This window comes from Gilliamella sp. wkB308 (assembly GCF_001690185.1).
GTDB lineage: Bacteria > Pseudomonadota > Gammaproteobacteria > Enterobacterales > Orbaceae > Gilliamella > Gilliamella apicola_I.
On the sequence record NZ_LZGN01000034.1, the window covers coordinates 168,518 to 226,188 of the forward strand.

Genomic DNA, 57,671 nt, shown 5'->3' on the forward strand with positions numbered 1-57,671 from the left:
TACGTATTTTGAAATGTGGTTTCCGTGACGGAGATAATGCTCCAATGGCTTATATTGAATTAGTTGATCGCCCTGCAGTAGAAGCAGAAGCAACAGCTGAATAAGATTTTAAATCATTGTATATAAAAGCCGGCTATATGCCGGTTTTTTATTGATAATATCTATCAATTTACCGATCACTTAACTTTGGCTTCTTTATCCATTAGTTTATCGTATCTAAATCTATAATATCTCTATTATTGTAGTTGAGTTGATTAAATGTTTTTAATCAATTTTCAGCATATTTCTTTAAGGCTAGCCTTAAAAATGATTAGTTTAGAAGAATTTTAAAACGAGTTTATTGTTAGATAGATTTAGATATCGATATTTTTGTTTTTAGATTAGAGATCAGTAATCATCACTATAGGTGAGTCAACCGAATTACTAGTATTAATCTATTAGATAGACTTAACCTTTGTATTTTAATTTATTGATAACCTCACTAAAGGTATACATAATTAATAGTGTGGTGGTGGGGTCTCCTCAGATAAGTTTGCAATATTCGAAGTTTGAGTGGCTTGTAGTTTTTGTGATAATAACATTAATTGTTCTTTTAGTTTGCTGACATCTGCTTGAAGGTTAGTTACAGCTTGGTTTAATTCTTCAATGGTGATTTCTTGAAACGCAACTTTGGTTTCTAATAATTCGATTTGTTGGGTCATATTATTTTCACAGTTAGACTTTTTAAATATTAGCCTCTATTGTAAGTAAAAATATCCATTAAATCCATCCACGTTCAGCAAATGAGACATATTCACCTTTACCAATTACAATATGATCAATAATACGGATATCGATTAATTCACAAACTTGATCCAACTTACGCGTTAAATTCCGATCTGCTTGGCTTGGTTCTGCTAAACCTGATGGGTGATTATGCGCTAAAATTAAAGAGGCAGCATTATATTGTAATGCTTTTCTTGCAACTTCTCTGGGATGAACTTCTACACAGTTATAAGTACCAATGAACATTTCTTCAGATGTAATGACGTGATTTTGATTATCCAAAAAAATGACCATGAAGATTTCACGATCCTTGTTAGCTAAGCGACTGGCTAAATAATGGTGAGTTAACGAAGGAGAAGTGAGATAATTTTCATTTGTCATTTTTACTTTCAAATATCGATGCGATAATTCAACGACAGCCTTGAGCTGAGTATATTTAACGGTACCTAATCCATGTTTTTTACAAAACTGCTCATGAGTGGCGTTCATCAAATGATAAAATGAGCCAAATTCATTTAATAAATTTTGAGCTAGTTCTAAAACAGGTAATTTTCGGGTACCTGTACGTAAAAATAGTGCAAGCAATTCTGCATCACTTAGCATTTCAACACCAAATTGTAAAAGTTTTTCTCTCGGCATCAGTTTTGGACATTGAGGATGCATATTATTTATATTCCACTCATAAAAAAACTAATTATTCTTAGAAAATTGGCTTGAAAGAATTGAAAATTGAGAAAAGTGTGAATTGTTTCGCAAAAAAATAAATAATATTTCACATGATGACAAAAAAAGCGCTATAAAGCGCTTTTTATCAATTAGTAAGATGACTTAATGGCAACCGCAGCTTCCATGACCGCCACCACAACAACCACTATCTTCTTCATCTTCATGATCGTGTCCGCCACAGCCACAACCACCATGCCCATGTTCGTGACCATGCTCACCATGGATATGTCCATGCGCAATTTCTTCTTCGGTTGCTTCACGAATAGCTAACACTTCAACATTAAATTTTAAATCTTGTCCTGCTAACATGTGATTTCCGTCAATTGTCACAGTATCCCCATCAATTGCAGTAATTTCAACCGGTAGAGCACCATGGTCGGTATCAGCAAAAAAGCGCATGCCAACTTCAAGCTCATCAACCCCGACAAATACATCACGTGGCACATTTTGCACCAGTGCATCATTAAAATCACCGTAAGCATTGATAAGCTCAACATCAAATTTATCACCAACTTGATGACCTTCCAATGCATTTTCAAGCTCTTTTAATAAATTACCAGCGCCTTGTAAATATTCAAGAGGTGCTATCTCTGTTGCTTCGTCAACTAAAACCCCGTCTTTAGTGCGAACTTGATATGCTAAACTGACTACTGTATTTTTTGCTATTTTCATTTTTTCTCCAACAAACTTGTATTTTGCAAACATCTATAGATTTTAACGGAAAATAAAGGATAAGTATTCATAATTTTTATTTTCCCTGCACTATTTATCGATATGATTATTTGTATACTCGCTTTTTAAGTTATGATGTTAGTTGGTCAATATGATGTATGCATATTGTAAGTGTGAAAAATAAAAACAGTCGATAATGAATTCTTACAAGAAAGGTGTGGAACTTACGATATATCTGAATAGATTCAAAAAATCAAAGGATGAAATCAAATTAATTTAATAATTGCCCTTTTTAATCCTAAAAATTTAGAAAATAGACGAATAAAAAAGGCATCAATATCAATATTGATGCCCTTTTTTTATTTTTAAATAATACGTGTGTTATTTAAGTTCTAACTCGTTCATTGCAGCAATGCTAAATCCACCGTCAACATGCACAACTTCACCCGTAATGCCTGATGCTAAGTTTGAACATAAAAATGCCGCTGAATTACCCACGTCTTCAATTGTAACTGTACGACGAATTGGCGTAACCGATTCACAGTGTGATAGCATTTTTTTGAAATCTTTAATGCCTGATGCAGCAAGAGTACGAATTGGACCTGCAGAAATAGCATTTACACGAATTCCTTCTGGCCCCATAGCATTTGCCATATAACGTACGTTTGCTTCTAAAGACGCTTTAGCAAGACCCATTACATTATAGTTAGGGATCGCTCGTTCAGCACCAAGATAAGAAAGGGTCACTAACGCTGAATTTGGATTCAACATCGAACGACATGCTTTAGCCATCGCAACAAAGCTATAAGAACTAATGTCATGAGCGATAGCAAAGCCTTCACGAGTGACAGCATTAACATAGTCACCGTCTAATTGATCGCCAGGCGCAAAAGCAATCGCATGGACAAAACCGTCAAATTTATCCCATGTTTTTGCTAGTTCTGTAAATAGGTTAGTAATACTATCATCGTGAGCAACATCACAAGGTAACACGATTTTAGAACCAAAGTCAGCCGCAAATTCTTCAACGCGTGCTTTTAATTTATCACTTTGATAAGTGAATGCTAATTCTGCACCCTCACGATGCATTGCTTGTGCAATACCATAAGCAATAGAACGATTACTTGCAACACCGGTAACGAGTATGCGTTTACCTGTTAAAAATCCCATAAAGTTTTCCTCTATTATTTTACTATACAGTCTAGGATGGTGAAGATTATATGTTGATAAAGTCAACTTCGCTACTATAAATTTACTTTTAATGATTTTGTTTTGGTTGATGAGTTACCAACAAAACGTTGTTTATATCATCAATAATTGACTATAATAGTCAACTATTAATTTATTTAACTCGTGATAAAATTTTGAAAAACCTAATTTGTTATAAAACATTACCTGTTTGGAATGCTAAATCATTACCTCAATCATTTTGTGAAAAACATAATACGCAAGTTGGCACTTGGGCTAAGCTCAATATCCTAGTGGGCAGTATCGATTTTGAGATATTGACTGAACAAGGGGAAATACAATCGCAACATCATTTTGATGCTTCTCATCAGCCTCCTTTTATTTTGCCTCAGCAATGGCATCGTATTGCTCAGGTATCTGAAGATTTACAATGCCAACTATCATTTTACTGTTTACCAGAAGACTATACTTTTAAAAAGTATCAAATGACCAAAACACATTCTGAAGTGTTAGCGGCAAGCAAAATTATCCCATCAGGAAAAGTATTGGATTTAGGCTGTGGTTCGGGACGTAATTCGCTCTATTTACAGCTACTTGGTTTTGATGTGAATGCAGTTGATAAATCTGAATTAAGTATCGGTAATTTAAATCAAATCATCAATGATGAAAATCTAAAGCACATCAATGCAAAGGTATATGATATCAATCAAGCAAATTTAGAAGGTAAGTATGACTTTGTTCTTTCAACGGTTGTCATGATGTTTTTACAACCTGAAAGAATCCCTGAAATTATTGATAATATGCAAAAATTGACTAAATCGGGTGGTTATAATCTTATTGTAAGCGCTATGTCTACTTCTGATTATCCTTGTTCTGTTGGTTTTTCATTTACGTTTAAAGAAAATGAATTGCGGGAATATTATCAGGATTGGGAAATACTGAAATATAACGAAAATGTTGGAGAATTACATAAAACCGATAGTCAGGGTAATCGAATTAAATTGAGATTTGCCACTTTGCTAGCTAAAAAAAGGTAATCATTACAGGATGATGCATCCTGTAATTTTTTAAATTAATTAGTTGGTATTTAGTTTTTCACCAACAACAAACCAAGCTTTGCGAGAGTTTAATAAATCTTGAGCTGACATCGGTTTTTTACCGGCAGGTTGTAACAGTGTCATATTTAATGCACCATCGCTTGTTGCAATGCATATCCCTTTTTTGTCTGCTTGTAAAATAGTACCGACTGGTTGATTGTGGGGAGTGGATACCACTTCGGCTTGCCATACTTTCACTGGTTCGCCATTAACTTCAAAATAACTAACAGGCCAAGGATTAAAGGCGCGAACACAACGTTCAAGTTGCTGTGCCGATAAATTCCAATCAAGTTTAGCTTCTTGTTTAGATAATTTTTCAGCATAAGTGACCTGTGATGGATCCTGTTTTTCAGGTTGGATTTTCCCTTCAGCAATGAGTGTTAAAGTATCAAGTAGTCCTTGTGGACCTAATTGTGCTAATTTGTTATATAACGTTGCACTTGTATCAGAAGGTTCAATTGGACAGCTGAGTTTATATAACATATCACCCGTATCAAGCCCGGCATCCATTTGCATAATTGTGATACCGGTTAAAGTATCACCAGCCCAACAAGCGCGTTGAATAGGAGCTGCGCCACGCCATCTTGGTAATAATGAACCATGCACATTTAAACAACCTAGTTTAGGCATATCAAGCACAGCTTGAGGTAAAATAAGACCATATGCCACCACAATCATAATGTCTGCATTTAGCTCCGCAATGATTTTTTGGTTTTCTTCTGTTTTGAGCGTTGCCGGTTGATAAACAGGGAGATGATTTTCAATCGCTAATTGTTTAACAGGACTTGCGGTTAACTTATTACCACGTCCGGCAGGGCGGTCGGGCTGAGTAAAAACTGCAATGACATTATGTTTAGCATCAATTAATGCTTTTAAATGGGTTGCTGCAAAGTCGGGAGTACCAGCAAAAATAATATTTAATGGCTTGGCTGTTTGTGGCATATGTCTATAATCCATCATCAAAAAACTCGGATAATTATAACTTAATTTTCATTAAGAATCTTTAATCAAAAAGAATCGATATGTTGGTTTTATCAAACTGATGAGGAATTAATAATTAAAAAGGAAAAAATATAGGTACTAATGCAATATTCACCGCCATAACGAGAAAGGTTAAAGGTACACCGACTTTTACAAAGTCACTAAAGCTGTAACCACCTGGCGCAACGACCATGGTTTTTACCGGCGAAGAGACCGGCGTGATAAAAGAAGCGGAGGTCGCAATAGCGACAGTCATTGCAAACGGATAAGGTGAATAACCAAATTTTATTGCCAGATCAATTGCAATAGGGGCAATGAGTATTGCTGTAGCCGTATTAGAAATAAAGAGACCAACAGTTGAACATAATAAGAAAATGAAGGTTAGCACCATATACGGACTGAAAGAACGTAAATGCACTTCTAACCATGCCGATATGAGCGAAATGCCGCCGGTTTTATTCAGTGCTAAAGCAAACGGCATCATACCGATGATCAAAATGAGTGTTGGCCAGTGTATCGATTTATAAGCACTATTCATGTCGATGCAGCGTGTTGCTCCCATTAAAAGACAAGCTATAAGGGCAGCCACGACATTAGGAACAAGTCCCGTTACCATCAATATAATCATAATAGCCAAATTAATTAATGCTGCAAACGCTTGAGAACTTGCAGGAGCAACATCATCAATATCCGACGGATAATCTAAAACAACAAAATCATTGGTACGAGTTTGTAATTTTTGTATCGATCCCCAATCCCCACATACCAGTAAAGTATCACTCATTTCTAAACGTTCTTGGAATAAGTTATTGGTATCAACAGGGGCATGATTACGCCAAATTCCAATCACGGTTAAAAAGTATTTTTCTCTAAAATCGATTTCATTGAGCGTTTTGCCACAAAGTGACGATTCAGGTAATAGCGCCACTTCTGCCATGCCAACTTCTTTCACTTGTTCCGAAAAATATTCACCCCGTAAAACTTTAGGTTCAAGATTATTGGTCGATAAGAATGTTCGATAATCGGCTTCGGAGTGGGACATATCTAATAATAAAATATCGTTTTCCCGAAATTCTGTTGCCCCATTAACGGGGATTAACACTTTTTGAAATTTGCGCCAACGTTCAATACCAATAACATTGACACCGTGTTCACTTCGTAAATGTAGGCCGTCAATAGTACGACCAACAAAAGGCGATCCCGGTAATATTTGTGCACGATGTGCCCGACCAATTAATTTATAATCTCTGATTAAATCCGTGATTTTTCTTCTTTGTGGCTGGGTATTTGTCGGAGAAACTTGTTGAGCTGTTAATAACCAATTGCGCGTTAATATACAATAAATGACACCAACAACAAGCACGCCTAAGCCAATTGGGGTAATAGAGAAAAAGCCGAATTCGGTTAAATTTGCTCGATTTAATTCACTATTAACCACCAAATTTGGTGCGGTTGCAACTAATGTCATCATGCCACTAATTAAAGCGGCAATACACAGTGGCATCATTAATTTTTTTACATGAATACCCGTATGATTGGCAATACTGATGGCAACAGGAATAAAGATAGCGACAACGCCTGTGGAACTCATTATTGAACCCAGTAACGCCACACCGAGCATAATACAGGTAATAATTCGAACATCATTTTTTCCGGATACTTTAAGAATATATTCGCTCATTTTAAACGAAATGCCAGTACGGACTAAACTTTCACCAATGATAAACAATAACGCAATTAAAATGATATTAGGATCACTAAACCCCGAAAACGCTTCAGCAGGCGTTAAAATACCCGTGACTGATATAGCTGTAATGGTTAGCAATGCAATAATATCCATTCTTAATTTGCTGAATGAAAACATTAAAATTGCAATCAATAGCAATAAACAAACAGTAATAAGCGGATAATATTCGATAAAGTAATGAGGCAAAAATGCAGTTAAAGAGATTAATAAATTTTGCCCGGATGACAAATTTTCCACAAAAAGTCACTCTATGAGAACGATTGGATTTTAACCATAATACCTTGATTTATTGTAATAGGGAATATTTTCCAAAAAAGTTTATTCTCAAAAAAATTAACGAATATTACATTTTTAACATTTTTTGCTTTTTTTTTCATAACCTATTCGCTTTATTAAAACTTAGGTGTAATTTAGTTAACTTAGATTATTTAATCTGTTAATTGTGTCTAGGAGACAGTATGTCATTAAAAAAATCAGTTGCACAAATTATTATCGAAGTGTTAGAGGAAGCCGGTGTTAAACACTGTTATGGAATTGTGGGTGATACACTCAATTACATTACTAGTGCCATTAAAAAAAGTGACATTGAGTGGGTGCATGTTCGACACGAAGAAGTTGGGGCTTTTGCAGCAGGAGCCGAGGCTTATCTGACTAATCAGCTAACTGCATGTGCAGGTTCTTGTGGGCCAGGAAGCTTACATTTTATCAATGGTATTTATGAAGCTCAGCGCAATAAAGCACCTGTTATTCTCTTAGCCAGTCAACTGGTTACCTCACAACAAGGAACAGATTTCCCGCAAGAAGTTGATTTTGAGTCTGTTTATAAAAATTGTTCTGTCTTTTGCCGTCAAATTAACGATCCTACTCAAGCAAGACAGATTACGACGGCTGCCGTTCAAGCTGCAATAAATCAACGTGGCGTTGCTGTTCTGGTTATCCCTTATAATATTAGTTTAGAAAAAGTGGAAGATAAAAGTGGGCATAAAATTTATCATCCTAATCCGATCATTCGCCCATCTGATACAGAGCTTGCCCAAATTGCAGAAATCTTAAATAAAAATCAAAAAGTGGCTATTTTTGCCGGACAAGGTGCAAATGGCGCTCATGATGAATTAATCGCACTTGCCGAAAAATTGAAATCCCCAATTGTGCATACATCAAGAGGTAAGGATTTTGTCGAATACAATAACCCTTACAATGTTGGTATGACGGGCATGTTTGGCGTTGAGTCAGGATTAACCGCCATTAAAGAGTGTGATGTGCTGCTAATGTTAGGCGCTGATTTTGCATGGTCTCAATTCTATCCAAATGATGCCACCATTATTCAAGTTGATATCGATGCAACTCACCTTGGTCGACGTCATCCAGTGAGTGTGGGTGTTGTCGGGAGTAGTCAACCTACTTTGGTGGCATTAATCCCTTTAGTTGAAGAAAAACATGATGCTGCATTTTTAGAAAAATGTCGCCAATTATATGTGAAAGCAATGGATAAATTAAACAAAAAAGCCATGCCTTCAAAATCAATGATTCATCCGCAATATTTAACGGAATTAGTTGATAAATATGCTAATGATGATGCCGTTCTTTGTGCTGATGTGGGTTCAGCAATGGTTTGGGCTTGTCGACACTTTAATACTAATGGAAAAAGACGCACAGTCATTAGTTTAAAACATGGAACTATGGCTAATGCTATGCCACAAGCTTTAGGCGTACAAAAAGCTTTTCCTAACCGACAAGTGATAACGTTATCGGGTGATGGTGGTATTAGTATGCTATTAGGGGATTTACTGACGACTATTCAAGAACAGTTACCGATAAAAATTATTGTATTAAATAACAGCTCTCTCAACTTTGTCGAATTAGAGCAAAAAGTAGAAGGAATTGTGGATCATTATACCGATTTACATAATCCAGACTTTGCTAAAGTAGCTAGTGCAATGGGGCTGTTTTCGATCAGAGTCGAAGATTCAGATTTACTTGAAGCAGCGATGCAATCATTTTTAGCTCATTCTGGACCTGCCTTATTAGATGTCAAAACAAGTGCTAATGAGCTGGTTATGCCACCGGAAATTCAAGCATCGCAAGTGATGGGAATGGCGCTATATAGTGTCAAAGCATCATTGAGCGGCAAAATGGGCGATGTTGTAAATTTATTAGTGGATAATTTTGTTAAAAAATAATTTTAAATTATCTCGATTATTCTGCCGATATAATCGGCAGAATAGTTGCTGGTACATTGTCAAATGATTGACAATCATTGCTTTGAGTGTTGTTTAGCTGTTACAGATTTTCTGTATGATACATTCGGTATCACTGACTACCTTGGCCAAAGGTTGTTCGATATTAACGGTATAAACATCTTTTTCATCTTGTGATGGTTCTTCTAAGGTATCAAATTGGGATTGTAACATTCCCGATTTTTGATAATGACCTTGACGTTCAGCTAAACGGTTTGCAATGACCTCAAACCCGCCTTTTAAATAAATAAAATGAATATTCTTATTTTCGCCTCGAATAACATCTCGGTATTGTTTTTTTAACGCTGAGCAGATAATAATTGAAATAGGATTAACATTACTCATGGCAAATACTGCATCACTAATTAAACGAAGCCACGGCATTCTGTCTTCATCATTTAGGGGCATACCACTGCGCATTTTTAAAATATTGGCTTTAGGATGTAAAAAATCACCATCTAAAAAAGCAGCATCAAAATCATAAGCCACATGTTTGGCAACAGCTGATTTGCCACTTCCTGATACTCCCATTAATACAAACACCTGTTGAGTTTTTTGTGACACAATGACCTCTAACCTATCCGTTTTTTATCAATAACATTCTGAGTATTTTAATGATATTTTCAATATCGAGAACGCGCTTTTGTGATGAAGATCATGAACTATATTATGCCAAATCATAAAAATTATCATAATCAATTTCAAATTTTACTTAAAACATAGATTTCGATCACAAAATAATAATTGCTATTTGCTTTTGATTTCGAAAGTATTATTAAAAAAATGAAGAAAGGCAATAAGGGTGATGATCCAAGACATAATATGCAACCAGCAAATTAGCGATGGCAAAATTGTGGAAGTGCAGGAAAATTATAATAGACAAGTATGGTGAATTAACTTGAAATGAGCGTTAATTTATGACACTGGCATTCACTTACTGTCAGTTAATAACGGAGGGATTTATTGTTACTAAAAGTGATTTTCATAGTTATAATCGTAAACTCATTTTATTTTTACGCATTGAGTGACTCACGGTTAACATCAAAATATATCGTTAGGATTTGATATCGTGTGCTTAAGTGACTTTTTAAGCACACCATCGATAAAATTAATGCTATTGGGTGAGATGATTCAGTACTTGTTTGAACGTTGAAAATGAACAAAATCCATTAGCATTAATAGGACAATTTTCCATTTCTAATACGACTTTATGCGGTGGGTTTTGACGGTTTAATTGTACTAAGTCACGGATCTGATCGGTGGATTGATAAAAATATTCAATTTTCATCAATGCTTTGCCATTGTGATTATTACGCCATTTTTGAAAGACAATTTTTCCACCAATAGGTGTGGTTTCAAACTGCTCTGGTAACGTGTAATGCTTAATTTTAATTGTTGAAAGGAGGGAGGCAACATTTGAATCATGTCCCACTAACAGCGTAAATTTAGGATGTGCTTCATTCTCTGAAAAAGTGTGATTGATATAATCAACTAATTTTGCTGACACCTGTTTTGCCACAACGGGCGATCCAAATAAAACGCTATTGTAATGCTCTTTGATCGCAACTAACTGTTCGAATTGTTGTTTATCCTTTATCTGCCCCCAAGCAATATCATGTAAAGGCGATCCTTCATAATATTGTAAGATAAATGCATCAGCAATAGAAGTTCCGGTACGAAGAGCGCCTGTTATGCCAGGTTCTTTGCCTTTTTCAATAATAAGCTCGGTGGGTAAATGCGCAAAATCACACTGTTTATGTGTAATACAATTGGTTGAATTAGGGTAATTTAGGATAGTTGACAAGTTTTGATACGCTTTACCCAGTTTTTCATTCAGCCCTTCAATACCTTTGGTATCGGCAGTTTGGTTAATTGAATTGATTGCCGCCTGTTTAAAGGCTGAACTATTATCATCAATGACAGGAAAAAATAGCGGATCCATGGTGCCAAGTTTTTCTTTATGGATAATCGGCACAAGACAACCTGGAAAAGCACCTACCGCAAAAAACTGTCCGGTGGCAATTGTACGTTGCAAACTATTGGTATAAATATAAACGTCATCGTCGTTTGGACAACGATCCTCGTTTAATAATTTGTTATCGACTAACCATTGACTGAAATAGTGACCAAAATAGCTTTCTAATGCCCCACCATGAGTCGTTAAATAACTTGCTGGCGTATCCCATTGCGGCCATTGATTGGGCGTGACTTTACCCAACGTACTATTAGGGCTAGCTAACGGTGCTCGCAAACCATGGCGACTAAAAACAACAACTTGTTCTAATGTATAATCGTTCTCTGTTTCTGTAGCCGGTACATTGAAAGATAAAATAGCTGTTAACGCTACGAATCCCTTTAATATTATCTTTTTCATTTGATCTCCTAATTTGCTTAAATAAAAACTCAACCGCTATTAATGATGAGTTATTATTCAGGCATTTTCCATATTTATTAAACTTGTTTTGAGTGAGTGATATATTGTTCGTTGAATTGATTAGATTGATAAACGATATTGCCCTTGACTAAAGTTGCAATCAATTGATTTTGTTCGTTAAGAACAACCAAATTAGCGATTTTATCTGGCGCAATGCTACCCAAAGTGTTGTCTATACCTAATGCTTTGGCTGGGTAATAACTACCATGTAGCCAAGCCTTATCAAAAGAAATACTGGTAAAGCTTGCCAAATTATTAACTGCACAATCAAGGGTTAATGTGCTACCTGCCAAACTTCCATCATCGGTTCGAACGACATTATCTTTCATATGCACTTGCAATTGACCTAGATAATAGTCACCATTAGGCATACCCGTTGCGCGCATGGCATCGGTGATCAACAGTAAATTTTCTCCACAACACTGATGAGCAATCGCAACCGCAGCAGGATGTACATGGTGACCATCAACAATGATTTCGGTTTGGCAATGATCTACGCTAAGTGCTGCGCCAACTACACCAGGATTACGATGATGTAATCCAGACATGCCATTATAGCAATGCACTACGCCACTTGCGCCTGCTAAAAGCGCGGCTTTTGTTGTTTGATAATCTGCATTGGTATGCCCAATCATGACCCGAATATTTTGATGACGTAACCATTTGATAATGGCTAAAGCATTCGGATACTCGGGTGCTAAAGCGATACACTTTAACGTTCCTTCGGCTAAGGCTAGCCATTTTTCAATTAGAGTGCGATCGGGAGCTTGCAGTAATTCTTCTGGGTGGGCACCTTTATGAATAGCATTAAAAAAAGGGCCTTCCAGATAAGAACCTAACAAGGTTGCGCCTGTTACGCCTTGCTGGATGCTGTTCTTTACTTGTCGTAGTGCGGCTTCGATTTTGTCATGGCTTTCTGTCACCGTCGTTGCCAAAAAAGCACCTACTCCATGTTGGGCTAAAAAATTGCTCATGGTATTGAGTGATTCATGGGTTGCATCCATAGTATCGGCGCCCATGACACCATGAATGTGCGTATCAATCAGTGCCGGTAATAGTTTGATTTGATTAGGACACGGTTTATCACTTGGTATGATATCCGTGATGATTCCGTTTTGAATGGTGACAATGACATTATCAAGCCAGCCAACCGGTGTTAACACTTGTTTGGCGTGGATTTGCTTAAATTCCATCAGAACACTCCTCATTTTTAGGTGATTTTTTTTGGTGCTCGTGCCATAAGCTCGTTATCGCTCTTTGCCCATTTTCAATGGTTTCTTGACGAATTGTTGCTAAGTCCAGATCCTCTCGCTGTAATAATATTTCAAGTAATAATGGCAGATTAGTCCCACTTATCACTTCCATATTATTATATTGATAACTCAACATGGCGGCTAGTCGAAAAGGCGAACCACCAACAATATCTGTCAAACATATCACACCTTGACCACGATCACACTGTTTTAATGCCGTATTTAACTGTTCTGCTAATTGTTCGCTACTCATGCCATCAGTAAAATTAACGGCATTAAATTGTGTTTGTTCACCAATGATTTGTGTTGCCGCTTCAAAAAGTCCGGTAGCAAAGCTACCATGACCTGTTAATATTACGCCTAACATAAATTTCCTCTATAAAAGTCCCACTAATTTGCCCACCACACCAATAATCACCGTTAACCCAATTAATTTAACGGGTGAAAAGTTACGTTTCATCAAGTAATAAATAGTTAATGTAAATCCAAGTGGTAACAAATTCGGCATTAGTTTATCGAGCACATCCGCTTGTAACGCAATATGCGCTTGACCCGCATTAATTTCTAACGGCGTTGAAAAATGCACATAAGAAGCAACCAGTGCACCAATAACAGTCATACCAACAATGGAGGCCGCATGTGAAATACGCTTAGTATGGGATTTTAATAAAGGTAACGCACTGGTACCTGCATGATAACCATAATGAGCAAGTCCAAAACGTAGACCGAAATGGACTAAATTGAACATTAACAAGAAAATGATCGGACCAAACAGACTTCCTTCTAAAGCTAATGAGGCGCCAATCCCTGCGCAGATTGGTAATAAGGTGAGCCAAAATAGCGCATCACCGATTCCGCCTAATGGTCCCATTAAGGCAACTTTTACCGCCCGGATAGTCGATATGTTTTCTTTTCCTTTTTCCATGGCTAAGACTAAACCAGATAAAAAGGTCGCATCGAAAGGATGAACATTGATAAATTCCATATGCATGTGCATAGAATTTTTTAGATCATCCTTATTTTTATGAATTTTACGTAGTGCAGGTAATACGGTAAAAAGCCAACCGCCAGCTTGCATACGTTCGTAATTAAATGATGCTTGCAACGCCAGTGAGCGAAACGCCATTCGGTTTATATCACCTTTAGTTAGTGTGACATCTTGACTTTGGTCGGTAAACGTATCTGTCGAGACTTTGCTTGTGGCAAGTGCTTGTGCCATACGTTTTTCTTCTTTATCTGCCATTTTTTTGTCATGATCATCATTAAATTCCATCTTCTACCTCCACTGAAGTTGCGCTTACAGATTTGTTACTGTCATTGTTATCACGGCTATAATTATAGAAATCAATCATTGCAATGGCTAAAGCACCTAATGCAATTGCTAAAATAGGTAAATTAAGATAGGTCACCCCCAGAAAACCTAAGATAAAGTAGGCAACATACGTTTTCTTCATCATAATCTTCATTAGCATTGCAAAACCAATTGCTGGCATCATTCCGCCCGCGACACTAAGCCCATCTAATAACCATTTAGGTGATTTTTCAACTAATGCGGTTGCTGCATCAGCACCAAAATAGATAGGTAAAAATGCGACAATGAAATAGAAACAAAATAGAATTATCATCCCCAGATAGTTTACCCACTCAATACCTTTAAAATTGAGCTGATCAACATAGCGATCACATTTATGCATCATTGGCGAATAGAATGTAAATAAAAGAGTAATACAACCTTGTACCGCTATGGCAAAGGGAACCGCTATCCCAATGGCAACTTTAGGCTCGGTGTGCGTTAAAATTGCAAAACTGGTACCAATCACGCCGCCTATAACCACATTCGGTGGTTGTGCGCCGGCGAGTGGAACCATGCCCATCCAGACCAGTTCCAACGAGCCACCCACATATAAACCTGTTTTTACATCACCCAAAATCAAACCAACTAACGGTCCAATAACGATTGGTCTGTGTAAATGCGTAAGTCCGTCAAATAAGTCTACGCCAGCAATACCGGCTAGCAGTCCTATTAATAAAGCATCCATTAACATAATTTGCTCCTCTTGCTATGATGATAGATTGAGTAAATCCGCTATTTTTTCGCCAGATTCATCTGGTACACGGCGAACTTCGCAAGTAACGCCTAACTTTTCCAGCTCGTTAAAAGCAGCGATATCATTGTCATCAACGGATACCGTTTTATGGATCTGTTTTTTCCCTTCAGAAAAGTGCATATTGCCAACATTGACAAATTTAATTGGTACACCACCTTTAACAAGAGTTAGAACGTCTTGGGGTGTTTTACAAACAATAAAGATTTTTTGACGTTCAGCGGCTTTGCCAATAATGTCGATAGTTTTTTGTAAGGTGAAATAACGGGTTTGAATTCCTTCTGCAATAACCATATCCATCAGATTTTGTTGTACCGGATCTTGCGCAGCGCTGTCATTGGCAACTAATAAAAGATTAGCGCCAAGTGCATTCACCCAAGTCACACCAACTTGACCATGAACTAAGCGGTTATCAATACGTGTCATAAGAATATTAGGAGTACTCATATTTTTATATCCTTTTATTTAAAGGTTTAATCGGATTGATGACTTAAATTTGATGAAATGGATAAATCGTCACACCTTTTACTACTCGATTCACTTCACCGGTAGGACAAGGATTGTCAGGCGTTAATCCAAAACTAAGCGATTTTTCAAACGCTAACATTTGCGCAAAAACTAAGTAAGGAAAAATCAACCAACAATCGGAAAGATGACAATCAACCGACAATATTTGCTTATGTGTGCTTTGCTGACCGCTCAAAGCAAGTACATCTGTTGCGATATTGTCGTGTTCTAACTCATTAAATAAATCGATATCGTATTGGTGGATATAAGCATCGTTAGAAAAGAAACATACCACTAAACTTTTACCATTAATCATAAATTTAGGGCCGTGGCGTAAACCTAATATTGAATCAAATCGGGTTGCAATTTTACCTGCTGTTAGCTCTAAAATTTTTAATGCGGCTTCTTGAGCGATGCCAGTGAAACAACTACTACCAACATAGATTACTCGTTCATGATTTTTTTGGGCTAATTGTTTGGTGATGGTTTGCCAATTTAAAAGTTGGTGCTCACAAATAGTGGCAATTTTCATGACTGCATCATATGCTTGATGAGTATCGATACCGCCTAAAAGCAGCAGTGTGGCTAATATCATGCTACTAATACTCGATGTCATTGCAAACCCAAGATCATGCGTTCCTTCTGGCAGCACTAATTGCAATATACGCTGAGCATTATTTTTTTGGTGAGCATAATCGGTTAATGCACAATTGGGATTACAGGTTAAAAATAGGTGATAGCAATCTGAAACGATTTGATCGGCTAATTTTACGGTTGCTACGCTTTCAGGGCTGTTGCCGGAACGGGCAAACGAGACAATTAATGTTTTTTTATGGGTAGATAGATATTGTAATGGATCAGCAACAATTTCAGTGGTGCCATAAGCATAAACATTGCGTTTAGTCTGTTCTCTTAGCCATGGTGCAAGGGCGACACCGCCAAAAGCGGAAGATCCCGCGCCGGTAAGAATAATAACTAAATTCGGATCAGCCAGTAAGGGGGTTAGAAAGGTTTCTATTTGAGGTTGTCTTTGGGAAAGTAATTGAAGCAAATCACGCCAAATTTGAGGTTGTTGACAAATTTCTTTAGCCGTATGAATTGCACCGTGTCGTTCTAACCACTCTTTCGAATAATTTAAGTATTGTTGCATAATTGTGATCCTGTTCGTTAAGTCATATAAATAAAAAAAGAGGAAAGTTTATAGATTGGCAATAACCACATTAATGCCTAATGTATGTAATTGCGTTAAATATTCTTTTGGAATGTTTGAATCTGTAATCAGCGTTTCAATAGGATTGATTTTTTCAATCATACAAAAGCTTTTACGTCCAAATTTACTTGAATCCGTTATCGCAATGATTTGACCTGAAACTTGACACATGACCCGATTCACCGAGGCTTCGCCAAAATTGGGTGTTGTGATACCTGCGCTAAGGTCAAAGCCATCAACACCTAAAAAAAGTTTATTAAAGTGATACATTCTGAGTTGTTGTTCTACGGTAGGCCCCGAAATAGAAAAGGCTTTTTTTCGAATATTACCGCCAGCAATGATGACTTCAATATCAGTATTGATTGATAAATCGTAGGCAATATTAATTGCATTGGTAAAAACAATGAGATTTTGTTTTTCACGCAGATAAGGCACCATGGCTGCCGTTGTTGAGCCTGAATCGAGAATAATGCGATCACCATCTTTAACCATTTCTGCCGCTTTTTGGGCTATCTTATTTTTAATGGTAGAGTTAATACGACTTTTATCTTGTAATGGTCTATCAAAAGCGAAAGCCTTATTTAGCATCGCACCACCATATGAACGCAATACACAACCTTTTTGTTCTAAATGGCGAAGATCATTACGAATGGTGACAGTTGAAACTTTAAAAAGCTTACTTAATTTATTGACTGAAACGGTATTTTCTTTACCGAGTAAATAAATAATTTTTTCTCGACGCTGCAACGTATTCATTATTAAATCATTCATAACATAATTACTTGTTTTGCTTTCATTCTGTTATTCAATTTAAACACAGGCAAAGGATCGAAAAATGATAGGTGAGTCACAAAACCGATTTTGGTTATAAAAACGTGAAAATCTTTTCATTTGAAAGGAAGTGAAAGAAAGGGTAAGGATAGTAATAATAACTTAAAAATAATATTGTATTGTTATTCAATTAATTAGCAAACTTGAATGGATAATGAAAAATACTTAAATTATCGAAAAAATAACGAGTATTTCGTTTAATGAAGTGATGAAGATCACAAATTGGATAATTCGACCAAAATATTTAGAATATTTTATCAATAAAAAAGAAATGACGTTGAGCCCAAAGTTAAATAAAGTGAAAGTTGTTATTGAAACCCAATGAGAGTTTCAATAACTTTATTAATGAGTTAGCTTACGTCGGTTTGGGGATGTGCAATGGATTTTTGCGTTCGTTCAAAAACGATCATCACCACAAACGCAATGACAGTTAAATAAATAATGAAAATGCCATAGGTAGATAGCATATCAATCAGTGAACGTCCTCGCATGGCGATATCTCGGAAGAATCGAAATAGCCAGACTAAAGGAAATGCATGACTAACATAGTAAGTCCAAAGTGGCATTATCCCGACTGCCATGGTTGATCCACCCATAATAAATCCCGGTGGTACTAAGAAAATCATTTTGCTTGCGCCTTCACCGGGATTATTAGTTTTCCAGGAAAGTAAAAAACCTAACCAACCAAACGCAAGTCCGGTCATGAAAATGCTTGGTATAAAAATAAAATAATTACCATCAAAACGTAATTGTCCAAAGATCACTAATACGGCGGTTATTAATGTTAATCCGGTCGTATAAAATAATGCATAAGGGACTGTTCTTGCTAATAGTGCAACAAAGCCTCTTTCTAAAACTGTATTCCACATGCCAGTGACTTTTAAACGACCGACAATCATTAAAGAGGTTAATCCATACGTCAGTGAGGAGAAGAAGTAAACAAAATAGATGATTGTCGATATAGTGGAAGAGCTAGCTGGATTAAACATATATCGCGTTTTAAGTTGCATTGGCGATAAGGTGGCTTCTGTCCCTTCATGTCCTAAACCTAATGCAGACACTTTACCGACGCTAAGTTCCGCCCCTAACTCAGGAATATATTCATTTAAGCTTTGTAACACTTTGGCATTTTGTGCATCATTGGTATCATCAGCAAAATACCCTAAACGAACAGTTTGGTCACCTTTTTTAAGACTTTTTTCTAATCCTTTTGGGATATAAAGTACCCCTAAATTGCGATCGTGCGAAACTAAAGTGATAGGATTTACTGGTGACCGGATGACTTCGGATACTTCGATATAAGGTGAAGTATTGACTTTACTGATTAATTCCGTTGAATAGTGTGAACCATCAAGATCGATAACCGCAATCTTACCTTCAAAAACGGCACCATGACTTAACACAATGGAAAAGATTAGGGCAACAATTGCCGCTAATCCTATCGCAACTTTATAATATGGAATGAAGTGACCTGACAACATTGCGTCAAGTTCTTCTTGCATAGATTTAATGATGTTTTGCATCATTGATCAACCTCGATTGTCATACCCGTTAAAAGTTTTGGAATAGGTTCCATATATATTCTGACTTGATAAGAGGTTAAATCAGCTTGACCACGTTCACGTGTCATACGTAAATCCGCAAAAGAAGGCGCTGCGGTTGCAAAACGAACTTTACCTTTTATCTCTTTATCAAGGGCGATGACATTGGCTTTAACCGTTGTGCCCGGTTGGTAATCATTAACCATTTTTTCATTTACATAAATGTCAATGTATTTACGATCGGTCTCTAATAATACCGCAGGTGCGCCGGTTGGGGCTAATTCACCATCTTCGAACATGATTTTTAATACTTTGCCATCTTCAGGAGCCGTTAACGTTAATCGTTGGTAATTGATATGTAGCTGTTTTAAGTCTGCTTCAGCTTGTGCAAGTTGTGCTTGGAGCTGAGCTAACTGATTTTGTCGGTTTTGAAGTTTTTGTCGTGCGATAGCAACAGATTGTATTGTCATACCTGTTGCATTTCGAGTTTGCTCAAATTGATTAACTTGTTCGGGTGTTGCACCAATCATTAAGGTGGATAATTGGCTTTGGATCTGAACAACTTGCATTTTCGCAACCGTAAAGGCATTACGGGCGGTATCAAGTTGTGATTGCGAGTTTCCCCCTGTTTTACGTAATTGGGTTTGACGATCAAACTCCATTTGAGCTAAATTTTGAGCTGATTTAGCAGCTTCTAAATTTGCTTTTACTTCTTCAATTTTACGCCAAGTGGATAATTCGGTTAAATTTGTTTCGTTTTCAGTGATCGCAATGGCAGCTTGTTCTTGAGCAACAGCCGCTTTTTGACTATCAACCTGCGCTTGTAGACGATCGATAGCTAATTTAGTATCGACATCTTCTAATTGCATTAATGGATCCCCTTTTTTTACAAATTGTGATTCTTCAACAAATCGTTTGATGACTTTTCCGCTCACATTTTGAAAGGCAATATTAATCTCATCTGCGGTTAATACGCCAGATTTAATACTTTTAGCCACGGTGACGGCATCATTTCGAGAACCTAAAAAGATTAAAAAAGAGGCAACTGTTAGGATAATTAAAAATATAACAGGGATTTTGATATTTTTTTTCATATATAGCTTATTTTCCATTTAATTAGTCAGCTAAGTATTTAGATAAATTTAATAGACTTTAAATGAGCTTAAAGTCAGTTAATTTCGTAAAAGTTTACGTAACATCAATATTAAAGACTCTTGTTCTTGCGAGCTTAAAACCTCGGCAAAAGCACGAATCGATTTTAGGTGATTGGGTAATGCTTTTTGAATTAATTTTTCGCCAACTTCAGTCAATGAGATTAGTCGAGAGCGACCATCTTCCCCACTTTTGGACATGGTGATTAATGGTGAAGTTGCAGCTAGCATTCGTTTAACCATAACTGACACGGTAGCAGGAGTAACACCTATGCGTAATGCCAAATCACTGGCACAGGTTTCACCTTCCGAAAAGAGTGACATTAATAATGCAAACTTACCTTCCGAAACATCATAATCTTTAGTCAGTTGTGCGTAAATGTTTGAACGGATTAAGTCAGCCGTGGTGATCAAGCTTAAGACCAGATCAACGCCTGAAACATCAACAATATCATCATTAAATCTTTGTGCTCGTGCTAACGTTTCACGAGACGGAAGCTTTCTTGACTTGTAATTCAATTATCATTACTCAATTTATTTAGTCGGCTAATTATACTATTTAAATTTTGATTAGCAACATTATTTAACCAAGGGTGATTGGATATTAAAGGTTAAAGGCCATCAGGGTAGGGATCCTAAATTTAATTGACGTTAAATATTTTATAATGCTTTGTTTTAAAAATAGTTATCGTTATTACTACTAAAGTGGTAATCCTTGAGGATAATTATAATCTGAGCAAAGTAACATAAAATGGAGCACAGCTATAAATTAAATAATTGAATTAAAATAAAATTGGAGCTTTATTATGAGTAAAACCAATCTCGTTATCATCGGTAATGGGATGGTTGGACATCGTTTTATTGAAGAAGTTATCGATAAAATGCAGTCTGATCTGTTCAATATTACCATCTTTTGTGAAGAACCTCGCCTTGCATATGACCGTGTTCACCTTTCTTCCTATTTTTCTGACCACACTGCTGAAGCGCTTTCTTTAGTTCGTGAAGGGCTATATGAAGAAAATAACATTCAAGTATTACTGAATGAGCGGGCAATATTAATTAATCGTCAACGTAAAGAAGTTCACTCACACACAGGGCGAATTGTTCACTATGATAAATTGATTATTGCTACCGGATCTTATGCGTGGGTACCACCTATTAAAGGTTCAGATGGTGCAGATTGTTTTGTTTACCGAACCATTGAAGATCTTGATGCCATTCGTGAATGCGCAAAACAGTGTAAATCAGGTGCTGTTGTCGGTGGGGGGTTGTTAGGGCTTGAAGCTGCTGGTGCGCTGAAAAATTTAGGAATACAAACGCATGTCGTCGAATTTGCGCCAGTATTGATGGCTGAACAACTTGATGCCATGGGGGGTGATCAGTTACGCCGAAAAATTGAAGAGATGGGCGTTGGAGTTCATACCAGTAAAAATACCCAAGAAATTATTCATACGCCGTTAGGTAAGAAGATGCAATTTGCTGATGGTTCGTCGCTGGAAGTTGATTTTATCGTATTTTCAACAGGTATTCGCCCGAATGATCAACTTGCTAAAGCATGTCAACTTGAGATTGGTCAACGTGGTGGCATTGTGGTAAATAACCATTGTCAGACATCTGATCCTGATATTTACGCTATTGGTGAGTGTGCTTGTTGGCAAGGTAAAGTATTTGGTTTGGTTGCACCAGGCTATAAGATGGCACAAGTTGCCTTAGCTCACTTAATGGGTGAGTCAATGCAATTTGAAGGTGCTGATATGAGCGCTAAATTAAAGTTAATGGGCGTTGATGTCGGTAGTATAGGGGATGCTAAAGGAAAAACAACCGCTAGTCGTAGTTATGTCTATTTAGATGAAAATATACCGGTTTATAAAAAATTAGTTGTTTCGTCAGATAATAAAAAATTATTAGGTGCTGTGTTGGTGGGTGATACAGCTGATTATAGTAATTTATTGCAATTGATGTTAAATGAGATGGATCTTCCTGAGCATCCGGACACTTTAATTTTACCGGCTCATGCTGGGGCTAAACCGACAATGGGCGTCGAAGCTTTACCAGATACCGCACAAATTTGCTCATGTTTTGATGTGACAAAAGCAAAAATTATTAATGCAATTCACGCAGGTTGTCATACTGTAGCGGCAATCAAAGCAGAAACCAAAGCTGGCACCGGTTGTGGAGGGTGTATTCCATTAGTAACTCAGCTATTAAATTCTGAATTAGCTAAACAAGGTATCGAAGTCAGTCATGCTTTATGTGAACATTTTAAATACTCACGCCAAGAATTATATCATTTGATTCGTGTTGAAGGATTAACTTCATTTAATGAAGTGATTAAAAAACATGGTACGGGTTATGGATGTGAGGTGTGTAAACCGACGATCGCATCTTTATTAGCTTCATGTTGGAACGATTATATTCTCAAACAAGATTTAGTTCCGTTGCAAGACAGTAACGATATCTTTCTTGGTAATATCCAAAAAAATGGAACATATTCGGTTATTCCGCGTAGTGCCGGAGGTGAAATTACACCAGAAGGCTTGATTGCGGTGGGGCAAATTGCTAAAAAATATCAACTTTATTCAAAAATTACCGGCTCTCAACGTATCGGTCTTTTCGGTGCGCAAAAAGATGATCTACCCGCTATTTGGAAAGAGTTAATTGATGCCGGCTTTGAGAGTGGTTATGCGTATGCAAAAGCCTTACGAATGGCTAAAACCTGTGTTGGTAGTACGTGGTGCCGTTTTGGTGTTGGGGATAGTGTCGGTCTGGGGGTAGAACTTGAAAATCGTTACAAAGGAATTCGGGCTCCACATAAATTTAAATTAGGTGTGTCGGGTTGTACGCGTGAATGTGCGGAAGCACAAGGTAAAGATATTGGCGTTATTGCAACTGAAAAAGGTTGGAATCTTTACGTATGTGGCAATGGTGGCATGAAACCTCGTCATGCTGATTTGCTTGCTGCTGATCTCGATAAACAAACATTAATTCAATATCTTGATCGCTTTATTATGTTTTATATCCGTACTGCTGATAAATTACAACGCACTTCGGTATGGCTCGAAAATCTGGAAGGTGGAATTGATTATTTGCGTAGTGTAATCATCGACAATAAGTTAGGTATTAATGATGAGTTGGAAAGTGAAATGACTCGTCTGCGTAAATTGGTGGTGTGTGAGTGGAAAGAAACGGTTGAACATCCTGAAAACCAACAACGATTTACTCACTTTATTAACAGTAATTTGCGTGATGAAAATGTCAAATTTATTCCAGAACGTGATCAGCATCGACCTGCGACAGCTGAAGAACGTCAAGCAATGTTAGGAGAGCAGTAATATGAGCCAATGGATAACAGTTTGTCAACTCGATGACATTTTACCGGAAACAGGCGTATGTGCACTTGTTGGTCATGAACATGTTGCGGTATTCCGTCCTTATGATTCTGATGAAATTTATGCAATCAGTAATATCGATCCTTTTGCGCAAGCCAGTGTCTTATCTCGAGGTATTATTGGGCAGCATGACAATGACTTGTATGTTGCAAGCCCATTAAAAAAACAGCGTTTTCGTTTAAAAGATGGTTATTGCATAGATGATGCCGACTATTCAATTGCGCATTATGAAGTAAGAGTCAATACAGATGGTTTTGTTGAAGTTAAATCATCGAGTTAAAACAATTTTTAAGGTTTAGATAGTTATGTATACCGATACCATTAATAAATGTGCTGCCAATGCAGCACGTATTGTACGTTTAGCCAAAATTAACCCAATAGGGTTTTGGTTAAGTTCTGCTATGGCTGGCGCTTATGTTGGACTTGGCATTATTTTGATTTTCACTTTAGGTAATTTACTTGATCCGTCGTTAAGACCTTTAGTCATGGGGGCGACATTTGGTATTGCCTTAACGTTAGTTGTGATTGCTGGGTCTGAGCTTTTTACCGGTCACACAATGTTTTTAACGTTTGGCGTAAAATGTAAGAAAATTACGCATACACAGATGTGGCTAGTATTACCTCAAACGTGGTTAGCTAATTTATTGGGTTCTATTTTTGTCGCTGCTTTATATTTTTATGCTGCTACCCCATTATTATCAACCGATACCAGTTTAGTGCATAGTGCAGCACTAGCCAAAACGACTGCATCGGCTAGTGCGCTGTTTTTCCGTGGCATTTTGTGTAACTGGCTTGTTTGTTTAGCTATTTGGATGGCAAATCGTGTTGAAGGTTCAGCTAAATTTATTGCGATTTGGTGGTGTTTGCTTGCATTTATTGCCTGTGGTTATGAGCATTCGGTGGCGAATATGACGCTATTTTCACTCTCATGGTTTGGTCATCATAGTGAGGCTTATACCCTATGTGGAATTGGTCATAATTTACTTTGGGTATCGTTAGGTAACCTTGTTTCTGGCGTTGTTTTTATGGGCTTAGGATACTGGTATTCGACGCCGAAAACTGAACGACCATAATCTTAGCAGAATTAAAAAGGATATATATTGAGGTTTTATGGATTATTTTCCACTATTTTGTAAGTTAGAAAATCGTGATTGTCTGTTGGTCGGGGGTGGCGAAATCGCTGAGCGAAAAGCTCGGCTATTACTCGAAGCGGGTGCAAAGTTAACGGTTAACGCACTTGAATTTAATGAGCAATTTTTATGTTGGCAAGCGCAAAAACAGTTGATGTTACAGCAAGGTGAATTTAATGCACAACTGCTTGATAATAAATGGTTAGTCATTGCCGCGACCGATTGTCCTAAAACCAATCAAACCGTTAGTATAGAGGCTGAAAATCGCCGTATTTTTTGTAATGTTGTCGATTCGCCGAAAGATGCTAGTTTTATTATGCCTTCGATAATTGATCGTTCACCGATTATGGTTGCCGTGTCATCAGGAGGGCATGCGCCGGTTTTAGCTCGTCTATTACGAGAAAAACTAGAGTCAATATTGCCTCAGCACTTAGGTAAATTAGCGCAATATGCGGGTTATTTACGAAATAAAGCTAAGCAAACCTATAAAACGCTGACAGAACGCCGTCGATTTTGGGAAAAGCTTTTTACCCATGATAGATTGGCACAAGCCATTGCCAATAATGATTCTGAACAAGTGGAAACACTAACTAATGAGTTATTTAATCTATCACTGGATCATCGTGGTGAAGTGGTTTTAGTGGGCGCTGGTCCCGGTGATGCAGGCTTACTGACTTTAAAAGGATTACAGCAAATCCAACAAGCGGATATCATTGTGTATGATCGATTGGTTTCGGATGAAATTATGAATCTTGTCAGGCGGGATGCTCAGCGTATTTTTGTTGGCAAACGGGCAGGGTATCACTGCGTGCCACAAGAACAGATTAATCAAATTTTGCTGGAACAAGCGCAAAAAGGGTTACGTGTTGTCCGTCTAAAAGGGGGCGATCCGTTTATTTTTGGGCGAGGAGGCGAAGAGCTGGAAACGTTATATAATGCTGATATTCCATTTTCAGTTGTACCGGGGATCACTGCTGCATCAGGGTGTTCTGCATACAGTGGTATTCCTTTAACACATCGAGATTATGCGCATAGTGTTCGTTTAATTACTGGGCATTTGAAAGATGGTAGTCATCTTGATTGGCAAAGTTTAGCGGCTGAAAAGCAGACCTTAGTGTTTTATATGGGACTGTCTCAAGCTGAAAACATTAGTCAACAATTAATCAAACACGGTATGAATGCTAATACGCCAGTCGCCATTGTTGAGGAAGGTACCAGTACCAAACAAAAAGTGGTAACGGGTTTGCTTGGTGAGTTAGCTAAAATCGCTTTGCGAGCATGTAGTCCAAGTTTGATTATCATCGGGCCGGTTGTTGCATTACGAGAAAAACTCAATTGGTTTTCAAATCATTAAATTAAACAAGCAAGTCTATTAATTTACAGCGTAATGGTCTTGCCTGTTATCTAAACGTTAACCGCCTTACATCATCATAACTTAAGGGATGACAGCTTTTAAAGCTTTTGATCGAGTTAAGTATAATCAATTATCTTCAATTAAAGCATTACTCTTTGCTCTGTAAATACCATACGGTCATTTCCATGCGTGATTTGAAATTTAATTTTTTAAAGATACTTTTTACATGCACTTTTACGGTACTTTCAACAATATCCAGATCTTTGGCAATGCGTTTATTCGAAAGTCCTTGCACTAACAGATTAAATATTTCATGTTCTCGAGGGGTTAATAAGTTTATATCATGAATTTGTTTGGTTGTTGGTTCACCGCTGTTTCGCATATAGTGAAGAATAATATGCGAAATTGCTTCATCCATAATAATTTTACCTTCTGCGATATCTTTTAGCGCTTTAATAAAATCTTCTGGCTCCATATCCTTTAACAGGTAACCATCTGCTCCACTTTTGAGTGCGGTAATGATATCTTCTTTGGCATCCGATACCGTGAACATGATGATGCGACTTGAAATATTTTTTTCCCGTAAATAACGCAGTATTTCTAACCCATTAACATTTTGAATATTGATATCCAGTAAGATCATATCGGGATCGAGCTTTTCAGCGAGTTTTATCCCTTCTGTTCCTGACCCCGTTTCACCAATCACTTCAAAATGGCTAACGGTATTGATTAATTGTTTTACACCATTTCTAAGCATAGGGTGATCGTCAATAAGTAGTATCGAACTTTTTATCTGTTCCATGAGTTACTCTTCTATTATCGTAAATGGAATGGTCTTATTGGCTTTAAATATTACCATAACTTGCGTGCCTTTTTGTGGCTCAGTATTAATTGTTAGATTACCATTTAGGATTTCTGCCCTATCTCGCATAATCACCATACCATAATGATTATCCTGCTTAACATCAGTTTGAAAACCAATACCATTATCGCTAACACTAACCGTGATAATCTGGTTATCATCAATGGTTAACGCAATGATAACGTGTGATGCTTGTGCGTGTTTGTACACATTGTTCAGTGCTTCTCGAATAAATTGTAATAAGTGAAAAGCATGTTTGCTTTTAATGATATTGAGCGGTAATTGATATTCAAGTTGAATAGTAAATTTTAGTTTTTGATTAAACTCTTCAATCATCTCCATTAAGCTGGCATAAAAACCTGTTTGATTAAGCCGCAAACGAAAAGAGGTAATTAATTCACGTAACTGAGAATAGGTGATATTGACCTCTTTTCGCATTGTTGCTAATAGATCAATACTACTTGGTGATGTCAAATCAGATTGCATTTGTAGACAGCTAAGATGTATTTTTAAACAGGATAATGATTGCGCAATTGAATCATGCAATTCTCTTGCCATTGCTGATCGCTCTTTCATTAATAAATACTGCTTTTGTTGCTCTATTTGTCGATCGAGCATCATTGCAGTGGACATCTGCTCAATAAGTCCTGTTATTAAGTTTTCCTGCTCGTCGCTAAGGGTAACATTTGTCGGTTGAATGGCAAATAATATGCCATATTTTTCGCCATTGTCTTGAAGATACCAATAACGTTGGAATCCATGTTGCTGAGTATGCTTTGATTCGGTTAAACAAGCACAGCAATGCGGATTTTGGCAGAAAGGCAATTTTTGCTCATTGTCATAACTAATCTGTTGGTAATGTTCAGGGTTTTCCGATTCATAAAATCGGATTTGAAATTGAGTGAGTGGTACAAGTTCTTCTAATTGACGTAAAATAATTAAAAAACGTTCACATAATGGCTTTGATGTATGGAGTTGTTTGGTAGCGTGATATTGAAATGAGATGATATTATTGGTTTGTTGCAATTCCGCTGTTTTTTCAGCTACCCGTTCTTCAAGAATTAAATATTGTGATTCGATTTGCTCGGACATGTTATTTAACGCCAATCCTAACAAGTCGAATTCATTTTTTCTGGAACGTAGCGGAAAACGTTCACTAAAATTGTGTTTTGAAATAGCCTGAGCCATATTAATCAGTTTACGCCAAGGGGCGAGAAGATAACGACGTAAATAGTAAATTTGAGCAATAAGAAAGACCACAATAAGAATAATAAATAATTGTTGCAGACGAGAAATATAATGAATCTGATTTTCGGTCTTCTGATCGATCTTATGTACTAAATAATTGGTTTTGATAACAAATTGATCGATATCCGTTTTTATCTCATCGATGTTTTTGGCTTGTGCAATTTTTATCGCAATTTCGGTACGCCATTTATTATGTAACTCATTGAATTCATCTATTAAATCATAACGTTCAAAAAGGGCTAATTGTTGTTTTGACGACGTTATTTCACTAAAAATATTTAAACGGTCATTATCGTGTTTATTGAGGGGAACCATTGATAAAAGTTGATAACTTTTCATACGGATTAGCCCTAATTGATTAATCATATACGCGCTACCTTTGGTATCATTAGCGACTTGAATCGATAGCGATAACGCAATTAACGCAATGGTGCCTAAAAAACACATTAATAGCGACAAACGATTAATAATTGAAGCGTGATAGCGAGTTTTATTATTGGTTGTTTTAGTACTCAGCATAGAATTACAATAAATTAACTAAGAAATAATGATTTATCCGTATTGTAACGCTAAAACGATATCTTGCTGATCTTTTTTGTAACTTTTTGCGATCTTTTAGTAAAGACTGCTTGCAACAAGGATAAATTTTGCGTAAAATTCACGCCCTATAAGATTAATCAATGCAGACATATATGCTAAATCAGGAATAGTCTGCTTTTTATTGCGGAGTTAAGTATGTACGCAGTTTTCCAAAGTGGTGGTAAACAACACCGAGTCAGCGAAGGACAAGTCGTTCGCTTGGAAAAAATTGAAGTCGAAACAGGTGCAGAAGTTGTTTTCGATAAAGTTTTAATGGTAGCAAATGGTGAAGACATCAAAGTTGGTGCTCCGTTTGTTGAAGGTGCAACAATTAAAGCAGAAATTGTTGAGCACGGTCGTGGCGATAAAGTGAAAATTGTTAAATTCCGTCGTCGTAAACACTATCGTAAACAACAAGGTCACCGTCAGTGGTTCACTGATGTGAAGATCACTGCAATCGCTTAATAGGAGTATCGAACAATGGCACATAAGAAGGCTGGTGGTTCATCACGTAATGGTCGTGATTCCCAGAGTAAACGTTTAGGTGTTAAACGTTATGGTTCTCAAGAAGTTCTTGCTGGTAATATTTTAGTTCGTCAACGTGGAACTCAATTCCACCCAGGCACTAATGTAGGTTGTGGTCGTGACCATACCTTATTTGCTTTAATTGACGGACAAGTAAAATTTGAAGTTAAAGGACCTAAAAACCGTCGTTATGTTAGTGTAATTGCTAACAGCTAATAAAAAGCGGTTTAACGTTTATGGAAGCCTCACAGCTATTGTGGGGCTTTTTTCATTTCTTGAATTCATATAATATTATTTAATATGATAAAACAACAAAATGTTAAATTAGGTTTTGCCCTAGCCATGTTAACTGCGGTGATGTGGGGGTTAGTGCCGATTGCAATGAAATATGCATTGGTGGTTATTGACCCATTAACGTTAGCTTGGTCTCGATTGGCAATTTCTGCCGTCGGTATTACGATATGGTTAGCTTATAAAAAACAATTTCCTAATTTAGCGATGTTTAAAAAGCGTCGACGTTTTATCTTATTAATGATTGCCGGATTTGGATTACTCGGTAATTTTGCGTTATTTGCAAGTTCTGTTCAGTATCTTTCTGCGACAACGGCTCAAGTTGTAGGACAAATGGGTATTGTTATTTTTATGATTTCAAGTGCGTTTGTTTTTAAAGAGCGATTAAGACCAACGCAAATAATGGGTATTTCGGTATTGCTAATAGGATTAGGACTATTTTTTAATAAAAATATCACCGTTCTATTTGCTAATATATCGACTTATGGCATTGGTGTCTGGCTTGCTTTACTTGCTTCAATTTCATGGGCAGCTTATGCATTGGCACAAAAAGTGTTATTACAGAAATTACGTGCAGAACAGTTACTTTGGTTAATTTATCTTATTTGTACGGTATTTTTATGGCCATTGGCATCGCCATCAAAAATCGCTCATGCCGATGCAACGCAGTTATTTGCCATTATCTTTTGTGGTTTAAATACCATTATTGCTTATGGCGCATTAGTTATGGCAATGGAACGTTGGCAAGCTGCACAAGTTAGTGCAATTACCACATTATCACCGTTGTTTGCATTAATTTTTTCAGATCTATTTGCCGTAATTTGGCCAGAAAAATTTGCTATGCAGTATTTAAATATTTTAGGTTATATTGGCGCAGTATCAGTCGTTGCTGGTGCGATGTTTGCCACAATAGGGCACTATTTATGGCATCCAAGAAAAGGCTGGCTAATTAACCAGAAAAAAGAGGAAGAATAATGAAATTTGTAGATGAAGCTTCAATCCGAGTCGAAGCCGGTGATGGTGGCAATGGTTGTGTAGGTTTTCGTCGAGAAAAATACATTCCCAAAGGTGGCCCTGACGGTGGTGACGGTGGCGACGGTGGTGATGTCTATTTTATTGCCGATGAAAATCTCAATACATTGGTTGATTTCCAATTTGAAAAGAATTATCGGGCAGAGCGAGGGCAAAATGGGCAAGGTTCAGATTGTACCGGTAAAAGAGGCAAAGATATTACCGTAAAAGTGCCCGTTGGAACTCGAATTACAGACAAATATACGGGTGAAATTATCGGCGATTTAACGCATCATCAACAAAAAGTATTAGTTGCAAAAGGTGGTTTTCATGGCTTGGGTAATGCACGATTTAAATCTTCAGTGAATCGAGCTCCAAGACAAAAAACCGATGGTACGCCCGGTGAAAAACGTGATGTACTGTTAGAATTATTGCTACTTGCTGATGTCGGTATGCTTGGTTTACCTAATGCCGGTAAATCCACATTTATTCGTTCAGTTTCAGCGGCTAAACCGAAAGTCGCTGATTATCCATTTACGACACTAGTGCCAAGTTTAGGTGTGGTAAGAATGGATAATGAGCAAAGTTTTGTTGTTGCGGATATTCCGGGATTAATTGAAGGTGCTGCTGACGGTGCTGGTCTGGGTATTCGTTTTTTAAAACATCTTGAACGTTGTCGAGTTTTAGTGCATTTAATTGATATTGCACCGATTGATGAATCTGATCCTATTGAAAATGCGAAAGTCATTATTCAAGAACTTCATCAATATAGTGAAAAACTTGCCAATAAACCTCGTTGGTTGGTATTCAACAAAATGGATGTTTTAGGTGAAGAGGAAAGTGCTAAACGTGCTGCCGAAATCGCTAAAGCATTGGATTGGGATGACAAATATTATGTTATTTCAGCGGTCAATCATGAAGGGGTAAAAGCTTTATGTTGGGATCTGATGGATTATATGAATGCTCATCCACGTGAAGAAGAGCAAGAAGAAATATCACCAGAAAAAGTTGAATTTATGTGGGATGATTATCACCAACAAGCTATGGATGAGGCTTTTGATGACGACGACGATGATTTTGATGATTGGGATGAGAGTGACGAAGAAGGGGTTGAATTTATCTATCAAAAATAGTAATAACCTAAATAAGTTAAACTTATCACTTCAAATTATCAACTAAAATATCAGCATTAAGAAAATACAGGGTGACATAGCCCTGTATTCCTCTCTATTATTCTCAGGCTAACACAATGATTTTATATTAAAAAAATTGGTTATTTACATTTTTATTTTGTTTTTTGAAAAAAGTCAAAAAAAAACGCTTGCTTTTAATAATGAGAATTATTATCATTAAGATGTACTTGATTAGAGCGTCGCAAGACTTCTGAAAAAGTATGACATTGCTCACATTGCTTCCAATGTTTGCCAGCCTAGCGCAACTATGCTGGCTTTTTTATTTTAAAGTGATTTTAAATCCGATGTTTTGATAACTAATTGATCATCAATGACCATTTTCCATTGACCGTCCTCAAAATAAGGAGGCGTATTTACTTTGAATAAAGAATTTAAACCTAAAACCCCTACTTTAAAATCATCACCAATAAATTCTTGTATCGGCCCTTTAATGGTTGTAGTCACCCCATCTTTTTTATGATTGTAAGTAACTCTGGCGTCTTTAGCTATACTTATCACCATATATTCACCTTGCCATTTGCCAATATAGTTACTTTTTTCGGGTGGAATTGCATCAAGTCCGTCACATGCAGTAATAAAGATGGCAAGTATTAGAAGTAGATAAACATGTTTTATATTTTTTAATAATTTCAAGTTGTTATTCCTTATGTGTTTAAAATTTATTTTTAGTTATTGATTGTATCAAATAAAATAAGTAATGCTGCATTGCCGCCAAATTCTTTCGGTGCTTGATGAAAACAAATGATATTAGGGTGCTGGGCTAACCACATTGGTGTCTGTTTTTTTAAGATGTTTTTACCATGTCCATACATGATACAAGCACAATGTGCGTTTTCGCTTAAGCAGGCAGTAATAAGCGATGCTATTTCTTTTTTCGCTTCTTGCTGCGTTAATCCATGTAGATCTAAAAAAAATTCAGGTTCATAAAATCCACGACGTAATTTTTTAATCTCATAAGGATCAGCGTTGTCTCGACTATAACGAATGGGATCGTCTTGTAAAAGTGGTTGATAATCATCCGAAAAATAAAACTCAGCATGATTTTTTTCATGTTGTCGTTTTTCAATCGCAATGGCTTTTTGAGATCGTTTTAAGGGTTTATGAACAACGGTATCTTGTGCAAGTTTTTGGGTATTGCCAATGCTACTTTTGAATAAGTTTATCTCTTCTTGAGTTAATTTAAATTTTTCTGTCATTGATAATTACTCTGGGTAAACTTTTTGTTTGAATTCACATAAATCTTCAATCACACAAGCCCCACATCGAGGTTTTCTGGCGATACAAGTATAACGTCCATGCAAAATTAACCAGTGGTGGCAATTTATTTTGTACTCTTTGGGTACCACTTTCAATAATTTTTCTTCTACTGCCTCAACGGTTTTTCCCGGAGCAAAGCCCGTGCGATTGCTGACACGAAAAATATGGGTATCAACCGCAATTGTTGGCCAACCAAAAGCCGTATTTAGCACTACATTCGCTGTTTTTCTGCCGACACCAGGTAATGCGATTAATGCATCAAAATTTTCAGGCACTTGACCTTGATATTTCTCAACTAAAATCTGACAGGTTTTTATAATATTAACTGCTTTACTATTGTATAAGCCAATGGTACGGATATAACTTTTGAGCTTATCAACCCCTAGTGCTAAGATTTGTTCCGCTGTATTAGCAATTGCAAATAAAGGTTTGGTCGCTTTGTTTACACTCACATCGGTTGCTTGTGCAGAAAGAACAACAGCAATAAGTAATTCAAAAGGCGTTTGATAAACAAGTTCAGTTGTTGGATCTTTAATGTGATCTTTTAATCTTTCTAAAATTTGAATACGAGTTGATTGTTTCACTGAATATGATAAATATAAATAACATGTCTAATATTATATACTTTATTTGTACAAATATTGTAGGTTAAATTTAATTTTTAGCTAAAATCACCTTATCCGACTATAGTTAAAATTACGGCAAAATAATAATCTCAATGCCCTATCTGAACAATTTAAGCGTGATAGATTCTCAGCTTGGTTATATTCATTCATCGCCTGCTTTTTAGCATGTGGTTTTTATGATAAGCTACTCCACTATTTTTTAATTTCATCAACAAGGTTTTTTAAAAATATGTCCTTACCAATGATTGTCACCTTTGCTATATACATTTTAGGAATGATTGCGATCGGTTTTTTTGCCTTTCGATCAACGCAAAACTTTGGTGATTACATTTTGGGAGGGCGCCGTATCGGTAGTGTTGTCACTGCGCTTTCGGCTGGCGCTTCGGACATGAGTGGTTGGTTATTAATGGGGCTGCCAGGGGCTGTTTTTTTATTCGGTATTTCGCAAAGTTGGATTGCAATCGGCTTAATAATTGGTGCTTATTTAAATTGGTTACTGATTGCTGGGCGGTTACGTGTTTTTACTGAAATTAATCACAATTCCCTGACTTTACCCGACTATTTTGCTCGCCGATTTGATGATAAAAGCGCTTTGTTGCGTATTATTTCAGCGGTAATCATTCTTATCTTTTTTACGATTTATTGTGCGTCAGGCGTTGTTGCCGGTGCAAAACTTTTTGAAAGTACCTTTGGGATGAGTTACGGTTGGGCAATGTTAGCCGGTGCTGGCGCAACAATCGCTTATACTTTTATAGGTGGTTTTTTAGCGGTCAGTTGGACGGATACTATTCAAGCGAGTTTGATGATGTTTGCACTTATCTTAACGCCCGTTATGGTTATGGTGAACGCGGGTGGTTTTACCGATGCCTTAGCAAATATTGAATCGCTCAATCCTGATTATACCAACATCTTTGCACACATGGATTTTATCGCTATTATTTCATTGCTTGGGTGGGGGCTTGGTTATTTTGGACAACCGCATATTTTAGCGCGCTTTATGGCGGCTGATTCACATGATGTGATGAAAAATGCCCGTCGAATTAGTATGACTTGGATGATTTTATGTTTAGGTGGTGCAATAACGGTAGGATTCTTTGGTATTGCTTTCTTTGCTAATCATCCAGAGTTTTCAGATCTCATTAATAACGGTAAACATGAACGTATTTTTATCGAGTTATCTAAATTACTGTTTAATCCATGGGTTGCTGGTGTTTTATTAGCGGCGATTTTAGCTGCGGTAATGAGCACGTTAAGTTGTCAGTTACTTGTCTGTTCAAGCGCGTTAACAGAAGATTTTTATCGTGCCTTTTTTAGACCGAAAGCAAAACAACGTGAACTTGTTTGGGTTGGGCGAATTATGGTTTTACTGGTCTCAGTCATCGCCATTTTATTAGCAATTAACCCTAATAATAGTGTCTTAGATTTAGTTAGTCATGCATGGGCAGGATTTGGTGCTGCCTTTGGCCCCATTATTGTGTTTTCAGTATTTTGGTCACGTATGACACGCAATGGCGCTCTAGCTGGTATGATTACAGGAGCGGCAACAGTATTGCTTTGGATTAATTTTAACTGGTTTAATCTTTATTCACTTATTCCTGGTTTCTTATTTGCGTCTTTAGCGATAGTGATTTTTAGTTTATGTGATAAAAAACCGAATGAAATAGTGGAAGATCATTTTAAACAGGCGTATAAACGTTATCATAATAAAGTAGAATAGATTTCAATAAAAACAGAGTTATCCAAAGTCAAATTTCAACGTAATAAAATTTTTATAGGTAAAATAACATGACAAAAAATGTGATCAAACAACTGCAAGAGCGAGGATTGATTGCTCAACTGACAGATGAAAAAGCTCTCATGGAACTAATTGAACAAAATCCTATAGCGCTTTATTGTGGTTTTGATCCCACTGCTGATAGTTTGCATCTAGGTCATTTGGTACCATTACTTTGTTTAAAACGCTTCCAGTTAGCTGGTCATAAACCGATTGCGCTTGTTGGCGGTGCAACAGGTTTGATTGGTGACCCAAGTTTTAAAGCCGTTGAACGTAAATTAAATACTCAAGAGACTGTTGTTGAATGGAGCGAAAAAATTAAACAACAAGTTTCCCCATTCTTAGACTTTAATTGTGGTGCAAATGCAGCGATTGTTGCTAATAACTATGATTGGTTTGGTGGCATGAATGTATTAACTTTTTTACGTGACATTGGTAAATATTTTTCAGTTAATGCCATGATTAACAAAGAATCAGTCAAACAACGTATTGATCGTGATGAAGCGGGGATCTCATTTACTGAGTTTTCTTACAGTTTATTACAATCTTATGATTTTGCTTGTTTAAATAAAGATCATAATGTGGTGTTACAAATTGGGGGATCAGATCAATGGGGTAATATTACTGCCGGTATTGATTTAACTCGTCGATTACATCAAAAACAAGTTTATGGTTTAACGGTTCCTTTAATTACCAAATCTGACGGTACAAAATTCGGTAAAACGGAAAGCGGTGCGGTTTGGCTTGATCCTAAAAAGACCAGTCCATATAAATTCTATCAATTTTGGATTAATACCGCTGATGCTGATGTTTATCGTTTCTTAAAATTCTTTACTTTCATGTCATTAAATGAAATCGATGCACTTGAAGAAGAAGATAAAAATAGCGGTGTGGCACCGAGAGCACAATATGTTCTTGCTGAAGAAGTCACACGCTTAGTCCATGGTGAAGAAGGCTTAATGGCAGCTAAACGTATCACTGAAAGTTTATTCTCAGGAAAATTAGCCGATTTATCTCATGCCGATTTTGAACAATTAGCGCAAGACGGTATGCCAACAATTACGGTTGAGGGCGATATTGATTTGCAACAAGCGATCGTTAATGCGCAGTTTGCACCATCAAGAGGCCAAGCCAGAACAATGATTGAATCTAATGCGATTTCGGTTAATGGTGAACGTAACGCAACAACTGATTATCACTTTTCACAAGAAGATAAGCTTTTTGGACGTTATACATTGCTTCGTCGAGGTAAGAAATATTACTGCTTACTAATTTGGAGTTAATTTATGAAAAATATACTATCTATTCAGTCACATGTTGTATTTGGTCATGCAGGTAATAGTGCTGCTGTATTCCCTATGCGTCGTGTGGGAGTAAATGTATGGCCTTTAAATACTGTGCAATTTTCAAATCATACGCAATATCGTCAATGGACAGGTACGGTAATGCCAGCATCGCATTTAACCGATATCGCCGATGGCATTAATGCCATTGGTGAACTTAAACGATGTGATGCAGTATTAAGTGGTTATATGGGATCCCCTGAACAAGGTAGTGCCATAACCGAAATAGTAAAAAAAGTAAAAGCTGTAAATCCCAATGCAATTTATCTTTGTGATCCTGTTATGGGGCATCCTGAAAAAGGTTGTTTTGTTGCGCCAGGCGTATCTGAATTTTTGTGTAATACTGCATTACCTATAGCAGATATGATGGCACCAAATATTTTGGAGCTAGAAGAGTTAAATGGAAAACAGCCAATTAATAACGTTGAAGAAGCGGTATTTGCATGTAAAGCACTTTGTAAAAAAGGGCCTAAAGCGATTTTAGTTAAACATTTAAGTCGTGCTGGGTATCGTAAAGATCGTTTCGAAATGTTACTCGTTACAGAACATGAAGCATGGCACATTGAGCGCCCTTTAGTTGATTTTGGCGTGAGACAGCCTGTTGGTGTAGGCGATATGACGAGTGGATTGTTTTTAGCGAATATTTTGCTTGGGAAATCGCTGGTTGAGGCGTTAGAACATACCACTTCTGCGGTTTATGCTGTTATGCTTGAAACCTTGAAACTCAATGAATATGAGCTTCAATTAGTTGCCGCTCAAGATGAAATAGCAAAACCTTCACAATGGTTTAATGCGAAAAGAATTGATTAATTTTAAAAATATGTAAAAATGGATCAAATTTAATTTATTTTTAATTCTTAACAAAAATGAGGGGATGATGGAAGACAATATTTCTTTGGGTAAGATGCTTTCCAATTTACGTAATAATATGGGATTAACTCAAGAAGATATTGCCAATAAGATCCATGTTCGAAAGGCAGTGGTCGAAGAAATTGAAAACGATCAGCGAGTTCATGCCCCTCTTGTCTTTGTTAAAGGTTATATTCGTTCTTATGCTGAAATTGTTGGTTTATCCGAGGACGAATATCAACCTTATCTAGAAAAAATGTCAAAGCAAAATGCATCCGAAACAAAAATAAAGCAACTCATCCCTGCCCTTGAACCTAGAAAAAGAGGAAAGCGGATTTTATTTTTTAGCTTATTTGTAGTGGTTTGTATAGTTGGTGTAACTATTTATTATTTTAATAAAGAAAGTAAAAATAATTATGTAGAAGTGAGTCATTACATTTCGCCATCATCATCGAATCACGTTAACAGTTAGCAAATTTTCTTACTCGTATACAGACATTTGATGCAAATCTTGTTAAGATCACAAGCTAGTTATTTTGTTATATCATTAGGCGTGTTATGAGTCATCAGGATTCACCGATAATCAGACGAGAATCTACCCGAATTTATGTCGGCAGTGTACCTATTGGTGGTGGTGCGCCGATTGCTGTTCAATCCATGACGAATACCCGTACGACAGATGTTGAAAAAACTGTTGCTCAGATTCAAGCACTTGAGCGAGTAGGTGTCGACATTGTTCGTGTGTCGATTCCAACAATGGATGCGGCAGAAGCATTTAAATTGATTAAACAACAAGCGAAAGTGCCACTTATTGCAGATATTCACTTCGATTATCGTATTGCTTTGAAAGTGGCAGAATATGGTGTGGATTGTTTAAGAATTAATCCGGGAAATATCGGTAATGAATCACGAATTCGAGCAGTTGTTGATTGTGCTAAAGATAAAAATATTCCAATAAGAATTGGGGTCAACTCCGGATCACTTGAAAAAGATATTCAAGAAAAATATGGCGAACCAACGCCACAAGCAATTGTAGAATCAGCGATGCGTCATGTTGATATTCTTGATAGGCTTAATTTCGACCAATTTAAAGTGAGTGTGAAAGCGTCTGATGTATTTACAGCGGTGGATGCCTATCGACTTTTAGCTAAACAGATAAATCAGCCACTGCATTTGGGGATCACTGAAGCGGGTGGTGTTCGCAGTGGTGCAATTAAGTCGGCAATAGGTTTAGGTTTGTTATTATCTGAAGGTATTGGCGATACATTGCGTGTCTCTTTAGCCGCAGATCCCACTGAAGAAGTTAAAGTCGGTTTTGATATATTAAAATCACTGAGAATTCGATCTCGTGGTATCAACTTTATTGCTTGTCCGACCTGTTCAAGACAAGAGTTTGATGTCATTAATACAGTCAATACGTTAGAACAACGTTTAGAAGATATCATTACACCAATGGATGTATCGATTATTGGTTGTGTTGTTAATGGGCCAGGTGAAGCTTTGGCTTCAACGATGGGTGTTGCTGGCGGTCATAATAAAAGTGGATTTTATGAAGATGGTGTGCGTATTGGTCGTATTGATAACGAACAGATGATCGATGAACTGGAAGCAAAAATTCGAGCAAAAGCATCAATACTAAAAAACAGAATTGCAGCAACTGAACTATAATTTTATTAGATAGCGAATACATAAATGACAGAGAAAAAAATCCAATCTATACGGGGAATGAATGACTTACTCCCAACAGATAGTGCGAGTTGGCAACAAATTGAAAAAATTGTTAAAGGTGTTCTAAATAGCTATGGCTATAATGAGATAAGAACCCCCATTGTTGAAGATACTGCGCTATTTAAAAGAGCCGTCGGTGAAGTGACGGATATTGTCGAAAAAGAGATGTATACGTTTAATGACCGTAATGATGAAAGTATCACTTTACGTCCCGAAATTACTGCGGGTTGTGTGCGTGCGGGCATTGAGCATGGGCTTTTTTATAATCAAGAACAACGTCTTTGGTATTTAGGTCCAGCATTTCGTTACGAAAAACCGCAAAAAGGGCGCTATCGTCAATTTCATCAATTTGGGGTTGAAGTTTTTGGACTTGAAGGACCAAATATTGATGCTGAATTGATTTTATTAACCGCAAGATTCTGGAAAGCACTGGGAATACAGGATCACACTTCGTTAGAATTAAATTCTATTGGTTCACTTGAAGCCAGAGCAAACTATCGTCAAGCACTCGTTGATTTTCTTGAACAACATAAAGATAAATTGGATGAAGACTGCTTACGTAGAATGTATACTAATCCATTACGTGTACTCGACTCGAAAAATCCAGTGGTACAAGAATTACTTAATCAAGCACCAAAACTATTTGATTATTTAGATACAGAATCTAAAGAACATTTTGAAGGCTTGTGTCGTTTACTGGATAAAGCAGGAATAAAATACAATATTAATCAAAGATTAGTAAGAGGATTAGACTATTACAATCGTACAGTATTTGAATGGGTAACAAGTAGCTTGGGTGCTCAAGGTACTGTTTGCGGTGGGGGTCGCTATGATGGATTAGTAAGCCAATTAGGTGGTCAATCAACGCCAGCTGTTGGGTTTGCAATGGGACTTGAACGATTAGTTTTACTTGTTCAAGCTGTTAATCCTTCATTAAATCGAGATAATTCGATTGATATTTATATGATCTCTTCAGGAGATGAAAATACGATTTCAGTAGCACAATGTGTTGCTGAATTATTACGTGACGGTTTACCTGATAAACGAATTGTGACTAATTATGGAACGTCTAATTTTAAGAAACAATTTGCCAAAGCAGATAAATTAGGTGCTAAAATAGCGGTTATTGTTGGTGAAAACGAGTTAGCGAACCAAACGGTAACTATCAAAAACTTACAAACAGGTGAACAAACTGAAGTTGCGCAAAGCGATATCGTTCAAACTTGTTTGGCAATGATATAAATCTAAAGGAAATAGGAGATAAGCGTGAGTTATCAATCGTCAAGTGAAGAACAAATGTGGGCTTTAAAAGAGTTTCTTGCGAAAACGTGGAAAATTATTGTTGCCGTTATTGTCATTGGATTATTAGCTTATTATGGTTGGAGTTACTATCAATCAAATCAAGTTAAAAAATTGGAACAAATGTCAGATCGTTATGAACAACTTGTAAAACAGTTAGATCAGACAAAACCAGAATCCGTAAATGATTTAGTTGCTTTTGCAAAAGAGGATGATACCGTTTATAACGTTTTTGCTGATCTTTTTGCGGCTAAATTTTATATCGAAGTAAAAAAAGATTACGCAGGTGCTCAAGCATTACTGAATGATGCTTTATCTAAAACAAAAGCGGAACCGGTAAAATCCATGATTACTATTCGCATTGCACGTGTGCAGTATCAACAAAACCAATATCAAGAAAGTTTAGCGACGTTAGATAAAGTAAACAATGAAGCTTGGGAACTGGTGATTAACGAAATACGGGGCGATATATTAACCAAAATGTCTCGTTATGCTGAGGCGGTAGATGCTTATAAAATTGCGCTAAAGTCAGCGGCAATGATAAGTTCAGAGCCAAATATTAAAATCAAACTGAATCAAGCTGAATATCTACAAGCTAAACAAACAATTGAACAAGATAAGCAAACTGCTGAAGAAAAGGCAGAGCAAGAGGATCAGTCAAAGACTGAAACGGAAGAAAATAAAAATTAATTTATCCTGCTATAAGGGTCTATACAATGAAGTTATCTAAATGTTTTTTAACCAGTGTTTTTATGTTTTCACTTGCTGGATGCTCTATATTTGGAGGAGAAGAAGAAGTCATTCAAGTTTCACCTTCTCCTATAGTCAGTAACCAATTTACTATTCACCAATTATGGCGTAACAGTACTGCAGGAAATACGCGAATTTATTCATTATTAGGTCCTGCTAGTTATGATAATGTTATTTATGCAGCAAGTCGAAGTGGAGAAGTAAAAGCAGTTGATTTAACAACGGGTAATACATTGTGGAATGTCGATTTATCCAAAAGTACACTTTTCAGTAGTAAAACAGCGCTCTTTTCAGGTGGTGTAAGTGCTGATGAAAATTATGTTTATGTTGGCAGTGAACGTGCTGTTGTTTATGCTTTAGATCGTCATAACGGAAAAGTCGTCTGGGAAAAATCGGTTAAAGGGGAAGTCCTTGCTCGCCCGGTATCGTCTGATGATAAATTAGTTGTTCATACCGCTAATGGTATATTACAAGGGCTTAATCGTGAAACGGGTGACGAACTTTGGGAAGTGACTTTTGAAGTTCCGGCATTATCATTAAGAGGTAACTCAACACCAGTCATTGCCCATGGCGCCGCTATCTTTGGTGATGATAATGGACGAGTGAATGCTTACTACATTAATGATGGTCAATTAATTTGGCAACAACGGATTTCTCAACCGACTGGTTCAACAGAAATTGCAAAATTAAATGATGTTGATTCAACCCCTGTAGTTGAAGGAAATACTGTCTATTCTGTTGGCTTTAATGGTTATGTTGCTGCACTGGATTTAAGTAATGGTGAAGTAATATGGCGTAAAAAAATAGGTTCAACACACAGTTTTGCTGTTGATAAAAATCGATTATACGTAGTAGATCAAGACGATAATATTCAATCATTATCGAAAACGGAAGGTGGCGTACTTTGGACGCAATCAAGTTTTACACATCGCCAATTGACTGATCCAGTCATTTATCAAGATTATGTCGTATTTGGTGATTTTGAAGGTTACCTGTATTGGTTAAATGCTGAAACAGGTGAACTTGTAAATAAAATAGAAGTAAGTAGTAGCGGAATAATCGCTAAACCATTGGTCGTTGACAATAAACTGATTGTTCAAGTCAAAAATGGTGATATTTACGCTTTCACAAAAAATTTAAGTAATTAGAGAATAAACATGGTACCTGTTGTAGCACTAGTTGGTCGTCCAAATGTTGGAAAATCAACTTTATTTAATCGGTTAACAAGAACACGAGATGCGTTAGTCGCAGATTTTCCTGGATTAACCCGTGATCGTAAGTATGGACGAGCAGAAATCAAGGGCCATGAATATATTGTAATTGATACGGGTGGAATTGATGGCACTGAAGAAGGGGTTGAAAGCTTTATGGCTGACCAATCCTTACAAGCTATCGAAGAAGCCGATATCGTTCTGTTTTTAGTCGATGCAAGAGCGGGTGCTATGCCGGCAGATCATGCGATCGCTAAACACTTGCGTTCTCGTCAAAAGGCCACTTTTTTAGTTGCCAATAAAATTGATGGTATTGATGCTGATACGGCTATCTCAGATTTTTACTCATTAGGTTTAGGCGATATTCACCCCATAGCCGCAAGTCATGGGCGTGGTGTCAGTTCATTAATTGAAACGGCGTTGGAACCTATTTTTCAATTTAAAGATCACGATGAAGATGACTTTAATGAAGACCAATTGCTACCAGATTTATCGGAATCTTATGATGATGTTGACGAAGATGATGTTGAATCACTGATTAATCAACCGATTAAAGTAGCTATTGTCGGGCGTCCAAATGTAGGTAAGTCAACACTAACTAACCGAATTCTAGGTGAAGAACGGGTTGTGGTTTATGATATGCCAGGTACAACTCGAGATAGTATCTATATACCAATGACTCGTGACGAACGAGAATATGTTTTAATTGATACGGCAGGGGTGCGTAAACGTGGTAAGGTAACGCAAACTGTCGAAAAGTTTTCAGTGATTAAAACATTACAAGCGATTGAAGATGCAAATGTTGTCATACTGGTGATTGATGCCAGAGAAGGTATTTCAGATCAGGATTTATCATTACTCGGCTTTATCATCAATAGTGGGCGTTCACTTGTTATTGCCGTCAATAAGTGGGATGGGTTATCACAAGACATCAAAGAGCAAGTTAAAGCAACACTAGATGACCGACTTGATTTTATTGATTTTGCCCGTTTGCATTTTATTTCGGCTTTACATGGTAGTGGTGTGGGTAATTTATTTGATTCAATCCAAGAAGCTTATGAATGTGCAACCCGTCGGGTAAATACTGCATTATTAACCAAAATTATGCAAATGGCACAAGACGATCACCAACCACCTCTAGTTCGTGGACGTCGGGTAAAACTCAAATATGCCCATGCTGGAGGCTACAATCCACCTATTGTGGTTGTTCACGGAAATCAAGTTGAAGATCTTCCCGATTCTTATAAACGATATTTAATGAACTATTTTAGACGCTCATTAAAAATTATGGGAACGCCGATTCGAATTCAGTTTAAAGAAGGGGCGAATCCTTTTGAAGGTCGAAAAAATAGTTTAACGGCATCACAACAACGTAAACGACGTCGATTGATGAAACACGTTAGAGGTCGTAAATAGTTTATGTCAAAAAAAAATATAGCAGGGCAAAGTCAAGAAGGCTTGTGCCCTAAATGTCATCATAAAATGGATGTTATGTCTGCCCAGCATTACGTTTGTGCTCACTGCAAACAACATTTTGTCGAACACTATATTTGCCCCACTTGTCATCAACCTGCTCAAATGATCAAAGGCTGTGGTGCCATAAATTATATTTGTCAAACTGATGGATTAATCTCCAGCAGTAAAGTGATATTTCAATATTTACCAGAATAGAAAATCTATCTAAATAAAAACCATAAGAGGTTATTTCATGCGTATTATTTTATTAGGTGCACCAGGTGCGGGAAAAGGAACTCAAGCACAATTCATTATGAAAAAATATGGTATTCCTCAAATTTCAACCGGCGATATGTTACGTGCAGCAGTGAAAGCTGGTACGCCACTTGGTCAACAGGCTAAAGAATTAATGGATGCCGGTAAACTTGTTACCGATGAACTTGTGATTGCATTAGTGAAAGAACGTATTGCACAAGATGATTGTGCAAATGGTTTTTTATTAGACGGATTCCCTCGAACAGTACCTCAAGCTGATGCCATGAAATCAGCAGGTATTAATGTTGACTATATACTTGAATTTGATGTGCCTGATTCTGTTATCATTGATCGAATGAGTGGACGCCGAATTCATGCGCCATCAGGACGAGTTTATCATGTCCGTCATAATCCACCTAAAGTAGAAAATGTTGATGATATTACGGGTGAACCTTTAACCACTCGCAAAGATGATCATGAAGAGATTGTCCGTAAACGCCTTGTTGAATATCATCAATTAACTAAACCTTTAATTGATTACTATCAACATGAAGCGAAAGAAGGTCGTGCAAAATACTACCGCATTGATGGTACCCAATCTGTATCTGATGTGACAAACGAACTTATTAAAATTTTAGATTAATTGATTGCTAAAAAAGCCAGTTATACATTTGTTATCTGGCTTTTTGATTTTGATTATAGTGTCGCTTTCAATGCCTGTTCTAAATCAGAAATAATATCATCAATATGTTCTATCCCAATAGACAAACGAATCATTTCTTGACTTACTCCTGCCCTTTTAAGTTCTTCATTATTAAGTTGTCTATGCGTAGTTGATGCTGGGTGACAAGCTAATGAGCGTGTATCGCCTATATTGACCAGACGAATAATTAATTTCAGTGCATCAATAAATTTAGTGCCGGCAAGTTTTCCACCTTTAATACCAAACGATAAAATACTAGCAGGTAAATGATTATCCATCTGTTTTACCGCTAAATCATGTTCAGGATGATTGCTAAGACCAGCATAGTTTACCCATTCAACTTGTGGGTGTGAGGCTAGATATTGTGCAACGTTGAGTGCATTTTGACAGTGGCGTTCCATGCGCAAAGAAAGGGTTTCAAGCCCTTGTAAGATCAAAAAAGTATTAAATGGCGATAGTGCAGCGCCCATATTGCGTAAAGGGATTACTCGACAACGTGCAATGTAAGCCGCATTACCAAAAGTATCCGTATAAGAGACACCATGATAAGACGGATCTGGTTGATTAAGCATTGGATATCTATCCGCATATTTATTCCATGGAAACCGCCCTGAATCAACGATGATTCCTCCAAGACTATTGCCATGCCCACCAATATATTTAGTTAATGAATGCACGACAATATCAGCACCAAATTCAAATGGTCGGCAAAGTGCAGGACTGGCGACGGTATTATCGACGATTAACGGAATACCATGTCGATGTGCGATGTCGGCAAGTTGGCTTAAATCAACAATATTACCAGCAGGATTACCAATACTTTCGCAATAAATAGCCTTTGTTTTATCATCAATTTGCTGTTCAATAGCCACTAAATCGTTATGAGGTGCAAATTTGGTTGTAATACCAAAATTAGGTAAGGTATGGGCAAATAAATTATAAGTGCCGCCATATAATTGAGAAACAGAAACAATATTTTCGCCAGCAAACGTAATTGCTTGAATAGCATAAGTGATAGCCGCCATACCCGATGCAACAGCTAAAGCACCAATACCGCCTTCAAGCGCAGCGATACGCGCTTCAAGTACGGCATTAGTTGGGTTGGTAATACGGGTATAAATATTACCAGCGACTTTTAAATCAAATAAATCTGCACCATGCTGTGTATCATCAAAAGCATAAGAGGTTGTTTGATAAATGGGAACAGCAACAGCGTGAGTAGTGGGATCAGGTGTATAGCCTGTGTGAAGTGCAATGGTTTCTGGTTTCATGATCGAGCCTCGTCGGAATAACAAGGCTCTATTTTGTACAAAAATTGATGAAAAAGTAAAGTGTTATAAAACCATTCTTACAATATCTATTTCACCTAATTCTTTATATAAATTTTCAATCTGATCAATGTGTGTTGCATTAATAGTGATCGACACAGAATGATAATTCCCTTTACTGCTAGGTTTGATTGACGGACTGTAATCACCCGGTGCATGACGTTGGATAACGGACACGACTTTATCAACCAGTTCTGGTTTAGCTTCTCCCATAACTTTATAAGTAAAAGAACAAGGAAAATCTAATAATTCTTTTAAATTTGTTTTCTGTTGCATAATTTTATGTTTCTCACGTAATCGGTATGTTTGGGGTATTACTACCAGGAATAACAGTCATATATAGGCGCTTTGATGTTCTTCAAGTGATCAAGCATAAACTTCGCTTCTTAAAGTATTCAAATTGATCTATGATAGATTAATTTTATCACAGCTTAGTTAGCATTATCCTATAAATTATAAAAAAGGTTGAAAAATATGTTAGCACACTCCGATGATAGGGAACCTTTTGGTACATTGTTAGGTTATGCCCCGGGTGGCGTTGCCATTTACTCTTCTGATTATGAAACATTAGATCCAACTCAATACCCTGATGATGCTTCTTTTCGAAGTTATTCCGGGCATGAATATATGGGATATAAATGGCAATGCGTTGAATTTGCAAGGCGTTTTTTATTTCTTAATTACGGTATTGTTTTTACTGATGTCGGCATGGCTCATGAAATTTTTTCTCTCCGTGTTTTAAGACAAGTCATCAATGAAGCGATATTGCCTTTACAAGCTTTTGCTAATGGTGGCAAGAAAAAACCCGAAGCGGGTGCATTACTTATTTGGGATGACGGTGGTGTTTTCGATAGAACGGGTCATGTTGCTATTATTACCGAAGTCTTTGAAGATAAAATTCGGATAGCTGAACAAAATGTGATTCATACGCGATTACCAATTGGTCAACATTGGACTCGTGAATTAAGGATGACGGTCACCGACGATGGTTATTTGTTACATGATACGTTTGACGATACCACTATATTAGGCTGGATGATTCAAACCGAAAATACACAATATAGTCTACCACAACCAACCGTACCGGCGCCTTTACTGGCTATTCATAGTCAACATATTGAAAATCAAGGTCAATTTGATATTAACTGGCTTAATGAGCAAGATAGTTTAGAAAATGCTTATATCCAAGCGGCAGGGCATGCAATTAGTCATGATGATCACTACCGATATTTCACTATTTCTGAAAGTGCCGAGCAAGAACTTATTCGAGCGACCAATGAGTTACATCTTATGTATTTGCATGCAACCGATAGAGTATTAAAAGATGATAACTTGCTGATGAATTTTAATATCCCAGAAATTTTATGGCCTAGATTGCGTCTGTCTTGGCAACAGCGACGTTATCAAATGATAACCGGTCGGCTAGACTTTTGCATGGATGAACGAGGCTTTAAAGTTTATGAATATAATGCTGATTCGGCATCGTGTCATACTGAAGCTGGACAGATACTACAAAATTGGGCAATACAAGCGGGGCTGAATGTTGGTGTAAACCCTAGTGCTGGGTTGCTTAACGCATTAGCGAGTTGTTGGAAGCATAGCGATGCACAAGCGTTTATCCATATTATGCAAGATAATGATAATGAAGAAAATTATCATGCTTTATTTATGCAAAAAGCCCTAACACAAGCAGGATTTAAGAGCAAAATTTTACGAGGTTTGAGCGGTTTAAAATGGGATAAGCGTGGTCGGTTAGTTGATGATGAAGATCGTCAAGTAACGTGCGTATGGAAAACATGGGCATGGGAAACCGTATTAGAACAACTCCGTCAAGAAAGTGAAGCTCAAATAGCTGGATTACCAATACGGACTTGGCATCCAGAAAATGCGGTAAGGTTAATAGACGTTCTTTTGCGTCCAGAAGTTACAGTATTTGAACCTTTATGGACAGTTATTCCAAGCAATAAAGCGATTTTACCGGTGCTGTGGTCTCTATTTCCTAATCATCGTTATTTATTAGAGTCTACATTCGAACTTAATAAAAGTTTAGAGAAAAAGGGGTATGCCGTTAAGCCGATTGCAGGGCGTCGGGGGAGTGATATTCAATTAATCAGTAGCAAAGAAACCATTTTGGGGAAAACTGTCGGTAAATTTGCTAAACAAGAAAACATCTATCAAGAATTGTGGTGTTTACCGAAAGTCGACGATCGTTATTTGCAAATCTGTACTTTCACTGTCGGCGGACATTATGGGGGAACGTGTTTACGTTCTGATCCATCTTTAGTCATTCGGGGAGAAAGTGATATGCAGCCATTACGAGTATTGACTGATGAAATGTTTTTAAAATGACGATTATGGTAGGGTAATCTTGTAGCATGTTAAAAATTAAGTAAAAAAATCTTAACTTATCCTTTAGATATCAATTACAACAGCTGGATTTTTCTGTTAGAATTATAGGATTACATAAATATCATATGATAATGGAATGGTAAGGTCAGTATGGCAAATACACTACTTAGAACTGGCGATATTAAAGATTTTAAAATGCTTGGGCATGACGGTAAAGCAGCTTACTTAGTGGCAACCCAAATTCGTGAAATGTTCAGAGTAAAAATAGGTAAACAATACGCCGACTATTTAGCCATTCCACAACGTAATGATCAAGGAAATAGGGTTGATTGGTATATTCCTTTTGATTCTGCTCAATATGATATTGTGCCTTGGTCATCTGCCAGCGAATCAGAACAACAATCAGCGCTTCAATTGCTGGAATCATTTGAACAAAAGGTGGTGGAGCTAGGTAAACAATTAGCTAATAACCCAAACCTTGAAGGCGATCAATTGCTATTTAGTCGCCTAATTTATGATCCTAATCACCGTGAGGACAGCCAAGAACCAAATCTTATGGCGATTCGGTTTCCAAGCAATGAATATATTTATATCGTTAATGGCAAGCCTGTTATTACTTTTTGGGGATTTATTAATCCACAAACTCAACTAACCCAATCACCTTTCAAATGTTTAGAACAATCAGAAAGCACAGCTCCTTATGTTACTGAACACATTGAACCCCCGATAACATCTAAACGTCCTTGGTGGAAACGTTGGTGGATGTGGCTATTAATACTTTTGCCACTATTATTGTTATTATTACTACTATTTTTATTACGAGGGTGCTTTTATCACCCAGAATCATCAATTACACCGCCATTGTCAGTCGATAATGCTGTGAATGTACCGGTTGAGATTGATCGGGACAAAAAACCAGAAGATAAAAAAGGTGAGGATACTATCCGTGATGTGAATGTTATTCATAGACCGGTGGGCACCAACATAAATCATGATTCGGTATTAAATACTGACAATCGTAATGACGTAATTGGTACAAATGTAACAGAAGGTAACATTGATGTGACTGATACACTCAACACGCCTACAGCATTACCGGTTGATAGTCATGGTGCAGGTGATGATAATCCGCCAATTCAAGACATAACGCCAGATAATGCTGGTACGACTTCTGATGTTGATAAAACTAATCAGAATGAAAACCAGAATCAAAACACAGCGGCTATTGATACCAATAACGCTACACAATCTCAAAATTTAAGTGTACCACCAGATGCAATTAAGCAAGGTTCTATGGATTTTCTTAATGGACAATGGACTGTTGGCGGTGGCATCCAAGATAAATCAACGGGTAAATCATTACGTTTAAACTACAGTTTTGATCAAGGAAATGGTGAAGTTACGGTCATACGTAGTGATGGTGTGAAATGTGTCGGTAAAGTTGGTAGTGGTTTTCAAAACTCAAATTTAAGTATAAAGAGCAATACTGAAGCGCTTTGTAGCGATAATACAAAATATCAATTACCGAAAATTGAGTGCTCAACGAATAGTAACAATCAAACTGATTGTAAGGGACATTATAATAATGGTACATCGTTCCCGTTAACGATGAAAAAACAATAGGGTAGTATATGCTTCCAGAATTACGCAATTATGGTCAAGAAGTGACACTTATCATGAACAGTGGTATTCAGTTTCTTGATTTTGCACTTAAAATAGATTGGAAAGACAGCCAATGGCGCAATAAAGCGAATGGGTGTTTTATTGATCCTTCCGAAAGTGGTGCATTGATTCGATTACTAGAAGATGTCGAAAATGGTCAATTTTTTAGTCCGGACAACCCCACTTTTGCGGTTACGCCCACACAAGAAATTAGTGTCGATCAATCCCTAAAATTGTATGACGGTGTTTGGTTACCGATTCCTGTTTTACGGTCGATTCCACCAGAACGATTTGATAAAGGACCACATAACTGGAGCAGAGTGAGAATCGTCAGTATTCCAAAAGGCGAAGATCCCGATGGTAATACACATCGTATAACATTTGCGTTTGACACTAAAATTTTTGCTAATTTGGATGATGTTGCTTATCTTGCTCCAACTGAAAATGACGTAATGACAGGTGCGATTTTTAGTCTGGCGCACCGTTCTGATCATGTGTCATGGTTTTTAGAACTCAAATGGATTTCCAGTTGGTTAATCGATCTTTTTGAAGAATTAGCACAGCAACCTGAACGCTTAAAGATGCATAAGGATGATATCCAACAAGAAATTAATAATAAAGCTTATTATGGGCACTATCTTAATATCATTAATTTGCTCGGTGAAACATTAAATCTACCAACTATTAAAATTGTTTCTAACAATAAAAATGATATTGTGAAATCGATTCCTGTCGATATGATTTTAGATGTGGGTAATTCCCGAACTTGTGGAATTTTGATTGAAGATCATGTTCAAGATAAAGACAGTCTTAATCATCGCTATGAATTGGAGATACGCGATCTAACCAGACCTGAATATATCTATAACGAACCATTTGAAAGTCGAGTTGAATTTGCACAAACTTTTTTTGGTAAAGAACACTTTTCGTTACAGAGTGGTCGACGAGATACTTTCCGTTGGCCAAGTATTGTCCGTGTTGGTAAAGAAGCAAGTCGCTTAGCTAGTCGCCGTGAAGGCAACGAAGGTGCAACCGGGCTTTCAAGTCCAAAACGTTATTTATGGGATCAGGATAAATACGAACAAGGTTGGCGTTTTAACTCTTATTATGTAAAAAGTGATCATGAACCTTTTGCAACGGCAGAGCCTTTTTCAAATTTAATTAATGAATATGGCGAAGCCTTACATATTCTTAATGATAATATTCAAGAAGAATATGATCGTAAAATTCCAGTATTCCACCCTAAATATTCACGTAGTTCGCTCATGACGTTTATGTTATGCGAAGTATTGATGCATGCTTTGATGCAAATTAACAGCGTTGCACAACGTAATAAACTTGAACATGCTAAAACGCCACGTAATTTACGTTCAATTATCTTAACGATTCCGCCTGCTATGCCAAAACCTGAGCAAGCGATATTTAAAAGTTGTGTGTATCAAGCTATTGGACTTGTTTGGAAAAGTTTAGGTTGGGATAATTCGGATGATAATATTGATTTTACACATCCGGAAGAACTTAAACATATTTGGCCAAACATACCGGAGGTTTATATTCAATGGGATGAAGCAACCTGTGGTCAAGTTGTGTATCTTTTCAATGAAACACAAAATAATTTTAACGGGCGTAGTGAAGAATTTATTGCTTCAATTGTTCGACCTGACAAAACCGATAAGCAAAAAGTTACCATTGCAACGGTGGATATCGGCGGGGGTACAACGGATTTAGTCATCAACGATTACCATTTGGATTATGGTGCAAACGGGCAACAAAATAGTAGTAATGCCTATATTGTTCCAAGTCAGCGTTTCCGTGATGGTTTTAAAGTTGCGGGTGATGATATTTTACTTGATATTATTCAAGATATTGTTTTAACCTCGTTAACCAACGGCTTAAAGCAGGCAGGACTTGCTGATCCAAGCCCAATTTTGTCAACGATTATTGGTTCACAACAACTTTCTATTCAAGATGCGGTCTTACGTCAACAACTGACATTACAACTGTTTACCCCAATAGGTTTGCGGATCTTGAAAGAGTATGAACTCTATGATCCTTTACACAGTGAACAGCAGGTATTTAGTGCTAGTTTTAAAGAACTATTAGAACATCATGTGATGACTGATAGTGTGCTGAATTTTATTAATGAACCTATCAAGCGTGCATTGAATAATCCTGATTTTTCAGTGCTTAATTTAAATATTGAAATTAATCTAAAACGAATACATTACCTGTTTATACGTGGCGATTATTACAATATTTGTAAAACGTTTGACGCATTGTCCGAAATCATCAGTTGTTATCAATGTGATGTGCTGTTATTAACTGGACGCCCTTCACGCTTACCGGGTATTCAAAGTTACTTTCGATCTCGTTTATCTATCCCTGCTGGACGAATTTTGCCACTCCATGGTTATTATACGGGGGGATGGTATCCATTCCATAAACAAGAACGCATTGATGATCCTAAAACCACTGCGGCTGTAGGCGCTATGCTTTGCTTCTTAAGTAAGAATTTAAGACTACCTAATTTCTATTTTAGATCAGCAAATATGGATCTTTATTCAACAGTCAAATACATTGGATTGTTGGATAATTTAAATATGATTAAAAATGAAAATGTCTATTACCGAGATATAAATTTAGACGATCCTGATTATGATTTTCCTGATCTGTCTTTTGAAATACGAGGTACAACAAGATTAGGTTTTAAACAACTTGAAGTTGATCGCTGGCCGGCTTCTCCGATCTATATTTTAACCATTGAGAACGGCGATGTTGCTCGGCGTTTAAGCGCTCAAGGCGTGGTACTTGAAGTGACTTTAGGTATTAAAAATAGGCAAAAAATGGTCGAGAATTTTTATATTAAAGACATTAAAGCATCTGATGGACGAGCTTGCAATAAAAATCAAGATGTTAAACTGAGTTTAAACACCATGGTTAACTCCGGTTTAATCAATACCCAATATTGGCTTGATAGTGGAATGATAAAACGATGAAGAACATAAATGAACAACTGCCTAAATCTTGGGAACACGTTTACCATGCATCAGCAGACGCAATTGAATGGGTTAACCAAACACGTCATTCATCTAAACGTCTAAATAGTGAAGCGGATAATTTAATTCTTGATTTACGCCGATTGCGTAATAGTGCCAAACGATTAGGTGAGGTATCCACCAAATCGGTTGCGGTCGGTTTTTTTGGACTTTCTCAAGCGGGAAAATCATACCTGATTTCGGCACTTGCCGCGGGAGATAATGGCAAACTTGAAACGGTTGTCGATAACCAAATTTTAGATTTTATCGATCATGTCAATCCGGTAGGAAGTGGTAAAGAAGCGACAGGTTTAGTCACACGTTTTAGTCGAACCGCTAAGGGTGGCATTGCCAACTATCCGTTAGAGTTAAAATTGTTTAGAGAGATAGAACTTGTCAAAATATTAATCAATGCTTTTTTTAAAGATTTTGACCAGCAAAAAGTCTCTAATAAAATTGAATTCTCACAATTAAATCAGTTAATCCAACGGTTGGAAAATAAAAAACAATCCAGTTATGTCGGCGGTATATCGGAAGATGATATCGTTGAACTTTACGATTATTTGTCTGAAAATTTCGGCAACGCTTTAGAAGGGTTAAAAGGGGGATACTGGGAAAAAGCGATACATTTACTTCCTTATCTGTCTGTTTCTGAACGGGGCGAGTTGTTTGCGGTATTGTGGGGTGGAATTGCAGAGCTAACAACAATCTATATTCAGCTTGCTAATACGTTATCACGTTTACATCATGCTGAAACTGTATATGCGCCGTTAACTGTTTTGATTAAAGAACAAAACGGTATTAAATCGCAAATTGACAGTATTATGAATGTAGACATCTTAGAGCGATTAAATACCGATAAAGATTCATCTGTTACGATAACGCCTCTTAACGGTGAACCAACAGATTTATCTTTGGCGCAACTAGCTTTTTTAACAGCGGAATTAATCTTTCCATTAGTAAACAAAACGCGAGTTTCAACATTTGAAAAAGTTGATTTACTTGATTTTCCGGGATATCGAGGACGCTTGAATTTAATCTCGATTTCAGATGTTAAAGAAGGTAATCCCATTTCTCAACTGTTACTACGGGGTAAAGTTGCCTACTTATTTGAAAAGTATACCGATAGCCAAGAGATGAATGTATTAGTGGTTTGTACACCTTCTGATAAGCAATCTGATGTGAATGATGTTGGGCCAGTGCTGGAACGGTGGATCGGTAAAACACAAGGCGAAACACCTGAAAAACGAGCAACCAAAGAAGTTGGCTTGTTGTGGGCGATTACCATGTTTGATAAACGGATATGCACATCGTTGACCTTGTCGGAAGATAATCTTAAAAATAGTTGGGGTAAAGGTGGATTATTACAACAAACTATTTTAGAACGTTTTGGAAGTTATGATTGGCTAATGAATTGGTCAAACAATCAGAAATTCAACAATGTTTATTTGGTTCGTAAACCTGGTTTTGATGTACCGTTTTTAAATGTCGATCCTGCTACACGTCAAGAACTGTCTCATAATGAGAATTATCAGACTAAAATGGACGTATTAAAAAAGACTTTTATCGACAATGTTGATGTTCAAGAATATGTATCTCAACCAAAAGAAGCGTGGGATGCGATGCTTAAACTAAACGATGGCGGTATAGGTCGAATTAGTCAATATTTAGAAAAAGTAGCGATTACTGAAGTAAAACAACAACGTATTGTTGAACAATTAAATGAAAAAATTGATTACATTACAAATATGCGTTTTGATACCTGGTACCAAGCTGGTAGTGATGAAGAACTTGGTAAGAAAAAACACGTTATCGCAGATGTGGTAAAAGAATTGCAGGGTAAAGCATTGTTATTAGGTGAATTACTCAAAATTTTAGAATTGCCAGATCAAACAATTCGAGCTTTGTATCATTCCAACCATGTAGAAAACCAGATAGCTAAAGATAATGATGATAATTTAGTCGGCAATTTGTCCAATGATTTTGGTTTTAATACTGAATTTGACCTTTTTTCGGACCTGAATAGCAATTTAACCAGTAAGCCAGCAGTGACTTTACCGACTGAATCTAAATTTGCTAAGAGTGTTTTTACAACTTGGTTAGAGCACTTAAGAAATATCGTGCTGGATCAACATATTTTACAGTTTTTGGGTTTAAGCCAAAAATCATTATCTTTTATTGTTGAAGAGCTTATTACAGGCGCCAATCGTTTGAAGATTGAACATAATTTAACTGAAAAAATCTTAAATAACGAAAATACTGGCAGTAAACGTGATGATCTTGAATCAAGACAGATTAGTACGATTCATACTCAATTATCTGATTATATTGCGTGGTTAGGTTTTATTGAAGGTCAGGTGGATAACATTCCAATGAGTCGTGTTAATCACGGTAAGCGTATATTTGCATCACCGCTAAATGAGTTTGTTATGCAATCATCTCATCAGTTGCCAAAATTGGATAATAATACTAAAAATTATTCTCAATTTGCGATATTTGATTGGTTTATAGCTTTTGCGACGCTTGCACAAGAAAATGTCGGACATCATGCCGGACGGGAAATAAGTCAGGAACAAAATAGCCGTCTGGGTGAGATTTTGGCATGTTTTAGACAATCACAAATTAAATTGGATGATTTTTTGTAAATTAATGCAATAACAAAATGAAGTGACAGGATAGAGGACATTATGGCATTAAGAATCGAATTAAATGGTTATAAACCGGGTATAGCTAAATTTTTGGCATATAAATGGAATGGTAGTGCTGATATTGAAATATTGATTCAACGTAATCAAGATAGTTATTATTTGTCTGGATTAAACCAATGGAGTCCAGAAAAAAGTTGGCATACGTTGGCTGATATGACTGTCGAACATGGACAGTTAACCGGGCTTGTTGGTGAATGGCTTGTTGATTCGTTATTAACCCAAGAAAGTACTGCACGATTTTTGGTACAAATTCGTGATAAGCAAAACGAAAATTACAGTGACCGAGGCGTTATAAACATAGCTGATGGCGTGATGACGTCAGCTGCATTAAACACGGTTACCACTACGTCTGACACGCATCTTGAACCTGAGGAGTTTGTGGATGTAATCCTCGATGATGAAACAATTGATATTGAAACACAAACCATTTCCGAGCCTGAAATCGAAGAACAAATTATCGAAGAACCTGTTGAACCCGTCACTGAAGAAGTCTTTACATCTGTAACTACGTCTGAAACTGTAACGGATGAGACGTTGACACAACCGATTAAACCAAAAAGAAAATCAGGTTTAATATTCGGCTTGATTATTGCCATTTTACTCTTTGTCGTCATGGGTATCGCAATTTGGTATTTTCTATTCTTCCAAAATCAACAAACTAAAGATGCTGAATCGGCTATGTTAGGTCAATGTAGTCTAAGTCAAGTAAGTGATGATGATCTCACCTTTATTCAACAATGTTTACAAACTAAGCCACAAACTTCAACGATTATTCAGTTGATCAATGACGCTAAAAAAGAAAAAAAATGTAATATTGCTCAGCGGTTATATGCTAATCAATCACAAATAAATTCAACCATTGCCATTTTGTACGCCAAAGAATATGACGAAAAGTATTATCAAGCTAATAGCTGTTTTGAAGCTGATAAAGAAACGGCTATTTATTGGTACGAAACCGCATTGAATAATGATCCCGATAATAAAGACGTAAAAGCACGGTTAGCTGAGCTACAAAAGTAGGTAGGAACAAAAATGGAAAATTTAGCTATCTCAAAAATTATGTTTGTATTGAGCTTAACTTGTTTACCCTTGATAAGTTTTGCAAACGAACCGCTTAAACAGCAAGGTAAAACAACACTGTATCAACGCGTATTAAGTACACCAACGTGCGAGTTAAAAAAAGATATAAGCGAGGTTGCAGGACAACAAGTTCCTGCATTTTCTCGCTACTATGTTTATGAACGTAAAAATCAAAATAACCAAGAATGGTTAAGTGTTGGGCCTGATTCCTATGGAAAAACGATAGGTTGGA

General features: G+C 36.9%; 53 protein-coding genes (2 of these 53 running past the window's edge). 28 read left to right on the forward strand and 25 right to left on the reverse strand.

The window, feature by feature from the left end; all coding sequences use genetic code 11:
* Window positions 1-104, forward strand: the end of a protein-coding gene (gene rplQ / locus A9G10_RS05485) for a 50S ribosomal protein L17 (RefSeq protein ID WP_065558593.1). It extends 283 nt beyond the left edge of the window; the window shows 104 of its 387 coding nt (coding positions 284-387); its start codon lies off the left edge, out of view; its stop codon occupies window positions 102-104.
* 393 nt (window positions 105-497) lie between these two features.
* Here rplQ and A9G10_RS05490 read toward each other — a convergent pair whose 3' ends face one another.
* From A9G10_RS05490 to fabI, 4 genes are all read right to left on the reverse strand, one after another.
* Window positions 498-701, reverse strand: a complete 204-nt coding sequence (locus A9G10_RS05490) for a SlyX family protein (protein WP_065558594.1) — start codon at window positions 699-701, stop codon at window positions 498-500.
* A gap of 58 nt (window positions 702-759) precedes the next feature.
* Complete coding sequence (gene radC / locus A9G10_RS05495) at window positions 760-1,428, reverse strand: RadC family protein (RefSeq protein ID WP_065558595.1); 669 nt, start codon at window positions 1,426-1,428, stop codon at window positions 760-762.
* 165 nt (window positions 1,429-1,593) lie between these two features.
* Window positions 1,594-2,163, reverse strand: coding sequence for a peptidylprolyl isomerase (slyD, locus tag A9G10_RS05500; protein ID WP_065558596.1), 570 nt, complete (start codon window positions 2,161-2,163; stop codon window positions 1,594-1,596).
* 381 nt (window positions 2,164-2,544) lie between these two features.
* Window positions 2,545-3,333: an enoyl-ACP reductase FabI gene (gene fabI / locus A9G10_RS05505; protein ID WP_065558597.1), complete on the reverse strand. Its 789-nt coding sequence runs from the start codon at window positions 3,331-3,333 to the stop codon at window positions 2,545-2,547.
* A 194-nt stretch (window positions 3,334-3,527) separates the two neighbouring features.
* On the opposite strand from fabI, the gene tehB reads away from it, so the two are divergent.
* Entirely contained in the window at window positions 3,528-4,388 is an 861-nt protein-coding gene (gene tehB / locus A9G10_RS05510; RefSeq protein WP_065558692.1) for an SAM-dependent methyltransferase TehB, read from the forward strand.
* 39 nt (window positions 4,389-4,427) lie between these two features.
* Here tehB and fmt read toward each other — a convergent pair whose 3' ends face one another.
* Window positions 4,428-5,390 (reverse strand): methionyl-tRNA formyltransferase, encoded by a 963-nt coding sequence (gene fmt, locus A9G10_RS05515; RefSeq protein ID WP_065558598.1) that lies wholly within the window; start codon window positions 5,388-5,390, stop codon window positions 4,428-4,430.
* 115 nt (window positions 5,391-5,505) lie between these two features.
* A complete protein-coding gene (locus A9G10_RS05520) occupies window positions 5,506-7,347 on the reverse strand; it encodes an SLC13 family permease (protein ID WP_442903217.1) in 1,842 nt (613 codons plus the stop codon).
* A 287-nt stretch (window positions 7,348-7,634) separates the two neighbouring features.
* Between A9G10_RS05520 and A9G10_RS05525 the strand changes: the two genes are divergently transcribed.
* Window positions 7,635-9,356: a thiamine pyrophosphate-dependent enzyme gene (locus A9G10_RS05525; RefSeq protein ID WP_065558599.1), complete on the forward strand. Its 1,722-nt coding sequence runs from the start codon at window positions 7,635-7,637 to the stop codon at window positions 9,354-9,356.
* Window positions 9,357-9,449: 93 nt separating this feature from the next.
* Here the strand turns inward: A9G10_RS05525 and A9G10_RS05530 are convergent, their stop codons facing one another.
* From A9G10_RS05530 to A9G10_RS05585, 12 genes are all read right to left on the reverse strand, one after another.
* Complete coding sequence (locus tag A9G10_RS05530; protein ID WP_065558600.1) at window positions 9,450-9,944, reverse strand: gluconokinase, GntK/IdnK-type; 495 nt, start codon at window positions 9,942-9,944, stop codon at window positions 9,450-9,452.
* A gap of 583 nt (window positions 9,945-10,527) precedes the next feature.
* On the reverse strand, window positions 10,528-11,787 hold the full coding sequence (gene agp / locus A9G10_RS05535) for a bifunctional glucose-1-phosphatase/inositol phosphatase (protein ID WP_065558601.1): 1,260 nt from the start codon (window positions 11,785-11,787) through the stop codon (window positions 10,528-10,530).
* 77 nt (window positions 11,788-11,864) lie between these two features.
* Entirely contained in the window at window positions 11,865-13,040 is a 1,176-nt protein-coding gene (gene nagA / locus A9G10_RS05540) for an N-acetylglucosamine-6-phosphate deacetylase (protein WP_065558602.1), read from the reverse strand.
* Window positions 13,030-13,467: a PTS galactosamine/N-acetylgalactosamine transporter subunit IIA gene (gene agaF, locus A9G10_RS05545; protein ID WP_065558603.1), complete on the reverse strand. Its 438-nt coding sequence runs from the start codon at window positions 13,465-13,467 to the stop codon at window positions 13,030-13,032. Before agaF ends, nagA begins: the two co-directional genes overlap by 11 nt.
* 9 nt (window positions 13,468-13,476) lie before the next feature.
* Window positions 13,477-14,373, reverse strand: a complete 897-nt coding sequence (locus tag A9G10_RS05550) for a PTS system mannose/fructose/sorbose family transporter subunit IID (RefSeq protein WP_065558604.1) — start codon at window positions 14,371-14,373, stop codon at window positions 13,477-13,479.
* Entirely contained in the window at window positions 14,363-15,145 is a 783-nt protein-coding gene (agaW, locus tag A9G10_RS05555; protein ID WP_065558605.1) for a PTS N-acetylgalactosamine transporter subunit IIC, read from the reverse strand. The genes A9G10_RS05550 and agaW overlap by 11 nt, the downstream gene beginning before the upstream one ends.
* 15 nt (window positions 15,146-15,160) lie before the next feature.
* Window positions 15,161-15,652 (reverse strand): PTS N-acetylgalactosamine transporter subunit IIB, encoded by a 492-nt coding sequence (gene agaV / locus A9G10_RS05560; protein ID WP_065558606.1) that lies wholly within the window; start codon window positions 15,650-15,652, stop codon window positions 15,161-15,163.
* Between the two features lie 43 nt (window positions 15,653-15,695).
* A complete protein-coding gene (locus A9G10_RS05565) occupies window positions 15,696-16,862 on the reverse strand; it encodes an SIS domain-containing protein (RefSeq protein ID WP_065558607.1) in 1,167 nt (388 codons plus the stop codon).
* Between the two features lie 48 nt (window positions 16,863-16,910).
* On the reverse strand, window positions 16,911-17,693 hold the full coding sequence (gene agaR / locus A9G10_RS05570; protein ID WP_065558608.1) for a transcriptional repressor AgaR: 783 nt from the start codon (window positions 17,691-17,693) through the stop codon (window positions 16,911-16,913).
* Window positions 17,694-18,103: 410 nt separating this feature from the next.
* The gene (locus A9G10_RS05575; RefSeq protein ID WP_218837344.1) at window positions 18,104-19,279 is read right to left on the reverse strand and encodes an ABC transporter permease; all 1,176 of its coding nucleotides are present in this window, start codon (window positions 19,277-19,279) and stop codon (window positions 18,104-18,106) included.
* Window positions 19,276-20,388, reverse strand: a complete 1,113-nt coding sequence (locus A9G10_RS05580) for an HlyD family secretion protein (RefSeq protein WP_179855814.1) — start codon at window positions 20,386-20,388, stop codon at window positions 19,276-19,278. The genes A9G10_RS05575 and A9G10_RS05580 overlap by 4 nt, the downstream gene beginning before the upstream one ends.
* A gap of 78 nt (window positions 20,389-20,466) precedes the next feature.
* Entirely contained in the window at window positions 20,467-20,964 is a 498-nt protein-coding gene (locus A9G10_RS05585) for a MarR family winged helix-turn-helix transcriptional regulator (protein WP_065558609.1), read from the reverse strand.
* A gap of 287 nt (window positions 20,965-21,251) precedes the next feature.
* Here A9G10_RS05585 and nirB point away from each other — a divergent pair, with 287 nt between their 5' ends.
* From nirB to cysG, 4 genes are read left to right on the forward strand one after another with little or no spacing between them, the layout of a single operon-like run.
* Window positions 21,252-23,777 carry a nitrite reductase large subunit NirB gene (gene nirB / locus A9G10_RS05590; protein WP_065558610.1) on the forward strand — a complete coding sequence of 842 codons (2,526 nt, stop codon included), beginning with the start codon at window positions 21,252-21,254 and terminating at the stop codon, window positions 23,775-23,777.
* 1 nt (window position 23,778) lies between these two features.
* Entirely contained in the window at window positions 23,779-24,114 is a 336-nt protein-coding gene (gene nirD / locus A9G10_RS05595; RefSeq protein WP_065558611.1) for a nitrite reductase small subunit NirD, read from the forward strand.
* A 25-nt stretch (window positions 24,115-24,139) separates the two neighbouring features.
* Window positions 24,140-24,907 (forward strand): nitrite transporter NirC, encoded by a 768-nt coding sequence (nirC, locus tag A9G10_RS05600; protein ID WP_065558612.1) that lies wholly within the window; start codon window positions 24,140-24,142, stop codon window positions 24,905-24,907.
* Between the two features lie 37 nt (window positions 24,908-24,944).
* Window positions 24,945-26,318 (forward strand): siroheme synthase CysG, encoded by a 1,374-nt coding sequence (gene cysG, locus A9G10_RS05605; RefSeq protein WP_065558613.1) that lies wholly within the window; start codon window positions 24,945-24,947, stop codon window positions 26,316-26,318.
* Window positions 26,319-26,466: 148 nt separating this feature from the next.
* On the opposite strand, the gene narL is transcribed toward cysG, so the two are convergent.
* Window positions 26,467-27,120, reverse strand: a complete 654-nt coding sequence (gene narL, locus A9G10_RS05610; protein WP_065558614.1) for a two-component system response regulator NarL — start codon at window positions 27,118-27,120, stop codon at window positions 26,467-26,469.
* 3 nt (window positions 27,121-27,123) lie between these two features.
* Window positions 27,124-28,947, reverse strand: a complete 1,824-nt coding sequence (narX, locus tag A9G10_RS05615) for a nitrate/nitrite two-component system sensor histidine kinase NarX (protein WP_065558615.1) — start codon at window positions 28,945-28,947, stop codon at window positions 27,124-27,126.
* 216 nt (window positions 28,948-29,163) lie between these two features.
* Between narX and rplU the strand changes: the two genes are divergently transcribed.
* The 4 genes from rplU (at window position 29,164) to cgtA (ending at window position 31,967) form a co-directional block, all read left to right on the forward strand.
* Window positions 29,164-29,472, forward strand: coding sequence for a 50S ribosomal protein L21 (rplU, locus tag A9G10_RS05620; RefSeq protein WP_025314436.1), 309 nt, complete (start codon window positions 29,164-29,166; stop codon window positions 29,470-29,472).
* Window positions 29,473-29,487: 15 nt separating this feature from the next.
* Window positions 29,488-29,748 carry a 50S ribosomal protein L27 gene (gene rpmA / locus A9G10_RS05625; protein ID WP_025314437.1) on the forward strand — a complete coding sequence of 87 codons (261 nt, stop codon included), beginning with the start codon at window positions 29,488-29,490 and terminating at the stop codon, window positions 29,746-29,748.
* A gap of 84 nt (window positions 29,749-29,832) precedes the next feature.
* On the forward strand, window positions 29,833-30,798 hold the full coding sequence (locus A9G10_RS05630; RefSeq protein WP_065558616.1) for a DMT family transporter: 966 nt from the start codon (window positions 29,833-29,835) through the stop codon (window positions 30,796-30,798).
* On the forward strand, window positions 30,798-31,967 hold the full coding sequence (cgtA, locus tag A9G10_RS05635; protein ID WP_065558617.1) for an Obg family GTPase CgtA: 1,170 nt from the start codon (window positions 30,798-30,800) through the stop codon (window positions 31,965-31,967). The genes A9G10_RS05630 and cgtA overlap by 1 nt, the downstream gene beginning before the upstream one ends.
* A gap of 324 nt (window positions 31,968-32,291) precedes the next feature.
* Here cgtA and A9G10_RS05640 read toward each other — a convergent pair whose 3' ends face one another.
* The 3 genes from A9G10_RS05640 to nth are packed head-to-tail and all read right to left on the reverse strand — an operon-like array spanning window position 32,292 to window position 33,868.
* Window positions 32,292-32,660 carry a hypothetical protein gene (locus A9G10_RS05640; RefSeq protein ID WP_065558618.1) on the reverse strand — a complete coding sequence of 123 codons (369 nt, stop codon included), beginning with the start codon at window positions 32,658-32,660 and terminating at the stop codon, window positions 32,292-32,294.
* A 32-nt stretch (window positions 32,661-32,692) separates the two neighbouring features.
* The gene (gene smrB, locus A9G10_RS05645) at window positions 32,693-33,223 is read right to left on the reverse strand and encodes an endonuclease SmrB (protein WP_065558619.1); all 531 of its coding nucleotides are present in this window, start codon (window positions 33,221-33,223) and stop codon (window positions 32,693-32,695) included.
* A 6-nt stretch (window positions 33,224-33,229) separates the two neighbouring features.
* Complete coding sequence (nth, locus tag A9G10_RS05650; RefSeq protein ID WP_065558620.1) at window positions 33,230-33,868, reverse strand: endonuclease III; 639 nt, start codon at window positions 33,866-33,868, stop codon at window positions 33,230-33,232.
* A 271-nt stretch (window positions 33,869-34,139) separates the two neighbouring features.
* Between nth and putP the strand changes: the two genes are divergently transcribed.
* The 11 genes from putP (at window position 34,140) to adk (ending at window position 45,217) form a co-directional block, all read left to right on the forward strand.
* A complete protein-coding gene (putP, locus tag A9G10_RS05655; protein ID WP_065558621.1) occupies window positions 34,140-35,627 on the forward strand; it encodes a sodium/proline symporter PutP in 1,488 nt (495 codons plus the stop codon).
* 68 nt (window positions 35,628-35,695) lie between these two features.
* Entirely contained in the window at window positions 35,696-36,967 is a 1,272-nt protein-coding gene (gene tyrS / locus A9G10_RS05660) for a tyrosine--tRNA ligase (RefSeq protein ID WP_065558622.1), read from the forward strand.
* Window positions 36,968-36,970: 3 nt separating this feature from the next.
* Complete coding sequence (gene pdxY, locus A9G10_RS05665) at window positions 36,971-37,837, forward strand: pyridoxal kinase PdxY (protein ID WP_065558623.1); 867 nt, start codon at window positions 36,971-36,973, stop codon at window positions 37,835-37,837.
* 67 nt (window positions 37,838-37,904) lie between these two features.
* Complete coding sequence (locus A9G10_RS05670; protein WP_065558624.1) at window positions 37,905-38,348, forward strand: helix-turn-helix domain-containing protein; 444 nt, start codon at window positions 37,905-37,907, stop codon at window positions 38,346-38,348.
* Between the two features lie 86 nt (window positions 38,349-38,434).
* A complete protein-coding gene (gene ispG / locus A9G10_RS05675; RefSeq protein WP_065558625.1) occupies window positions 38,435-39,544 on the forward strand; it encodes a flavodoxin-dependent (E)-4-hydroxy-3-methylbut-2-enyl-diphosphate synthase in 1,110 nt (369 codons plus the stop codon).
* Between the two features lie 24 nt (window positions 39,545-39,568).
* Complete coding sequence (gene hisS, locus A9G10_RS05680; protein WP_065558626.1) at window positions 39,569-40,846, forward strand: histidine--tRNA ligase; 1,278 nt, start codon at window positions 39,569-39,571, stop codon at window positions 40,844-40,846.
* Window positions 40,847-40,870: 24 nt separating this feature from the next.
* Window positions 40,871-41,593: a YfgM family protein gene (locus tag A9G10_RS05685; RefSeq protein WP_065558627.1), complete on the forward strand. Its 723-nt coding sequence runs from the start codon at window positions 40,871-40,873 to the stop codon at window positions 41,591-41,593.
* Between the two features lie 26 nt (window positions 41,594-41,619).
* Window positions 41,620-42,801: an outer membrane protein assembly factor BamB gene (gene bamB / locus A9G10_RS05690; RefSeq protein WP_065558628.1), complete on the forward strand. Its 1,182-nt coding sequence runs from the start codon at window positions 41,620-41,622 to the stop codon at window positions 42,799-42,801.
* A 9-nt stretch (window positions 42,802-42,810) separates the two neighbouring features.
* Window positions 42,811-44,280: a ribosome biogenesis GTPase Der gene (gene der / locus A9G10_RS05695; RefSeq protein WP_065558629.1), complete on the forward strand. Its 1,470-nt coding sequence runs from the start codon at window positions 42,811-42,813 to the stop codon at window positions 44,278-44,280.
* A gap of 3 nt (window positions 44,281-44,283) precedes the next feature.
* The gene (locus tag A9G10_RS05700) at window positions 44,284-44,535 is read left to right on the forward strand and encodes a YfgJ family double zinc ribbon protein (protein WP_081299075.1); all 252 of its coding nucleotides are present in this window, start codon (window positions 44,284-44,286) and stop codon (window positions 44,533-44,535) included.
* Between the two features lie 37 nt (window positions 44,536-44,572).
* Window positions 44,573-45,217 (forward strand): adenylate kinase, encoded by a 645-nt coding sequence (gene adk / locus A9G10_RS05705; RefSeq protein ID WP_065558630.1) that lies wholly within the window; start codon window positions 44,573-44,575, stop codon window positions 45,215-45,217.
* Window positions 45,218-45,270: 53 nt separating this feature from the next.
* Here the strand turns inward: adk and A9G10_RS05710 are convergent, their stop codons facing one another.
* Together A9G10_RS05710 and ybeD are read right to left on the reverse strand one after the other, a co-directional pair.
* Window positions 45,271-46,548 (reverse strand): bifunctional O-acetylhomoserine aminocarboxypropyltransferase/cysteine synthase, encoded by a 1,278-nt coding sequence (locus A9G10_RS05710; RefSeq protein ID WP_065558631.1) that lies wholly within the window; start codon window positions 46,546-46,548, stop codon window positions 45,271-45,273.
* Between the two features lie 63 nt (window positions 46,549-46,611).
* Window positions 46,612-46,881 (reverse strand): DUF493 family protein YbeD, encoded by a 270-nt coding sequence (gene ybeD, locus A9G10_RS05715; protein WP_065558632.1) that lies wholly within the window; start codon window positions 46,879-46,881, stop codon window positions 46,612-46,614.
* Between the two features lie 198 nt (window positions 46,882-47,079).
* On the opposite strand from ybeD, the gene gss reads away from it, so the two are divergent.
* The 6 genes from gss to A9G10_RS05745 all read left to right on the forward strand — a co-directional run.
* Window positions 47,080-48,954, forward strand: a complete 1,875-nt coding sequence (gene gss, locus A9G10_RS05720; protein WP_065558633.1) for a bifunctional glutathionylspermidine amidase/synthase — start codon at window positions 47,080-47,082, stop codon at window positions 48,952-48,954.
* A 150-nt stretch (window positions 48,955-49,104) separates the two neighbouring features.
* A complete protein-coding gene (locus tag A9G10_RS05725; RefSeq protein WP_065558634.1) occupies window positions 49,105-50,577 on the forward strand; it encodes an SrfA family protein in 1,473 nt (490 codons plus the stop codon).
* A gap of 8 nt (window positions 50,578-50,585) precedes the next feature.
* Window positions 50,586-53,612, forward strand: coding sequence for a virulence factor SrfB (locus A9G10_RS05730; RefSeq protein WP_065558635.1), 3,027 nt, complete (start codon window positions 50,586-50,588; stop codon window positions 53,610-53,612).
* On the forward strand, window positions 53,609-56,296 hold the full coding sequence (locus tag A9G10_RS05735; RefSeq protein ID WP_065558636.1) for a putative virulence factor: 2,688 nt from the start codon (window positions 53,609-53,611) through the stop codon (window positions 56,294-56,296). The genes A9G10_RS05730 and A9G10_RS05735 overlap by 4 nt, the downstream gene beginning before the upstream one ends.
* Window positions 56,297-56,338: 42 nt before the next feature.
* Entirely contained in the window at window positions 56,339-57,379 is a 1,041-nt protein-coding gene (locus A9G10_RS05740; RefSeq protein WP_065558637.1) for a hypothetical protein, read from the forward strand.
* 12 nt (window positions 57,380-57,391) lie between these two features.
* Window positions 57,392-57,671, forward strand: partial view of a vWA domain-containing protein gene (locus A9G10_RS05745; RefSeq protein WP_065558638.1) — the 5' end (the start) only. The gene runs 1,694 nt beyond the window's last position; 280 of the gene's 1,974 nt are visible here — the first part of the coding sequence; the start codon lies at window positions 57,392-57,394; its stop codon lies beyond the right edge, outside the window.

Bases quoted from the DNA above. Each gene is read 5' to 3' on its own strand.
- cgtA (WP_065558617.1), top strand. From the start codon at position 30,798: ATGAAATTTGTAGATGAAGCTTCAATCCGAGTCGAAGCCGGTGATGGT.
- radC (WP_065558595.1), bottom strand. From the start codon at position 1,428: ATGCATCCTCAATGTCCAAAACTGATGCCGAGAGAAAAACTTTTACAA.
- ispG (WP_065558625.1), top strand. From the start codon at position 38,435: ATGAGTCATCAGGATTCACCGATAATCAGACGAGAATCTACCCGAATT.
- smrB (WP_065558619.1), bottom strand. From the start codon at position 33,223: ATGACAGAAAAATTTAAATTAACTCAAGAAGAGATAAACTTATTCAAA.
- A9G10_RS05630 (WP_065558616.1), top strand. From the start codon at position 29,833: ATGATAAAACAACAAAATGTTAAATTAGGTTTTGCCCTAGCCATGTTA.
- A9G10_RS05525 (WP_065558599.1), top strand. From the start codon at position 7,635: ATGTCATTAAAAAAATCAGTTGCACAAATTATTATCGAAGTGTTAGAG.
- A9G10_RS05530 (WP_065558600.1), bottom strand. From the start codon at position 9,944: ATGGGAGTATCAGGAAGTGGCAAATCAGCTGTTGCCAAACATGTGGCT.
- slyD (WP_065558596.1), bottom strand. From the start codon at position 2,163: ATGAAAATAGCAAAAAATACAGTAGTCAGTTTAGCATATCAAGTTCGC.
- ybeD (WP_065558632.1), bottom strand. From the start codon at position 46,881: ATGCAACAGAAAACAAATTTAAAAGAATTATTAGATTTTCCTTGTTCT.
- A9G10_RS05730 (WP_065558635.1), top strand. From the start codon at position 50,586: ATGCTTCCAGAATTACGCAATTATGGTCAAGAAGTGACACTTATCATG.
- agaV (WP_065558606.1), bottom strand. From the start codon at position 15,652: ATGAGTACTCCTAATATTCTTATGACACGTATTGATAACCGCTTAGTT.
- nirB (WP_065558610.1), top strand. From the start codon at position 21,252: ATGAGTAAAACCAATCTCGTTATCATCGGTAATGGGATGGTTGGACAT.
- nagA (WP_065558602.1), bottom strand. From the start codon at position 13,040: ATGGAATTTAAGCAAATCCACGCCAAACAAGTGTTAACACCGGTTGGC.
- agaR (WP_065558608.1), bottom strand. From the start codon at position 17,693: ATGAATGATTTAATAATGAATACGTTGCAGCGTCGAGAAAAAATTATT.
- narX (WP_065558615.1), bottom strand. From the start codon at position 28,947: ATGCTGAGTACTAAAACAACCAATAATAAAACTCGCTATCACGCTTCA.
- rplU (WP_025314436.1), top strand. From the start codon at position 29,164: ATGTACGCAGTTTTCCAAAGTGGTGGTAAACAACACCGAGTCAGCGAA.
- der (WP_065558629.1), top strand. From the start codon at position 42,811: ATGGTACCTGTTGTAGCACTAGTTGGTCGTCCAAATGTTGGAAAATCA.
- agp (WP_065558601.1), bottom strand. From the start codon at position 11,787: ATGAAAAAGATAATATTAAAGGGATTCGTAGCGTTAACAGCTATTTTA.
- A9G10_RS05710 (WP_065558631.1), bottom strand. From the start codon at position 46,548: ATGAAACCAGAAACCATTGCACTTCACACAGGCTATACACCTGATCCC.
- pdxY (WP_065558623.1), top strand. From the start codon at position 36,971: ATGAAAAATATACTATCTATTCAGTCACATGTTGTATTTGGTCATGCA.
- A9G10_RS05725 (WP_065558634.1), top strand. From the start codon at position 49,105: ATGGCAAATACACTACTTAGAACTGGCGATATTAAAGATTTTAAAATG.
- rpmA (WP_025314437.1), top strand. From the start codon at position 29,488: ATGGCACATAAGAAGGCTGGTGGTTCATCACGTAATGGTCGTGATTCC.
- nirD (WP_065558611.1), top strand. From the start codon at position 23,779: ATGAGCCAATGGATAACAGTTTGTCAACTCGATGACATTTTACCGGAA.
- fabI (WP_065558597.1), bottom strand. From the start codon at position 3,333: ATGGGATTTTTAACAGGTAAACGCATACTCGTTACCGGTGTTGCAAGT.
- A9G10_RS05490 (WP_065558594.1), bottom strand. From the start codon at position 701: ATGACCCAACAAATCGAATTATTAGAAACCAAAGTTGCGTTTCAAGAA.
- hisS (WP_065558626.1), top strand. From the start codon at position 39,569: ATGACAGAGAAAAAAATCCAATCTATACGGGGAATGAATGACTTACTC.
- A9G10_RS05580 (WP_179855814.1), bottom strand. From the start codon at position 20,388: ATGAAAAAAAATATCAAAATCCCTGTTATATTTTTAATTATCCTAACA.
- fmt (WP_065558598.1), bottom strand. From the start codon at position 5,390: ATGCCACAAACAGCCAAGCCATTAAATATTATTTTTGCTGGTACTCCC.
- A9G10_RS05550 (WP_065558604.1), bottom strand. From the start codon at position 14,373: ATGGAATTTAATGATGATCATGACAAAAAAATGGCAGATAAAGAAGAA.
- cysG (WP_065558613.1), top strand. From the start codon at position 24,945: ATGGATTATTTTCCACTATTTTGTAAGTTAGAAAATCGTGATTGTCTG.
- agaW (WP_065558605.1), bottom strand. From the start codon at position 15,145: ATGTTAATGGATGCTTTATTAATAGGACTGCTAGCCGGTATTGCTGGC.
- A9G10_RS05740 (WP_065558637.1), top strand. From the start codon at position 56,339: ATGGCATTAAGAATCGAATTAAATGGTTATAAACCGGGTATAGCTAAA.
- A9G10_RS05565 (WP_065558607.1), bottom strand. From the start codon at position 16,862: ATGCAACAATACTTAAATTATTCGAAAGAGTGGTTAGAACGACACGGT.
- bamB (WP_065558628.1), top strand. From the start codon at position 41,620: ATGAAGTTATCTAAATGTTTTTTAACCAGTGTTTTTATGTTTTCACTT.
- adk (WP_065558630.1), top strand. From the start codon at position 44,573: ATGCGTATTATTTTATTAGGTGCACCAGGTGCGGGAAAAGGAACTCAA.
- putP (WP_065558621.1), top strand. From the start codon at position 34,140: ATGTCCTTACCAATGATTGTCACCTTTGCTATATACATTTTAGGAATG.
- A9G10_RS05670 (WP_065558624.1), top strand. From the start codon at position 37,905: ATGGAAGACAATATTTCTTTGGGTAAGATGCTTTCCAATTTACGTAAT.
- A9G10_RS05735 (WP_065558636.1), top strand. From the start codon at position 53,609: ATGAAGAACATAAATGAACAACTGCCTAAATCTTGGGAACACGTTTAC.
- agaF (WP_065558603.1), bottom strand. From the start codon at position 13,467: ATGTTAGGCGTAATATTAACAGGTCATGGTAGCTTTGCTACCGGACTT.
- nirC (WP_065558612.1), top strand. From the start codon at position 24,140: ATGTATACCGATACCATTAATAAATGTGCTGCCAATGCAGCACGTATT.
- gss (WP_065558633.1), top strand. From the start codon at position 47,080: ATGTTAGCACACTCCGATGATAGGGAACCTTTTGGTACATTGTTAGGT.
- A9G10_RS05700 (WP_081299075.1), top strand. From the start codon at position 44,284: ATGTCAAAAAAAAATATAGCAGGGCAAAGTCAAGAAGGCTTGTGCCCT.
- A9G10_RS05575 (WP_218837344.1), bottom strand. From the start codon at position 19,279: ATGATGCAAAACATCATTAAATCTATGCAAGAAGAACTTGACGCAATG.
- narL (WP_065558614.1), bottom strand. From the start codon at position 27,120: ATGGAACAGATAAAAAGTTCGATACTACTTATTGACGATCACCCTATG.
- tyrS (WP_065558622.1), top strand. From the start codon at position 35,696: ATGACAAAAAATGTGATCAAACAACTGCAAGAGCGAGGATTGATTGCT.